Below are 57,671 nucleotides of genomic sequence, written 5' to 3'. Positions count from 1 at the left end.
AATTGCTGAAACTACGCCTCTTCCAAGGTTTCCATAGCCAACAATTCCTATTTTTATTTGTTTGTTCATCTTTTTCCCCCCGTATCTCGATTCATTCTAGGATACTAGTTTCCTATTTTTCTATGTTACCTTTTTTTAATACTTTACTCAACAAAAGAAATTCAAAATTCTCAGCATAATTTCACTTTATTACAATCATTTAATGACAAATAAAAACGCCTGCCTAGTGCCATACATTTGCGTACAGCAAAGACAGACATTTTCGTTTACAACAGCAAGTAAGCAATCGGTGTAACGATAATAAGTGTAAGTATGACACGCTGAACCCAAATGACAACAAGCTGTGGAATTGTAAGAGGTATCTCTGTTGATACGATACATGGGACAACGGCAGAGAAGAAAATAATACTTGAAACAGACACAACAGCGATGACAAACTTTACCACTAATACTGATTCCGTTACAAGCATTGCTGGCAAGAACATTTCTGCAATTCCAAGAGAGCTTGCCTTCGCTACAAGCATTGGATCTGGCAGCTGCAGTGCCCAAGTAAATGGATAGAAGATGTAACCCAGCCAATCAAAGATCGGGGTAAACTCTGCAAGCACCAGCCCTAATAGGCCAATCGATAGGATAGATGGAAGAATGGCCATAGCCATTAGAAGACCATCTTTAATATTAACCCAGATATTATCTATTAATCTTGGAGCATCAGCAACGGTTTCTTGCGCTTCTTTCCAGGCAGACGCCAATAAATTTCCTTTCACCTTTATTTCCGGCTGTGGGGTTGAGCCTACGTAGTATTCATCTTTTATTTTGGACAAAGGCCAGATTCTAACGGTTACAGCTGTTACAAGAAAAGTCACAATGAGTGTAATCCAAAAATAAGTATTCCAAATATCCATTAATCCCAGGGTTTTCGCTACGACAACCATAAAGGTAGCTGAAACGGTAGAAAAACCAGTGGCTATAATAGCCGCTTCTTTCGCTGTATACTTTCCTTCTTTGTAAATACGATTTGTAATAAGTAATCCCAAGGAATAACTGCCTACAAAAGAAGCAACTGCATCAATTGCTGAACGCCCTGGAGTTTTCCAAACAGGTCTCATAATCGGTTTCATTAATATACCAACATATTCGAGAAGTCCATATCCAACGAGTAAAGCAAGAAAAATAGCCCCAATTGGAACAAGTAATCCAACAGGAATAACAAGCTTATTAAATAAAAACGGCCCCATATCTGGGTCAAACAGCCAGGCTGGCCCAATATTAAACACCAGCATCAGCCCAACAATCAGCCCAATTGCTTTAAAGATAGAAAATACAACATCGACAGCTGACTTTTTCCACTTTCCTGATAAAAATGGGTAGACAGCTCCGGCTGCTATCACAACCAAGGCATAGTATGGCATAGCTGACGAAGCATTTGTCTGAATATAGGAGACGATATGATCTAGCAAAATAGAATTTTTCCCACTAATTGTAACAGGTACAAAAAACATAAATGCACCGATAAAACTGTAGACAAAAAATTTCCACATTCCCTTAGAATGCTGGGTACTAACCTTTGCTTCTGACTGAAACTCTTGCTTATTTGCCATTCCCATTTCCGTTTTCCTCCTCTTTTAATAATGAGTTTATTGTCACTATTTTCATTTTATATTAAAAATTCAGAATTTTTATTATGTAATATTGTTATTTTTATAATTATCAATCATTTAGATTCTTTCCTCATAAAAAATTATGAATGGTTTCAAAGTAAATACTTAAAAATATACCACCTTCCCCTAATTCTGACATAAACTCATGACTATCGCTTTATTTTAATCTTTTAAATCGAATTCCTGATCAAAACCATGTATAATAGGAAACTGCAAGATAATAGATTCAAGTAAGGAAGTGTCATAAACAGATGGGTTGGATGTTAGGTATTTTATTCATGGCAGCTATCGTTCTGCTTGTATTATCGTTTGTTCAGACAAAGCAATCCGCTGCAAAATTAGAGCAGCATATAGATCAGGTTTCTTTTTCAATAATGGACGAAGTAAACCAGCTGCAACAGCAAATTCGCAATGTTGAATTCGATACGGAAATTATCGTGCATGAAACAAAGATTTTCGCAGATTCTCCTGAGCTTCGGACTTTATTGAAAGAAATGCTTGATCTACATAAACGCGGATATTCATTTGAAAGCATTGCAACAGAGAAACAGCTAACGAAAGAAGAGGTAGAGAACTTCCTTTCTCCTTATATAAAAACAAAGGACGAAAGGAGCAATGATGGAAATGAAGGCTGAGAAAATGCGCAGCTTTGCAGCAGGTTTAATGATTGCAGCAGGTTTGTGTGGGGCTGTCTATTACCTAGGTTCAGATGAAACAACAACAGCAACAGAAAATAAGACAGTTACCTCAAAAATGTCAGAGGACGAAATGATAAGCTTATTAGCATCAAAAGGGTTTGTCGTTCACACTGAAGAAGAATGGAATAAGCAGCTTGCTGCCGAAAAAGAAGCCGAAAAGAAACCAAATGAAGAAAAGGTCGTTTACCGGACCGTGCTGACAGTGACTTTAGGGATGACAAGTATCGATGTTGGCAAGGCACTTGAAAAAGCTCATATCATTAAAAGCGCTAAGGAGTTTTTCAATGAAGTTGAGAAACGTGGTGTATCAACTAAGTTACGTCCTGGATCTTATGATTTAGAAAGTGGAATGACGGAAGATCAAATTATAAAAACGATATTCAAATAAAAATGCAGCTGACATTCAGCTGCATTTTTTTATGCTTCTACATGCTATTACTTGGCTAGAATTAATCGAATAGGAAAAATTAATATATATATTGTATTGCGAATGGAGGATTACTTAGTGGAATTATCATGGATGGCCTTTGTTATGATTGTCTTAGCCAGTTATCGATTAACACATTTAATTGTTTTTGATAAAATAGCTGAGCCTTTAAGAGATATGTTTTTAAAGAAAACAGAAACGGAAGCTCATGAGATTAAAAAGGTTCCTAAATCAATGATTGGCTATTTATTAACTTGCTACTGGTGTACAGGGGTATGGTCCGCCATTCTTCTCGGCTTGATATACATCTTGATTCCTTCCATTGCTAAATACTTAATTTTTATTCTTTCGATTGCGGGTGGTCAAGCAATATTAGAAACATTTGTTGGTGTGAATATAAAGAAAACAGAAATGTATAATGAAAAAATTAAACAAAGCAAGAAATAGTATTTGCATATATCGCCATTTTGACCTATACAAATAACAGAATATTCATTATAATTATTCAAATGCTAGAATTTGGAAAGCTACTTCATAAACGATGAATAAAGAAAGGCTGGTGCTGAAGGGAAAACATGTTGAATGGGAATATTCGTTCTACAAAAAATGGAAAGACACTGCTAATGGTAGGAATCATTTTCATCGCTTTCACCTTAAGACCCGCTATTACTGCCGTTGGTCCTTTAGTGGGCTCCATTCGTACTGACACTGGCATATCAAATGGGCTAGCTGGTTTGCTTACCACTCTCCCGCTGCTTGCTTTTGCAATCATGTCGCCTTTTACCCCTAAGTTTGCCGAGAAAATTGGCAACGAATGGTGTGTGCTTATTGGCTTACTGACTCTAGGGACTGGCATTATCACGCGCTCCATCGAAATGCTCGGTTTTTTATTTACTGGAACGATCTTAATCGGCTTAGGCATCGCTATATGCAATGTGCTTTTACCTGGAATTGTTAAACGAAGCTTCCCTCAAAAGGTGGGATTATTAACAGGAATCTATACTCTCTCCATGGGATTATGGGCAGGAGTAGCTCCTGGGCTTAGCACTCCGCTTGCTGAAGGAATGAATTTAGGCTGGCAAGTGTCTCTTGGAGTTTGGAGCGTTCTTGTGTTCATAGCGGTTATAATTTGGCTTCCACAATTAAAGAGCAAAAAGTTCTCAGTAACACTCCCCCCTTTAGAATCAACAAACTCATCTATTTGGCTCTCACCTATTGCCTGGCAGGTCACCTTTTTCATGGGTCTTCAATCCATGATTTATTTCAGCTTCACCGCCTGGCTGCCTGAAATCCTTCATAGTGAGGGCATGAGCATTTCTGCATCCGGCTGGATGGTCACACTTCTTCAATTCTCTGGTTTACCTGCTAACTTTATTATTCCTGTTCTTGCAGACCGACTTCCGAATCAAAAGGGCATTGCACTTGGAATTGGTGCCTTTAGTTTCATTGGCTTAGCTGGTCTTCTTTCGAGCGGAAATCCCATCATTTCTACCATTAGCATCATTTTCATTGGAGTTGCCCTTGGAGCCGCCATTAGCCATTCCTTAACCCTTATTGGGCTTCGCTCGGCAAATGCGAAACAAGCTGCTGACTTATCAGGCATGGCCCAAAGCGTTGGTTATTTGCTTGCTGCCCTTGGACCATTTCTCATCGGTTATTTATTTGATTTATTTCATTCATGGACAATTCCTTTAATCCTATTAGGAGCTGTGTCCTTATTAATGACTCTTGCCGGTTTTGGCGCCGGCCGTAATCAATACGTTCTTCAGCAAAAAAGAAAAGAAGCCTCGACAACGATTGCTTAGTCGAGGCTTCTATTTATAAAAATTTAATAATTCTTTTTGCCGTCTTTTCTCCATTTTCAATACAGTCAGGAATGCCAACACCATAGTACGAACAGCCTGCAAGGGTAACTCCAGGATAAGCAACTTCTAATTTTTTCTCTAGCGTTTCAACGCTTTGACGATGGGTAATTAAATAATTTGGCATTTGATCAGACCAATTTGTCACTAGACTAGAAACTGGCTCAGCATGAATTTTCAGGCTTTTCCTAATATCCTCTAGCGCCACTTGAAGCAATTCTTCTTCATTCAAATCCATTAATGAATCATAGGCAGAGTGAACACTTTTATAAAATAGTCTTACTAATAAATGGCCATTTTCCGAAGTATGCCCCCACTTCCTGCTGGTCCATGTACAAGCATTGCACTTTAGTTCATTATCGTTCGCTGCGATAAATCCCGTTCCATCCTCTGGAAGAACATGATCAGGTACATCAAAGCCAACGTATACACTAATGAGTGAGCTATTCTCTAAAGTGGCAAATTCACTTTTGATCGTCTGGTCATCAATCAAGTTTTCAGCAGCTGAATGCGGGATAGCCAGTACGATATGGTCCGCTTCAACAACTTCTTGATTATTAAAGGTTACTTGATAACGATTGTTGACCCTTTCAATCTTTCTTGCTTCCATATTTTTAATGATTTCTGCTAGTTCAAGCTTTTCTTCAAATGCATCTATGAGTGCGCCTAATCCATTTCTAAACGAAATAAACTTTTGTCCGCCGCCGCTTTGGAATTTCTTATTATTTGCTTCAAAGCCCTTGATAATGCTTCCGTATTCTTCCTTATAATCAAACACATACGGGAGAGTAGAAGCGATGGTTAAATCACTAAGCTTTCCGGAATACACGCCGGAAAGTACTGGTGCAATTTGTTTTTCAACTAATTCCTTTCCAAAGAAAAACTCAAGAAATTCGCCTATGGAATCATTCTTCGTAAATGTTTCATTTTTCGTATAAAAGTCCTTTAATGCCTCTATTTTTCCTTCTGCAGAAATAAGCGTGCTTTTTGCTAAAGATTCTACACTAGCAGGAATGCCAAAAACAGCATCTGCTGGAATAGGTTTTATTTCTCCATCTGTGTAAATGAACGATCGGCCAGAAGCATTATAGACAATTTCACTTTCTAAACCAAGTTCTTCGATAAATGACATCATATTTGCTTTTCGGGTAACGATAGAGTCTGCTCCCGCTTCCATAAGAAAGCCGTGTTCCTTAACCGTTCGTATTTTTCCTCCAAGGTCACTTGAGGCTTCTGTAAGAATCAGTCTCACATCTGATTGGTTTTCTTTCTTCCACTTATGTAACTCATATATCGCGGATAAACCAGTTACACCTCCGCCAATGACTAAGACTGTTTTCATATATGCACACCTCTATTTATATACTGAATTCAACCGCTTCATTATACCATAAGATGTTTGATACACTTCGTGGACATTTTTTGACGTTTTCCTTATGAGACCCACACGAAAACCTGTATTGTTTGTCCTGCTCCATGCATACAGTTGTTTAAAGGAGGGATGTACATGACTACCGAATTATCAACGATTCACTTGATTCGATACTCTGTTGCCTATGTTTTTATAACTTCTGGAGTAATGAAATTAGTAAGTGATGAGCTAGGCAGTTATTTTATCAGTTTAGGGCTGCCTTTTCCTCTCTATCTGATGTATGCCGTTTCATTAATAGAGATTTTCTGCGGCATTCTTATCTTGTCTAATAATCAGGTGAAAAATGCGACCATTCCTTTAATCACCATTATGATTGCAGCACTGCTGCTTACAAAGATTCCAATCCTTCATACCGGATTCATGCTATTTGCTTTTAATGCTAGGCTTGATATCATCATGATTGTCCTACTTTTCATTCTTTATAAACGTCCATAAATACAAAAAAGCTCAGTTCTAGTTAACTGAGCCTTTTTCAAAAATATTTTAATTAAATATAGGCAGCGTAACAATCACCATCATCACAAATAAGATCGTAATATAATTAACCGAGTACAGGAAATTTACCTGTGCCCACTTCATGTCATCTTTTGTGAAAAATCCGCTTATACTGACAGCAAGCCAACCGAGATTAATTAATGTGGCAATCACCATGAATACTGTTCCGAGAGAAGCTAGGAAAAATGGCAATGGAAGCAAGCAAGCGATGTAAATAACCATTTGCCGTTTTGTCATTTCAAATCCATATACAACTGGAAGCATTGCAACCTTTGCCGCCTCATATTCTTTATGCTTCTTCATGGCAATAGCAAACGTATGCGGCATTTGAAAAATAAAGAGGATTAGGAATAAGACGATTGGAACTAAATGAAAACCAGATTCGATGGCAGTCCATCCGATCAGGGGCGTAACTGCTCCCGAAACACTGCCGATGACCGTATTTAATGTGTATTTTCTTTTTGACCACATTGTATATAATACAACATAAACGAACCATCCAATAAAAGCATAGATGACCGCTTCAAAAGTTGTAAAAAGCAAAAAGATAAATCCGATGATGGAAAGGGAAATCCCCATTGCCAAAACTACTTTTAAAGAGATATTCCCCGTCACGGTTGGACGATGCTTTGTTCTGTCCATAATCGTATCAATATCCACATCATACCAATTATTTATAATGAGAGCACCAGCCATGACTAGTGTACTTCCGATCATTGTTAACAAAAATAATGGCCAATGTTCAATAAAAGAAGTACCAGTAAAATAAAGAGCGAGCCAAAATCCGCTAAAAACCGGCAGAACATTAGCAATTAAAACTGGTGCTTTAAAAAGTGCTCTAAGATCAGTAAGCAACGATGAAGTATTTTGATTATTTGATAGAGCAGCCTTCTGTGGAGATGGCGCTATTTCTTTATTCATCTATATCCTCCCCAAAGAACTTGTTTTAAAAATTCATATACAATGTTACTTCATTTTCTTTAAAAAGTCATTTTTATTCGACTAAAAAGATGTTATTTCTATATATTTTTTAATTCCAATTTTTAAGGTGAAGATACTAGTCTATAAACTATATTGATACATTACTAGTTTATGCCTGCAGATAGGTATTCTAAAAAGAACTCTTAACACATCAAAATTTTTGTAAATAAAAAAAGCGGGTGATATAGCCCACTTTTCCTCATTATTATAAGTTGTATGCCTCTTCCAGCGAACAAACAAATGTCCCTTGAAAGTTTACTTCTTTTACACAGTTTTCAACTTGTTTTTTTAAAATCTGTGAATTTGGATTCACAATAACTAGCTTTTTAAACTTTGCTCTTAAATAAATATTTAAGACAGCAATAATATCCCCTATCACATTCTTTTCAACGGGTTCTTGTTCACGAGCATCCACTATTAATTTATAGCACGAAGGATCAATCGTATTTACCATCGTTTGAAACTCACTCATATATACCTTGGCATCTTCTTCTTTAAAGTATCCACTCAATTTTACATATATTGTATCTTTCTCATTATCAAAAGTAAAATCATACAATTTACCCAAGTCTTTTCCTCCAAAGATTACGCCTAATTTGAAATATTTACTATTATTATACATAAAACTGCAAGTTTCGACAAATTCTCCTAAAAATCTTCATAATAAAGACCCGCCATACGTATGACGAGTCATTAGTAAATAGTTATTCAGTCCCGAGTGATACACCTAGTTTTTTAAGATACTGACGATAAGCAATACTCATTCGGTCACATTTTAAAGAAAGTTCTACCTGCAGATCAAGTGGTAAATCCTCTGGTTTCTGATTTTCGACGATTGGCTTATCCTGAGCAAAAATCATATCTTGAAAATCAATAATTTCTTGGTCAGTCGTACCCGTTTCATAGTTAAATGACATGATTCCATAGGCGATAGACTTTCCTTCTGCAACCGGAAGGATGGTAAGTAAAATCGTCATCCTATTGTCCGTATCTGGATCCCTTTTTGTGAAACGAACAGTTAAAGGACGGACAATTTCATAGGTGTAGTAAACATCTTTGGATTGTCCTGTACCATCTGGGTCAGGCTGGAATACAGCAATTTCATCGGAGAAAATCCGATCTTCCTCTGTGTTCACATTGTAATCTCCAATTACCGGGTGCTCCTGTACACCAAGAAATCCTTCATGTATAAATGATAGATGACCAACATCAAGAAAGTTTTCAACAATTCTTGGCGGATTGGCATGTACCTCTTGCGGGCCCCACAATACATTGCGGTAGCTATCATCCGCAAATTCAGGATATGAAATAAACTTCGGATTGTTGTTATTGAAATTAATCCAAACAAATCCATATGCCTCTTTGCATGCGTATTTAATCGCCTTCGCCTTTAATGGAATCGATCTTCCCTCTGGCAGCTGAGGAATTTTTGTGCATGTTCCTTCAGAATTATATTCCCATCCATGATAAGGACAGACCAGATTTCCATCTTTTACACAGCCAAGCGAGAGTGCAGCTCCTCTATGAATACATAGATCCTTAAAGATATGGATGCCCTCTTTATTTCGGAAGAGCACGATTCTCTCACCCATTACGATAACTTGCACGGGCTCTTCTTTTATATCAGCAGATTTACAAGCAACAATCCAATCACTGCGTAAAACATTATCTTCTAAAATCATTTTTACCTTCCCCTCCGTAGTTCATTTATCTCTATTGTATGGAGGACAACTTCTAAAGTCAACAAAAAACACGAACGTTGAAATATTTATTTTGATTAATGTACGTAATTTATATTTACATTTACAACATCCTTATTTATAATTCAATTATAGTTTTTAACACACAAACAGTGTTTACGTTCCGATAAACGAGGTAATCTACTGTTATTTCAAGACCTAACATAGCTTCACTATATTTTGTTATGCTTTATCCCTTTCATAAATTAACCAAAACGAGTAATGGAGGAGATTTATACAGTGGAACAAAACAAGCAAAACACGAACAATCTAATAGGAGTAGACGAAAAGATTAGTTGGGGAAAGGCTTTTTTACTTGGTATGCAGCATGTACTTGCAATGGATTTATATATTGCTCCTATTATCATAGCTGGTTTACTCGCATTAGATTCAATGAATACGACCTTTTTCATTCAAATGTGTTTTCTCGCAGCAGGTCTTGCAACACTCATCCAAACAATCGGTGGCCTTCGCTTGCCGGTAGTTCAGGGACCCTCATATGTCCCAATTGGAGCATTGGCTGCAATCGGTGGCAAGCTTGGATTGGGCGCCGTATTTGGAAGTCTTCTTCCGGGTGCATTAATTATTGCCATCCTTGGATACCCACTGAAATGGTTTGCAAAAGCTGTACAAAAGATTATCCCACCTCTAGTAGGTGGTACAGTTATAGTGATTGTCGGAATTTCATTAATGCCAAGTGCATTTAACAGTATATATAGCGCACCAGGAAATATTGGACACAACGTGTTAATCGCATTTGTTTCTGCAGCAGTTTTAATTACTTGTATTCTTCTTGGCCGTAAGAAAAAAGGATATGGTACATTCTTCCGCTTGGTTTCCGTTATCCTTGCCATTATCGCAGGAACAATTACTGCTTCCTTTTTTGGCTCAGTGGATTTCTCCTCAGTTAAAGAAGCAGCTTGGTTTTCACTTCCTAGCTTCTTCCCATTCGGAAAACCTGTTTTTGATTTACAGGCCATCCTTACAATGGTATTTATCTATTTAGTTATTTTAATTGAAACAACTGGCACATGGTTTGTTGTCTCAACTGTTACTGGAAGTGAATTAAATGAAAAAAGATTGAATCGTGCATCTGTCGGAGAAGGAATTGGCTGCTTCGTCGGGTCTCTTTTCGGCGGAACACCGATGACTGGTTATTCCTCCAATGCTGGAATTATCGCTATTACAGGAGTAGCGAGCAGAATGGCCATCATTAGTGCAGGGATTATCCTTGTGGCTTTAGGCTTAATTCCAAAATTATCTGCTGTCATTACATGTGTTCCGGAACCAGTCATCAACGGAATATTCGGTGTTGTTTGTGTGGCCATTGTCATGAATGGATTAAAGGTCATTCAAAATGTAGTGATCGACGACCGCAATATGATGGTAATTGGCGTGCCAATCCTATTGACAATCGGTACGATTGTTCTTCCTAAAGAGCTTTTAAATAGTGTACCTGACTTTGCAAATTATATTTTATCTTCAGGAACAGCTGTTGGTGCGATTGCTACGGTTATTCTTAATCTGATCATTCCAAAGGAACGCGAAAAAGCGGTTGCCGCAGGTGAAATTCATTAAAACAGAAGAAAAGCGCAAGTTCTTTGATCATCCGCACTAGCGCAGAAGGGCTCATCCTTTCAATAATGGAAACACGGTTTGCGATAGCGAACCGATGTTGACGCAATCGTTGCGGAGGAGACCTGATGTTTGATAGGCGATAGGACGCTTGCGCTAGACAATTCTCTAACTCCAAAGTAATACTTTCTTATTTTTCAAGAAAAGACAAGCTTCTAGGGGCTTGTCTTTTCCATTCATATATCATCCATATTCAAATCAGTTAACACGATTACATTCGGATGCTGCAAGAGACTTGTTACTGGTATATCCTCCGTAATTACCCCTTTTAATAATGCCTCCAATGCAAATCTTTTTTTCTCACCAATGGCTATTAGCAGAATACACTCAGCACGAAGGATGGTGGAGATTCCCATCGTAATAGCCATTTTTGGCACCTCTTCAATTGAATCAAAAAACCGTGCATTGGCTTCCCTTGTTGATGCAGCAAGTTCAACAACATGTGATTCACTATCAAACGATGTTCCCGGTTCGTTGAAACCGATATGGCCGTTCTCACCCACACCTACAATTTGCAGGTTAACCGTTAATGATTTTAATAATTCTTCATAATCATTCGCTTCTTTTCGAATATCTTGCGCTTCTCCATTAGGTATAAATGTTACTTTAAACGGCTTCGCATCAAAAAGCTGCCTTTTCATATAAGAATGATAGCTTTCTGGATGCCCTTTTGGAATACCTACATATTCGTCCAAATTGACACTTCGACAATGAGAAAAATCTAATTTGCTGTTTCTTAAACACTCATAAAGCGGAAGCATTGTCCCACCCGTTGCTAATCCGTAAGTTGTTGCACCATTCTTTAAAAAATTAAAAATGATGTCAACTGCCCGATTATACAATTCTTCTTGATTTTGAATGATTTCTAGTTTTATTGCCACTCTCTCCTTCCAATATCTTGAATTAATTCATAATAGTGCTACATATGTATTCCATAATACATTAAAAAGGATTGAGCAATCAAACATGTGCTCAATCCCCTATTAGCCTCTTAATCATCTATTTTTTCAAAACTGAATGATTCCCATGGCTCGATTTGATCGAGTAAATAGCGTTCCTCGGGAACTACTTTCGCTACAACATTTGTACAGCCTGCATTTGACATAGCTTTTAAAGCGATTTGCAGCTCCCCTTTATAGCGGATGTCTAAATCATTATCTATTGTGATATCCCCTCTCTCTATATTCCGAGTATCATGAGGCGGAAAGGAACCATTTTTATATTTTACTCGCGGCTGTGTACTTCGAATGACATATTCAGATACATCGCCTCGATTAAAATGTGGTTCATCGAATATCACTTTGTTTTCTAATGAACTTGTCAGAGGGAATGTTTCAACTCTTATCTCAAGCTTATTGCGATTCAAACGCCCCAACGCCTCGATTTCTTCCCTCGAAGCATACATATTTCCAATGATTAAATCATCGATCAAACCCGTGTGCCATAGATCCTTCGCTTGAACAACAATTGGCAGGTGACGATGTTCCTCTAATGTCGGCAAGCCATATGGCGTCTCTTCCCAAGGACCAAATTTCGCATCCTTTGAAGAAATCATCGCTGCTGTCCGAATATGATTCTTCTTAAAAAGCATAGAACTTTTGATAAAATGACTGCGTGAAAGCCCAGTATACTTCCTTGGATAAAAGTTATGACAGCCAACAATATTCTCTAGATTCGGCTTATAAGACAAGACATTTTCCACGTACTTCGTCCCATTGCTGCAATTTAGTTCTATTTTCATATTCGAAGCATCCAGAGACATGAGAGCTTCCTCCTGGCCTGAAAAACCCATATCTAATCGCAAGCCATCTAGATGATAGGATTCCTTCAGCTGCGAAATTTCCCGGAAGGTTAATCCAATTTCCTCCAAGACTGCCGGAGCAACATCTGCAAAAATTTCAAATCCAAGTGTATGCGCGAATTGATTAAGCTGCTGAAGCTTTTCTCTCTGTTCATCATTTTTTAAAGACATTAAGCAGGTAAATATTCGATCAAAACCGTTCGCATGTGCCAGCTCCATATATTCCTTTATGTCATTTAACGTACCATGCTGAGAATAAATAGAAATTCCTAATCTCTTCATCTTATGCCCTCAGGTTACTAGACGATTCGATATGATTGTCTTTTGATTTTCCTGTCTTCGCAGCTTTGTTTGCCATGGCAACAAACGGCAGATAAATGCAGACCGCAACTACAATTAGAACAACACTTAATACTGCTCCCTGCCAGGATTGGGTAACTAGGAAACCATTAATGACTGGCGGCGTTGTCCAAGGTGCAGCAATGGTTGCAGCTGGTACCAGCCCCACTTTTGTTGCAAAATAAGCAATAGAGACATTAACCATTGGCGTCAAAATAAACGGGATAAATAATACTGGATTCAATACGATTGGAAGCCCAAAAAGTAAAGGCTCATTAATATTAAAAAGACCTGGTCCAGCGGATAAATTTCCAACCGTGAGATAATGTTTATTTCTTCTTGCTATTATGAACATTGCGATAATTAATGAGATAGTTGTGCCTGATCCACCCATATTAACAAAGGCATCAAAAAATGGTTTATTAATAATATACGGAGCTACTTCTCCTGCAGAAAGTGCGGCAACGTTCGCATCAATTGCTGGAAGATTAATTGTTTGCATAAATGGATCGATGATGTTAGCCCCGTGAACACCAAAAGTCCAAAGGAATGCAGGGATGAATGCAAGAATCAATGCGGCAAGCCATGTATTCGTTAACCCCATAAATGGTTCTTGAACCGCTGTATAGAATGAACCTATAATATCTGGAATATTGAAGCCTGCTGAAATGATCGTACGAACTAATGCAAATGCAGCAATCGTGATCATTGCTGGCAGCAAAGCAGCGAATGACTTCGAAACAGCTGGAGGTACACTGTCAGGCATCTTAATCAATAAGCGGCGATTGCCTGATAATCGAGAAAATAGCTCTGAAGAAAGTAAAGCAATGATAATTGCAACAAATATACCACCGGTTCCTGTTGTCAGCCCTGATAGACCACCTTCTCCAAATGTTCCAAATGTCATATAACTTGCAAAACCAATTACACCTGCCGAAAGGCCGTCCTTGTCATAGCTTTTAGCTAAGTTATAAGCAATCGTGAAGGATAGCAAAAGGGAAATAATCCCGAATGTCGCTCCCCACATATTCCCTCCCCACTGTGTCCATGTTGCATGATCCCAAATGGAATCAAGGAGGTTCTGATACGCTTTAATGGGCAGGCTATTTATTAATACTGCAAAGGAACCAACAATTGTCAGTGGCATGATTGCAATAAAGCCATCACGAATAGCCACTAAATGACGCTGATTGCCTATTCGTGCTGCAACAGGTACAAACCTTCTTTCTAAAAAACCGAACATTCCCAACACTCCTTTTAAATTTTATATGGCTAACATCTAATTAGATGTTATTCCTTTTCCAATCTTTCATATAATTCAATTATTTCTTTTGCTAAATCACGAAAAGTAATTGAATTCATCAAATGATCCTGTGCATGAATTAACATCATCGACACTTCTACTTTTTCCCCTCGAGCTTCTTGTGTCAGCAATGCTGTTTGGGAATGATGTGCTTCTACAAGTGACTGATTAGCCAGCTCTATTTTTTCTTTAGCTGCGGCAATTTCTCCTTTTTTTGCAAGCTGTATGGCTTCCATACAATCGCTCTTTGTGTTTCCGCTATGCAGGATCAGTCCCATAATTGCTTGCATTAACTCTGACTCTTCCATCTTGTATCCACTCCTTATCCAATTAACCCGAGGGCATGCTTCAAGACATTAGCCCCATTCATCATTCCATAGTCTGCCATATTAATAACATCTATTGGAAAATGCTTATCTTTATATTTTGTTTCAAAAGAACTCTTTAAATAGCGTACTTGCGGCCCAAGTAAGAGCACATCTACATCTTTACTTCCTAGGTTTTTATCAACCTCACTTTCTGAGATCGCAAAAATATCAGCTTCTATATTTTGCTCCTCAGCTGCTTTTTGCATTTTTGTTACGAGTAAACTTGTGCTCATTCCTGCTGCGCAAACTAACATTATACGTTTCATGTTCAAACGCCCCCTTGATTGTTGTAATCGCTTTCTTAGATTGAGAATATCATCTATTGGTATATACCACAATCTATTTTTCAGTATATTCATTCTATTTTGTTCTATGAAAAAATTGGACTAGTTGGTAAATGACTGTAAATCCTGATCTTAATGTGAACTGGTATAGTCCACAAAAAAAGATAAATTTTTTTGTGGTTCTAAAAATATTCATAAAAGACAGGAGGGTTAGTTGGAAGTGCCGACTTCCAATTTTCCTCCTCTTCTTTTCTTACCGGATGATTCGCATATCGCAGTGCCTCACTTACCGATAAATATCCTGCCATCATTGCGGATAATATCGTAATTGGCAATGATAAAACATGCTGCTTTTCAATCAATCTATCTTTAACAATCTCTATCTCCCTATCTTTCGAGATGTGAAATAAACATTCATTCCAGGGGGCAAAAGGATCTTGAACCCTCAAATATAATGAATGCTCATAATGCTCCCATGCATACTTCTTAAGAAAAGCATATACATCAACAATCCTAATCATTACATCCTGCGTAATTTCTTTTTTAAATTGCGGCTGGACAAATTGAAAGCCAAAATGACTCGCAGCAGAAGTTGCCCCTTTAATGGCATGCACACTTGCCTGATGGGATGATATAAAATTCCAAAGGGACTGCTCAGCCTGAATTCCATCCGTAACAAAGTCCCTAATAAAAAATGTTAAATCCTTTATTTCATAGCGAATATAACCAGCTATAGAATCTCCTTTCGTGTAATAAGCAAAATGGCTATCTGGCTCTCTTCTAGCAAGTCTCTGCCACCATGCAGCATCTCTTTGCATTCCTCCATTCGTCTTCAAGGCATGTTCATTATGAAATTGCTGGATCTTACTATAGCCTTCTTCATCCATCCATTCGAAGCTAAACCGTTTCATCCTATTTGACTGAATAGGAAATTGCGGGAAGGATTCTTTTGGTATGGAATAATGCAGTTTATCAAAAAATAACTCCCAGCCAAAATGACGGTAAAATGAGACAGAAAAGGGGGCTAAGACAGATATAGCTTGATTATTTTTCCGCATCTCAGCTAACGATCTGACAATTAGCTTCTTCATTGTCCCTTCATTCCTATATTCTGGATATGTTGCTACGAATCCCATCCCGCCCATTTTATAATTGACTCCATGCACCGTTATATTTAATGGCAATATTAGGAGCTTTCCTACCAAATTCTCCTTATCATATGCGCCTATGGCCGTACTATGCCGAACCCAATATTGAAAATCATCACGACGTGCCCCCGTATATTTAGTAGGGAAGCAATAATCTCTTAATCGATGTGCCTGTTCTTCATCTTCTTGTGATAAAAGCTTAATTTCTATTTCACTATTCAACCCATTTGCCCCTTTCGAAGCTGGAAACTCTAGCATTCCTCTCCAATTCCTTCTGTGGTTATAACTTCTGTCACCCTGTTTATAGCTGCCCCCTCATCTTCTCCTTTAGCAGATATTGTGACAAGCGCTCCCGGAGAAATGCCTTGTGCCATCACACCCATGATTGATTTTAAGTTTACAGTTGTTTCATTATGAGTAAGCTGGACATCTGATGAAAAGGATGAGGCTGCCGTCACTAACAAGGTACAGGGTCTCGCATGAAGACCTTCCTGTGCCGTAATTTTAAATCTCTTTTCCATGAAAAAACCTCCTTCTTAATCATTAGTCAAAATCAATGCGGTCTTTGTACTGATTAATTAGTGCAAGATTAGCCGATTGATTAGCTGATACGTTTGCACTCTGAAATACTGGCAATCTATCCATATCAAGAGACTCTATAACTTGGCTAAATAATGCATGCAAGATAGCAGAACCGATTACAGTAGAGGCCGGCCCATACTGTACACCTTGAAGGCTTAGTATCCCATCGCCAACTGGTATATGTGAATTTAATACGAGGTCAACGACTTCTTCTAAACGGTGCCCGCTTTCATGTCGTGTAAGCTGCTCCATGTACTCTAATGATTGAAGGGATATAACTGTAATCCCAGCTTTTTTCCCTAATAGGGCAACATCGATTGGTACAGGATTACAGCCTGAGGTTGATATAACAATAAGGACATCCTTTTTCTTAAATTCAAAGTTCTCAAGATGATTTTTTATAAAAGCCGGGTCCTTTTCATTTTTTGAAGATGTTAACGCACCATAATGAAGCATTAATGGTTCAATGGTAATTGGACGTATAGGAACAAGCCCTCCTGCTCGATAATAAGTATCCTGAGCCAATAGATGGGAATGGCCGCATCCAAATATTTGGAGAATTCCCCCGTTTTGAAAACACTCTACAATTATTTTTGAAGCGCTTTCAATTTGTCTTTGTTCCTGCTCGCTTACTTTACTCAAGAGGCGCTGAATCTCTGCGAAATAAGACTTCATACCCTTCACCTCTTAATTTCACTAATAAATTTATATCGATCGGCACGATATGTACTGCGTACCAATTCGAATGGAACACCATCCGTTAAAAAACTAGTTCTTTTAATAATGAGCACGGCTTGCGAAGTACTAATTTGTAAATATTTGCTGTCTTCCTTTGAAACAATCGCTGCCTCCATTTGCTGAATTGCATTGCCAATTTTCTGGTGCGATCTTGCCTCAATTAACGCATAGAGAGATCCCATTATTTTCTTTTCATCCAGTTCTGGGAAGATTTTCACAGGAATGTACGTCCTTTCAATAGCCATCGGCTTTAGATCCGCATTGCGTATGCGAATGACATGAAAAACATACTCATCCTGTTCTAGCTGCAGCTCTCTAGCTATATCAACTGGTGGAATCATCTTCTCGAAATTGATTAATTTACTGCTTGGTTCCATTCCTCTTGCTCTCATATCCTCCGTAAAACTAGTTAACCCATTTAAAGGCTGCTCTAGCTTCGGATTGGCGACATATGTGCCTCTTCCTTTTTCCCTGTATAAAAGTCCATTGTTCACAAGATTTGTTATGGATTGTCTGACAGTCATGCGGCTCACATTTAACTGTTCAGATAACTCTCGCTCTGAAGGGATATTTTCACCAATTTTATATTCTTCTAGATAAATGCGCTGCTTTAGCAACTCCTCAATTTGGAGATAGATAGGCACTCGAGATTCTTTATCTATCAAGTCTTTCATTCCTTTCATTGCACTTACTATTTCATTTTCATAAAGTGAAACTCAATCAGTTGAGGTCTTACAGCCGGTTTATCTGTGATAAACAATGCTGCCCCGGCAGATTGTCTTTTGTACATGTAACGCTTGATCCAAGATAACGATATCTGCATCAAAACCTTCCGCAATATAGCCTTTATTTCGAAGCTGCAGCTGTTTAGCAGCGTTAGCAGATGTCATAGAGACGAGCTCCTGTAATGAACAATTTGTAGTCTTTTTGAAGTTGCGAACAGCTTGATCCAACGTTAGAACACTCCCGGCTAACGATCCATTGGAGAGATGTGCCCCATCTTCTGTGACAGACACCGTTTGTCCTCCCAAATCATAGTCGCCATATGGGAGTCCTTTTGCCCGCATAGCATCCGTGATCAGGATGATCCCTGAAGCTCCTTTCAGTCGAAAAGCAAGATTTAAGGCATCTGGGTGACTATGCAAAAAGTCAGCAATTAGCTCAGTTTTTATCCGCTCTTCAAGCAAAACCGCTCCGACAACGCCTGGTTCACGGTGATGAAAAGGGCGCATTCCATTAAATAAATGCGTAGCTTGCCGAGCTCCTAATGCTGCGGTCCTCTCCACTTCCTCTCCTGTTGCATCTGAATGTCCAATCGATACAAGAACCCCCATCTTCCTACACGCTTCTACAAATTCAAATCCATTCCTGGCCTCTGGCGCAATCGTTACTTGCTTGATTCGATCCCCGCTAAGCTCTTGCCATCTATTAAACTGTTCAATGGATGGCTCAATAATATGCTCCATGGGCTGGGCACCAGCCCATCTTCTTGATATAAAAGGACCTTCAACATGAATGCCTAACAGCTCTGCCTCATCCGTATTACTCTTATAATAACTGATATTTTCTAACGCATCCTCAATTGCTTGAATCGATTGAGTCATCGTTGTTGCTAAAAAGCCTGTCGTTCCTTCCTTAACTAATGAGCGAGCCATGCCACGAAGTGCCTCTTCTGTCGCGTCCATCGTGTCAAAGCCTTCTGATCCATGAATATGCATATCAATAAACCCTGGAAATACGACCCATTCTCCCGAAGTACCATCCAGATGTTCATTTGCATCCACTTGTAAATCCTTTCCTACCTTTTCGATTTTGCCATCCTTAAGAAAAATACTGCCTACAAATTCTGCTTGATCATAATTTACGATTGTGACATTGGAAATGAGTATCTTTCTTTCCATTTAAACAGCTCCTAAAAGGCTAAATTTGAAAAAGGAATCCTTTAGCCTTTGATGTCTTAACTCTCCTCTAATAGCATTAATTGGTATAGTTGTCTATACCAATTATAGGGTACATCCATTAAAAAGAAAAGTCTAAATTTTTAATCTTTTAAATTTTTTTTTAGAAAATGTATATTGGATAAAGCGGTTAATGGTTATAATGAGGTTGTACTATACTGATTATTTTAGAGGAGTGGTAAAGTTGGCTGTAGAAGTCTACCTAACTTTTAATGGAAATTGTCGTGAAGCTGTAGAATATTATGCTGAGGTTTTCGGAGCTGATAAACCTCAAATTATGGCCTTTGGTGATTCAAAGCCAAACCCAGAATATCCGCTTCCAGAGGAAGCCAAAAATTTAGTCATGCATGCACGCTTAACAATAAGCGGGAGCACTGTCATGTTCTCTGACACTTTTCCTGGATCGCCTTTCACCCAGGGAAATAACATCACCCTTGCCATTGTCAGCAAGGACATCGATGAAATTAAATCGGTATTTAATAAATTGAAAGAAGGCGGGACCGTCGGCATGGAGCTTCAAGAAACGTTCTGGAGCAAATGCTATGGTCAATTAACTGATAAATTTGGCATTGGGTGGCAATTAAGCCATGACAGTGGAGAAACAGGCATGTAATCTTAGAAAAGCGCAAGCGCCTTGACCATCGCCGTACAAACTGGAAGGACCGCGACTGAGATAAAGGAAACACGGTGAGCGATAGCGAACCGATGTTGACTTATCGTAGGGAGGGGGCCTGAAGTTTGATAGGCGATAGGCGCTGGAGCTAGACAACTCTCTAACTCCAAAGTTATACTTTCTTATCTTGTAAAAAAGGAAAAAGATCCTCTCATTGAGATTCTATTTCCTTTTTTCTTTTTTTATACATTTTTGTTCATACTGCTATTTACATTCTTCACCTGAAGCAATCCCTTTTTTCACTTACATTTACCTCAACTAAAATTTCCATTTTCAAATGTATTGTCACTATACAGGAAGAAAAAGGATAAAAGTGGGTTCTTCATGCTTTTAGTACTTTTTCCTTATACAGTTTCTACTTCACGCTTTGGCTCTTTCCCTTTATCAAGTTCTGGATACACCCTTTTTATAACTGCAGGTCTTGCGAGCAAAAGGACCACTCCGATAAGAAGGGCAGCTGAAAGGATTAGTATCCATTGGGCTGGTAACACATCGTATAAGAACCCATATAGAACCATTCCCAATGGCATGAGAGCCATTGCCATTGTTTCAAATAATGAAAAAACACGTCCTTTATAATCGTCATCTATTTGTTTTTGCATCATTACTTGCAATGGTGTGTTAACAATAATAATGATCGTACCGAAGCCGAACATGAGCACAACATAATAAGCAAATATAGAAAGATTAGATAGTGACATCATTAGTGGAATTGAAATTCCAACCAATATTGCTCCCATCCCTAAAATCCCTCTTTTTGAGACAAGGAGTGGAAATTTCACTTCTTTCCTTACTGAAAAATAAAGTGACATAACTAGCATTCCCACTGCAAACGCACCTTGTGTAAGCCCAAAATGCTGTGAATTCATTTTTAACTTTTCAATAAGAATATAGGAATAGCCAACCTCAAATGCGCCTAAAAGGAAATTAACAAGAAGTGCAATCCAGATGACGATGATTAGTAATGGCTGCAATTTCAAATAATTGAATCCAGCTTTCATGCTTTGCCACATCGATTCTTTTTTCTCCCCTTCAACTTTTCCTTTCCTTTTTGCGAACAGTTTGAAGTTCATTGTTGATTCAAGAACGATAGCTATACTAGAGGCAATCATATAGATAATGAGGAATACCGGCATTGAAACAGCACCGAATAAAAGTCCCCCTACTGCTGGGCTGCCTATCGAGGCAAAAGAAATAGACATCTGGTTTAATGACATGGCTTTCTGGATTCTTGCTTCATCTACAAGTCCTGTAATCGATGAGGAAAAAGTGACACCGGAAAAGGTCGACGTAATGGATAAAATACAGGTAGTTGTATAAATGGCAGCAAGGGAGAGACCCGAATGTAAGCTAACGATAAGGAGTCCTCCAATTGCCATTGTTGTTGCAATCTGTGAGCAAATGACAATTGCCTTACGGGAATAATTATCTGCCACATACCCAACAAATGGTGCGGCGATTGTTCGAGGCAACAAACTGCAAATAAGGTTTGCAGCAAAGTTTGTTGCAGATCCTGTCATTTGCAGAATATAAAAGCTAATCGCAAATGAATACACATTAGCACCGAACGTTGAAATCAGTTTACTAATCGTAAATGTCCATAAATGATAGGTCGCCTTTTTCAGCTTTAATGCATCTTCCACAATAACACACCTTCCAAAATGTTTAATTTAATTAAACAAATCATATCACCTCCCCTCTTTCTTTTCAAGAAAAAGTTTAATATAATTAAACTATATTTAAAAATCAGGAGTGTTTAAAAGCCATGTTAGGTGAACGCATACGTAAATTACGAAAACAAAAGAAAATGACACTAGAAACGTTAGCAGGTGATGCACTCACAAAAGGAATGCTAAGTCTCATTGAGAATAATAAGGCAAATCCATCTATGGAAAGCCTAGCCTATATCGCACAGCGATTAGGTGTAGATGTAACAGACTTATTAGAGGAAATCAGTTCACAGGAATTACGGGAAGTTCTTGAAAAGGCAGAAAAGTTGTTTAATCAAGATTTAGAAGAAGTGAATGATCAATATAAGCAGCTCATTGCCCTCATTGAACCCTATGCAAGCAGACTTGCCAATGGATACGAATCAGCACGCTTATTAGATATTTACAGCCGCTCACTTTACTATGAAAAAAAGGATGGTTGGAAAGGATTATTAGATAAAGCTGTACAAATCTATGATCAGATGAACCTCACTTCACGCAGGGCATCACTTGGTGTTTTTCGTTCGGCGGTAGAGTTTTTTGCCCATGACTATGCAGAGTCACTAAACATACATGTAAATGAACGCCGTAAAATTGAAACAACTCACGCTTACATCGATCCAATGACAAGGTTATCGTTGGATTATCATGAAGCAGCATTACACTTTGCTGTCGGTGATACAGAATCTGCTACACGCGTAATGAATGAGGCGATAAACTTTTCAAAAGAGAATCGAATATTTTACTTAATTGATGATTTATATCGGCTTGCTGCTGGATATGCGATGATGTCAAAGAATACTGAAAAAAAGGCGTATTACACACAGAAGCTGAAGCAATATGAGAAGTTTGCTGATGATATGAACTCAAAATGGTTTTGTGAGCTGATAAACATTGATTCACTCATTTCTGACGAACATGATTATGCTAAAGCAATTGAATGGATTGATGCGATACTTGAAAATAATCAGAAACCAGAAGGGTATCAACCGTATTTCTTCCTTGAAAAAGGACGAGCCTTATATGAACTTGGTCATTTTTCTGAAGCTCTTCAGTGCCTTGAAAAGATTAACATCCCTTCATATATTCATCATCCGTTCGATTTATCCATTTTTTATATTGCAGACTCCTATACGGCCCTTTGTCATCTGGAACAAAAAGATTTAAAAGCAGCTATTCATTTTTCAGAAGTTGCCGTGAAAAATTTTGAGCTGTTGCCAGATACATCGTATAAAGATTTCTGCTATGCCACCTATCAAAAAGTAAAAATGTTAAAACAAGCAGAAGAGTAATTTCTCTTCTGCTTGTCACATAGTTATTCCAACTGCTTGTTATCCTGAGGAAGCGGGATACAAACTGTAACCACGGTCCCTTTATTTATCTCCGAGTCTACAATAATGTCCCCCTTATGCAGCTCGGCAATTTGCATAGCGATACTCATCCCTAATCCAGAGCCCTCCACACGTTCATCTGTACTCGTTCCTCGATAGTAACGATTAAATAGATGTTTTCTTGTCTCTTCATCCATACCGATTCCATTATCTTTAATCATGATCTTAAGCTTCCCGCTCCCACTGTCTTCTTCTATTGCTATTCTGATAGCAGTTCCTGGCGGGTTATGAATAATCGCATTATATATTAAGTTATCCATCATTCTTTCAAACCAGCGTTTCGCAATTTGAAGGGATAGGTTATGATTTAATGGATCAAACGATAGGTGATAGTCTGATAATGTCATATCCTCATGGAACTTAATCACTATGCTTGTAAGGAGCTGATTCACTTCAATCGACTGAAAATCAACAAGTGCAGCCTCATTCTTTAATCTGAAGCTTAATGAGAAGTCTTCAATAAGACTTAGCATATAAGCACTTTTTTCGCCAATTGTTCTCCCTATATCCTCAAGCTCTTGTTTTGACCACTCATACTGTCCGCTTTCCAATAGCGTTCCATAGCCTTGCATCGTCGTTAAAGGGGTACGAAGGTCATGAGAAATGCCAGCCATCCATTCCTCCCTTGTTTTCTCAAGCTGCTCCCTCTCCTTCGTTGATGCGGCTAATTTTTCTGCCATCGCATAAAACGCTTGAAAAACTTCCGCATATAAACGGTATTTCAGGCGAACCTTCCCATTTTTCCGGAAAATAAGCTTCTTTTCCTTTTCGGTTAATACCTCATTGTACTTACCAGTCCCCATCCGGCTGAGCCAGCTAGTAAAAATAAAAAGCGGATTCCCATAACGGAAGCCATTCCAAAAGGAGATCACAATGGTTACGACAAGAACAATAACACCAGATACTGCAAATGCAATAATAATTTCTTTTAGTGAATCAAGCTTGATTTCTTCTTTATTTTTATTTGGGGTATAAAGCACCCATAAAGCCTGCGTTGCTGGATCCTTAATTATGGTAGTTTTCGTCGAATAAATATCAGGGGCCACTTTACGTACAAATACATCTAACGGGAGTTCTTCATCAAGACCTGATGGGCTGCCAACCTCTTGAATTAAATTTTCACTCACATCATAAACCTTAATAAACCCATCTATTGAAAGAAGCTGATCCTCAACCTGTTTCAATTGTTCTTGCGAAATCATGCCTTCTTTTCCATAGTCACCTATAATTTGCTGAAGTATTTTACGCCCTTTATCCTCGTGTCCTAACACGAATAAATACGGCTCCTCATATAACGTTTCTAAATAGAAATATAGGGAATAGCCTTGGAGCTCATTTGTTTCCTGCATTTTATGTAAATCATGCTGGCTATATTGTTTAGGTATCGAATCTGGAACATTGCCTGATTCAATGACTTCCCCTTTATGATTAATAAGTTGTACCCAGATCCCTTCCTCAGCCAAATCCTTATCCCAGCCATCAGGCATCGTAATTTCCTTCAATGAACTTCCTGTATCCATCGAAATGCTTTCAATTTTCGTCTGATAATAGTTATACTTTGATTCATCCTTCGTTATCCAAACAATTGTTATGAGTAAAATGAAAAAAAATAGTATGATAATTGCCACTGCCAATGAAATAAATTGAAAGGAGAAATGGAGGAATAGCCGCCTTCTTAATCGTTTCATATTTGTTTTCCTTTAATAAGCTTATAGCCAAGACCCCTGACAGTGAGCAGAAATTTAGGATTGCTTGGATCTTCTTCAATCCGCTCTCTAATTCTTCTAATATGAACGGAAACTGTGTTGTCATCAACAAAGTGTTCAAATCCCCAAACTGCTTCCAGAAGATTTGATTTAGAGAGCACGATATTCGGATGTTTACAAAAATAGAGCAGCAGTAAATATACTTGTGTAGGACATGGAACTGGCTCTCCATTAACGATTAGTTCTCCAGCACTCTCGTCCAGAATAAATCGTCCAAAATCATATAGTTTAGTAGCCTTAGATATTGGCTGTGCCTTGGCAGATGGAGCTGGCATTCTCCTAAGATACGCTTTTATTCTGGCAGCAATCTCTAGCGGATTAAATGGTTTCGTGACATAATCATCCCCGCCCGTTGCAAAACCCGTTAGCACATCAAGGTCAGAAACCTTGGCTGTTAAAAATATAATGTAAGCATTCGTTTTCTCACGGATTTTCGGACAAAGCTCGAATCCGCTGCAATCTGGCAGCATGACATCGAGAATAATAATATCGATGTTTATCTTTTCTACTATTTCAAGCGCCTCGCTGCCTGAATGGGCCGTATAAATATGCTGAAACCCTTCCTTTTTCAACATGAGCTCCAGCATTTTAACGATTGCTTTTTCATCATCTACAATTAAGATGTTGTTTGTTTCCATGTGTATCCACCTCTCCCATATCGTAGCATAGCAACTTTACGAACAGTTGAACGAAATGGAAAAAATTTATCCAATAGTAAAGTTTTGTTCATTGTCTTGAAAGCTGAACAAAGTAGAGTAGGGGTATGCAGATATGAATAAAGGAGAAGGTAAGATGAAACAAAGATTAGGAATAATTGATGGGATTAGAGGATTTAGTTTAATAGGCATTTTAATGGCGAATATGCTTATCTTTCAATACGGCATTTGGGGAATGAATGAACTTGAGCACTTTAAGTTATTTGTCGGTGATGAGGCTGCGAATATATGGGTAAAAGTATTTGTGGAAGGCAGCTTTATGCCAATCTTTATGTTTCTATTTGGGTATTCGATGATCAAAATGAAGGAAAAGCTTGAAGAAAATGGCGGGAAGGTGAAACGGCATTTTGCACGTCGTTTTTTCCTGTTAATCGTTCTTGGGCTGCTGCACTCCACCTTTGTGTGGGAGGGCGATATCCTATTTTCATATGGATGCTTAGGTTTGCTTATGATGATTTTCTTAAATCGCAAGAAAAAAACGATTTTCATTTGGGCGGTCACTTTGCTCATTTTAACTTCGTTCATTGGGTTTGGAAATATGATGGAAACTCCAGAAGAAGCAGAAAGTATAAACTCATACGTACAAAAGGCAAATCTTATTTATGCAGATGGCAGCTATTCAGAGATTAAAGATTTTCGCAATAGCGGGGAAGATCCGCTTGGCCTCCCTCCTGGTGCCTATTTCTTTATCATTCTATTAACTCCGTTTATGCTTTGCCCATTATTTTTACTTGGGATGTATGCTGCAAAAATGCGCTGGTTCACCCAGCCGAAGGAAGAACGAAAGCTGTATGTATGTTGGGCAAGTATACTCGTTCCTATTGGCTTACTACTAAAGAGCATTCCTTATTTACTGCCGAATACCGTTTGGGCAGGTGTTGCAGAAATCTTGGGTGCACCATTATTAGCGATTGGTTATATTTTCGCCTTTGCCCTACTTTATGCAAAGGGAGTAAATCCGGTTTTTCTAAAGCTTTTTGAAAATGTTGGACGTCTTTCCATGACTAACTATTTACTTCAAAGTATCATTTGTACAACCATCTTCTATGGTTATGGGTTTGGATTATTTGGGCAAATCGGCGTTATTAATGGCATATTATTAGCTATTGCCATTTATGGAATTCAAGTCATCACCAGCCACTTCTATTTGAAGGTTTGGAAAGTTGGACCTTTTGAAAAATTGATGAGAATTGGAACGTATTTAAAATGGAGCGGGAATACGAAGAAAAAGGCTAAGCCAGTACCTGATTATCCACAAGTTAAAGAACAAATATAAATATAAAATGATTGCATGAAAAAGTCAGTTCTACAATTAAATATAGAACTGACTTTTTTTAATCTATATTAATCATTCATTCCCTCGTGATTTCCCTAGATTTTGTTCATTTTTGTGAACCATCACTTGATGAGGATATGGAATTTCGATTCCGTTTTCATCAAATGCCGCCTTGATTGCCTTACGGATATCACGTTCTACTGCCCATTGTTCCCCATTCTCTGTTTTCGCTATTACACGCAGCACAACATCAGATGCACCTAAAGCTTGAACGCCGATGACATTTGGACCTTCTACAATGACAGGATTCTCTGCAGCCATTTGATCGCAAACTGCCTGAGTCACTTCAATCGCATGATCAATATCTTCATCATAAGCAATCCCAATATCAACAAGCGCACGCATACTTCCACGGGAATGATTTCTTACAGTCAGTATATCTCGGTTCGGAATAAAATTTAGTGTTCCATCAAAGCTCCGAAGCTGGGTAGTTCGTAAGCCTACTGCCTCTACAACCCCATCAATATTGCCAATTGTTACGTAATCATTTACATCCAATTGTTTCTCTAATAATAAGAAAAATCCTGTAACAACATCACTCACAAGTCCTTGCGCTCCAAAACCAATTGCTAGTCCGACCACTCCTGCACCTGCAATTAAGCTTGCAACTGGCAATCCAAATGCATTAAACAATGAAGCAGCAAGAATAAAGATTAAACTATACGATAAAATATTTTCGGCTAGCTTATGTAGTGTTAAAGCACGGCCTTCTGAAATGTTCTTCCTTTTGCTTATGTTAAGGAAAGTCCGATCTAAAACCTTACTGCCAATTTTCTTAACGATTACAAAAGCAATTAATATTCCAATAATCTCAAGAGCTTTCACTCCTGCATCTATAAGCAAACCTTCCCAATCAAAAGTCTTAAAATTTACCAAACCATTTCATCCTTCCTTTTAAAGCTTTTTCACATTGTTTATCTTAATGTGTTTCCCCTTTTCATTCAATCATTTTCTATTTAGATGGAACAATCTATTTTTTTGTTCTGTTCATCTAAAATGTTGTGTTACAATTTTTTATTAAAGTATTAAAAGAGAACTGCTTCTTTATAACCTCTTGAGCAAATCAAAAATATACATAAAGAACAGCAATACCAAGATTATTACTATGAGTATTTCAAATATACTATTATGTTATGTCCAACTATACATTCTCTCTACAAGCCTAAAAGGCTACTCCCTCTTTAATAACAGAAGATCCAACTCAAAATAAAAAAACTGAATCTATCTGATTCAGGTTAATGGAAATAGATCCAAGGTGCAGGTTCCTAGTCATAGAAAGAATTATTATGCACTAATCATCATTCCTCTATCGCATGGATTTCTGTTTATCCCGTATTTATTTCCCCCACATATTATGGGACAAGGTCATGTCCCTTGTCCTTTCTCTATTATTTCTTTTACAACGTCCATTATTGTAACGTTATCGAGTGCCTTCTCCATTGAGAGCTGGGCAGCAGAGAATATGGGGCTTATTGTTTCTTGAATATTTTTCCCAACTGGACATGATGGATTTGGATTTGCGTGAACACCAAATAGCTCTTTTTCCTGTACAACATTAACGGCCTTATAAACATCAAGCATTGTGATTTCTGAAATATCCTTCCCAAGTTCTGCACCTGCGACACCAGGACGGACTTTTACCAAACCGGCATTTTTAAGCATCCCCATGATTTTTCTTATAACAACAGGATTTGTATTGACACTGCCTGCAATAAATTCTGATGTATTCACTCCATCTTTATTAATTTCTAAAAGAGATAGTATATGAATTCCTACAGAGAATCGACTACTAATAGACATTTTATTCGCCTTCCTTCACCTTTTTCCCATAATCTATAAAGTATATACCATGTAAAATGTATAGTTACAAGTAATTGTATACATAATTAACAACCTTAATATATCCATTTTAACATTTATTGTTGACAAACGTATTAGTTGTAACTTATATTGTTACATGTAATCGTTATTATTACAACTTATACCTAAGGAGGATGAATAAAATGAAGATTGGAATTATTGGTGCAAGCGGGAAGGCTGGAAATCAAATTTTAAAGGAAGCTCTTGAACGTAATCATGAGGTCACAGCTATTGTAAGGAATGCTGGGAAACTTCAAAATCACGTTAACCTTGTATTGGAAAAAGATATTTTTGATATAACAACAGACGATTTAAAGGAATTTGACGTTGTTGTTAATGCATACGGTGCAGCCCCAGGCCAAGAACATCTGCATGTAGACGCTGGCAGAAAATTAATTGAATGCTTAAAAAATGCTCCACAAACAAGATTAATTGTCGTTGGCGGAGCAGGCAGTCTTTTTGTTGACGAAGCAAAAACGACTCGCGTAATGGATACACCTGATTTTCCAAAAGAATATTTTGCAACAGCATCGAATCAAGGAAAAAACTTAGAAGACCTGCAAAATGCAAGCGCCATTCAATGGACTTTCATTAGCCCAGCTGCGTTCTTTAACCCTGAAGGTAAAAGAACTGGGTCCTATCAAAAAGGGAAGGATCATTTAATTTTAAATCATGCAGGCCAAAGCTATGTAAGCTATGCTGATTACGCTATTGCTGTATTGGATGAAATTGAAAATCCTCAACATATGAATGAGCGGTTTACCCTTGTTTCTGAAGCTGAATAACTATTGGTTAACATCATTAGGCAGCTAAGCCTACCTCTTCTAAATTAGATGCTTGACCAAAAAACCCACTTGCCATAGGAAAGACCTGTAGCAAGTGGGCTATACTATTTTACTAATATGAAAGAGTATTCCTTTACACCTTCAATAGCATTTATCACATTTTCATATCCTAAACCTTCCAATTGCATTGCAACCTCTGAACTCTTTGTACCTGTATTGCAATATAAAGCAATTGTCTTCTCTTTTGGTAATTTATCAAGATTTTCCTTCACAGCATCGAATGGCACATTTATTGCCCCTTCAATCATACCCTCTTCTTTAACTTGCTTTTCTGGTCTAACGTCTACAAGAATAAGATCTTTATTTTCATCAATCATTTCTTGGAATGCTGCCCCTCTAACCTCCTTGTAATGCACTAAATCATACTCGTATTCTTTAACACCTTGCGCATTTGTTACATCCGTAAACCCGTTGTTTGCTAGTATTTCTGCTGCCTTTCCACTTCTATTTCCTGTGTTGCAATAGAGAATGATTGGTTTATCTTTATAGTCCTCTAGACCGCTTGAATTACGTAAATACGTATTATAAATTGAAGCAATATCATCTAATGGCCCTTCCACCCAATCATCCTTATTTGCCGATAAGGATTTAGGCGGCATATCAACAAGAATTAAGGATTTTACATATTCCAATCCACTTTTATTCAATTTCATAGAATACTCCTAAATATATAATGCTATAAACTATATGAAAACTATATCCCATTACCCTTCTGTTTTAAAAGTAAGAATAATTAGACAAAATGTTTTTTTTATAGTTAGATATAAATAATTTAACAAAAAGGGAGGCTATGGAAATGTATACAAATATTTTACGACACCCAGGACCTACACCAATACCTAAAAAAGTACAATTAGCAATGGCACAAGATATTTACAGCCACCGCAGTGGTGATTTCGTAGAACTATATCGTGAGATAAACAAACGAGTGAAGCCATTGTTTGGGACGAAGCAAGATATTTTACTTTTACCATCTGGTGGAACTGCAGCACTAGAGGCAGCAGCAGTCAATATTGTTTCACCAGGAGAAGATGTGGTCGTTATTACTATCGGGGCATTTGGTGACTATTTTGTAGGAATATGTGAAAAATATAATTTCAATGTACATAAGCTAGCGATTGAATGGGGAGAGGCTTGTACAGAAGAGATGCTTACAGAATTCCTCAAGCCTTTAAATAATATAAAGGCTGTCTTCGTTACATACAACGAAACATCTACTGGTGTTCTCAATCCGATAGACAAAATAGCAAAGGTTGTTCACGCGCATACTGATGCATTATTTATTGTAGACGGAGTCAGTTGTATCGGCGGTACACTAGCAGAAATGGATGAGTGGGGTATTGATATTTTAGTAACTGGCTCACAAAAAGCAATGATGCTCCCACCTGGTCTTTCCCTTGTTAGTGTCAGTGAAAAAGCATGGACAGCGATTGAGGAAAATAAGACTCCTTCATATTATCTAAACCTATTAAGCTACCGCAATTGGGCAGAGAAAGGAATGACACCTAATACACCAGCTATTACGCTAATATACGGACTAGCTGCTGTTTGTGACTTAATTGAGGAAGAGGGGTTTGACCAAACGGTTGCTCGGCATGCTCTAATGAGGGATATGGTCCGAGCAGCAATGAGATCTTTAAACTTAGGACTTCTTACTAGCGACGAATTCGCTTCACCAACCATTACAACAATTCTAACTCCAGAAGGATTGGATCTTAGTGATTTTCTAGGACACTTGAAAAAAGAATACCATCTAGATTTTGCTGGGGGACTAGGTCATTTACAGGAAAAAGTCTTTAGATTTGGCCATATGGGCTATTGCTTCCCGAGTAATGTTCTTGAAGCTATTTCTTTAATGGAGGCTGGATTGCAGGATTTTAACTATTCGTTTGAACCTGGCGCAGGCATTATGGCAGCCCAGAATGTATTTTTAAGTAAGAAAAATACATTGAAAACTAGATAAAGAAGTAGAACCATTAACACTATCTCTCCCACTGCCGTACGTCCGATTTCTTATACTCTTTTTAAAAAATAGTATATCTAGGCTTATAAATTTGGGATTAAACATCTTTAAAAGTAAAAAGCAGTGAATACCAAAATGCACTGCTTTTTGCTTTCGTCTTTTAATTTTAAAATGTTCTATTAAAATGGATTTGTTCCAATAAGTGTTGCAGCCTTCACATAAATTCGCGGATGTAATTTTAATTGTGACACAACAAATTCAGCTATGTCTTCAGGCTGCATATACTTCTCTTCGTTCCCATTGATTAAATTGCTTTGAACTGCAAGCTCTGTTGCTACCGTGCTTGGAGCCAATGCAGTTACACGGATGTTATTTCTGCGGACTTCTTGTGCCAACGATTCAGTTAAACCAATCAGCCCAAATTTTGATGCACTATATGCACTTGATGTAGCTGCCCCATTTAACCCATTAGTAGAAGAAATATTAATAATGTCCCCACCATTTTTTTCAATTAATTGAGGAAGAACCGCACGTGTTACATAATATGGACCCATTAAATTAACATCAATCGTTCTCTTCCATTCTTCTGGATCCATATCTAATAGAGACGCAAATTTCCCAGTTCCCGCATTATTTACGAGAATATCAGCTGTACCAAGCTCGCTTGTCAATTGTTTAACTGCTTCTTCAACCTGATCCATTGATGAAACATCGACAGCTGCGTATGCCGCATTAACACCTAATTCTTGAACTTCAGCTGCTGCCTCTTTCAAAGCATCTTCCGTTCTTGCAAGCAACCCAACATTAACTCCTTCTTTAGCTAACGCAGTCGCTATTGCTCGGCCGATCCCTCTGCCAGATCCTGTTACAATCGCTACTTTTCCTTTTAATGACTGTGACAATATAAACGTCCCCTTTCCATATATATCTTGCTCTTCTATTTCAACATTCATTATAGAAGAAGATTTATATATTTTATTCCTTCCTATTTATGTAATCAAGTAAGTTGCTTCTAGGATAAGGTTCCTGTATCCTTATCCCTCGACAAAAAGCCTATTCCCGCATGGAGAATAGGCCGCTATTTCATTCTTTTCCCGTCAAAATGTTATTGCACCGTATATCCACCGTCAACTAGTAAGCTAGCACCAGTTACGAATGAGGCATCATCACTAGCTAAGAACAATACGGCTTTGGCAATTTCTTCTGGTCTGCCTAGTCTGCCAATTGGATGCAGGGAAGCAAGATATTCTTTCACTTTAGGATCCACCTCGCTGATTAACGGTGTATCAATATAGCCTGGACAAACAGCATTCACTCGAATCCCATGCTTTGAATAAGCTGCACTCAAATTCTGCGTTAAAAGCTTTACCCCGCCCTTTGCAGCTGAATAGGCAGTTACATTTGGTAAGCTCACATGACTATGGATAGATCCAGCGTTAACAATCGCACCGCCTGTCCCTTGTTTAAGCATTTGTTCAATCGCGTATTTATCAGAAAGAAATACACCTGACAGATTAATGTCAATTGTTCTCTTCCACTGCTCATAAGATAGCTCATGAGCAATTGCATCATTGGCAATCCCTGCATTCGCATACATAATATCAAGCTTTCCGTATTTGTCTACAGCTGCAGAAATCATATGTTTTACTTCGTCTTCCTTAGTTACATCTGTTTTTACAAAAAATGTATCATACCCATTTGCATTTAGTTCTTCTGAAATCGCTTGTCCACGGTCAGAAAAATCGGCAATGACTACTTTTGCCCCTTCTTCAGCAAATAAACGAACCGTTGCCTCTCCGATTCCACTTGCTCCGCCTGTAATAATAGCTACCTTGTTATCCAATCTCATATTAATCACCTATTCCTTCATATCATATTTGTTCCATCCATGCTTGCTAAATACATATTTAGTTAAGCTTTTTTTGTTTACAACGTGCAAATACTGTTTATTGTTTTGAAAAGATTAACTATTTGTTATAATTCAATTTTACTACTCCTTGTATGAATTACTATCCTACATCATGCTGTATAATACGTAGAGGATGATCCTTCATTCATAGGGTTAAATTGTTTTAAGGAGAATGAATTCGTATGAAGCCTCAATCCAATGCATATGAAGAAATAGATTTTGAACAATTCATTATCTTTATTAAAAGTCATAGCAAGCAAATTAGAGAAAATATTACGATATATATAAATCTTGATCCTGCTATAACTGAAGAAGAGCGGATAAAAGTTGGTACACTATTAGACTCATTTATACATTTTTTGTCTCATCCAGATATTGAAGAGATCAGCAATCATTACAAGGAGCATTTAGATACTTGGCTGCAATCACAAATAACTATATTGGATACACGGATATTCCATTTTTTTCACTTATTTTTTGAAAAATCGATCCTTACATTAATGGCGAATTTAAAACAACATAGCCGCAACATTCCCATTTTATTGTTTTTATTATCCATTTTTTCTCACCTTCTCTATAGCTATAACAAATGGATGGATTCTGAAACAGAGAGTCCTGTTTCTAGAAATGCAGAGGAAAACGAGGAACTTAGAAGACTATATTTGCTAGATCAATTAAACCAGATCTTAATCAGTACTTCAGGTGTTAATAACCTTGCACATATTCTAAAAAAATGCGAGGATATCCTCCACTATAGAAGATGTGTATTTTACGCATATATTCCTTGGTCCAATCAGTTTTATGGGGTCATTGGATCTGAACTAACAAAGGTTCAGAGTATGAGAGGGCAGCTTAATAAACAGAATACCTTTTTTAATACTAGGGGACCTATATTTCTAAAAAATCCTCATAATTTTGTAAGTGAGGAACATATCAAACTGTTCAATCTCTCTTCCGTTATTTTTGTTCCCGTATTTAATCAGCAGCAATTATTAGGCTGGCTAACATTTGATCAGTTAGGGGAAGAATTTGATTGTTCGAAAGAAGAGTTAGTCTTACTCGAACAAGCCGGAAAACGGATTGGACTATACCTTGCAAGAAATAACGATGAGGTAAGCAGAGTAGCAGAGATTCGATTGACTGAACGAGAAACAATGATCCTAGACCTGCTTACCGAAGGATATGACAACAAAAAAATGGGAGAATTACTGCATTTGAGTGAACATACCGTCAGAGACTATATTAGCAGCCTTATGACAAAACTAAATGCCAAAAACCGCACTCAAGTCGTCGCCTCCGCATTCCGTCTCGGCCTGATCGAATAAATCATTCTGCACACTCCTCCTGAGGATGAAAAAGCAACAAAAAGAGCCAGACTCTGTTTAAGTCTGGCTCTTCCGTATGTTATCCTTTCAATTTGACATTCATATTAAACGTTCATAAAATCAGATTAACTAAAATAGCTATTTTAGCTAATTCGTGGAGGGTGTCGATATGATTATTAACTCAACAGAATACAAAATAATTTTGGTAAGTACTTAATGCATGCGGCACAAGAGGTTATTATTATTACACGAAACGGAACGGAACGGAAATCGCGAAGCTGACCTCAGTTAAAGATGCATCGGCAACGAATATTCCTACTATAAAAGAGCAAGTGCGTGAAAAAGCCACAGAATATAGCACTGATGGGAAAAAGGCAACTTTAGAGGAGTTTCTTCATCGTGCCTCTAATTGATTTTTCTCAATAGCAATCGTTTATAAAAGCTCATTAGATACACTCATATTTCCGATGATTCATTCTGTTCGTTTGCCTCACTAATTACCTTCTCTGCTATTGGAAGGATATAAGCTACATTGTTATCAGTAATCTTTACATTCACACTTGCTGCATTTGGTTCTACTACTATATCTGCTTCCGATACATTGTTGATTTCTATTTTCTCTTCCTTATAATTTATATCCAATTGCTCAAGAGTAGGGAGTTTTGTCATGTCTATTTCATTTGAAATCACTATAATTAATTCATCTGAATTAGAAATTTCCCCATCATTATTAACATCCTTGTATGTCATCCCAGTTGCCTGAAGTGTCATGGTTTTAGCTGCTCGTTCTGCTTCTGCACGCTCGGCTTTTACTCTTTCTTCTGCTGCTCTTTTCTTCTCTGCTTCTTCCTTTTTCTTTTGAATAGCAAGAGCCTCCGCTGCCTTTTCATCCATTATCTGCTTATAGACAAGTCCGCCTGTTCCTCCAAGAATGACCAAGCTGATCAAAATGATCAAACTGGATATCACCGTTTTTTTGTTTTTATAAATATATTTACCTAAAGCGCTAAGCTGCTGAAATTTAACCTCCTCCATTGCCTTTTTGATTATTGGATGAATAGCTTCCCATCTTTTTTCGACTCTTTTATCACCAAAAATCACCTTTGCATGCGTGTTCAAATAACGCTGGACAGAATTTTTGAAAGCAGGATCACTTACCTGGAAACCTCCCCACATTCTGATAAAACGCTGTAAAAAGACTCTCATTTCTTCCATGCCGCCATTTGAATCTACAAATGAAAACATTTCATCATAGTGATAGATAGTATCTTTTCTGTGGCCTTTGTTATAAAAACATAAAGCAATCCTTTCCGTTTGCTCTTCTAAATGGCTCGTTGGTATTAACTTTATAACGATTGCTTGAAGTTTGTCGAAATGGGAGTACTGAAAATAACGTTCTGGATTAGAGAGATACCTTTTCTCCATAATGTCATGAACTATATTAATAAGTTCGATCTTTTGCTTAATCTCAGCATTCATAAATTCCCTTGGGATATTATTGACTATGACAGCAGCTTGGTCAAATTCCTCTGGACTTAGTAATTCCATCTTTAAGCTGCCCATCACTTCTAAAGACAGATCAGTTATCATATTCTTTTTAAACCACTGAATTCTATCTGCTAGACTTCTGGTTCCACTTAAATGTTTCTGCACCTCTTGAAAGGCTCTTAATTGATTGCTTTCCTTTTGAAAAACTAAGACAAGCCTTTCTTTAGACAGACCATTAATTACTTGGTTATCAAATACCTCTGGATGCTGATCCAGCCAAAATTTAATTTCTCCTGTTACCTCTTTTAATGTTGCCATGCGATTCAATCGCATTTTCACATAAGCTTCTAGTATAACTGGCACTAATTTTTGGTTTTTCAAGATGGCAGCATTCACATTTTTAAATAGCAGAGGGTATCCCTTTATATGTTTATAAACTTGATTTAAATAATTTGAATCATTTGCTCCATAGTATAATGCCAAAATTAAATACTGATTGATTTTACCAAGATCTTTTTGAGCAAATAAGGAGGCTATCTGTAAAATCTCGACGATTGTTTCGTCTTCAGGCAATGCATTCCTAGAGATTTTTGCAGCATCATCATTTACTAGATTCACTAAAACATGATATAACTCTGTTTTTTGCGTGATATTATCACTCGTTAAAAATGAACGAAAACTTTTATATAGGGATGACTGCTTATTGTTTAAATGGTTATAGGTTCCTTCTTTAATAGAATAAAAGGCGACTAAATCATTATAAGACTGGAGTGAAGGGCTTTTATGATCACATAATGATGTTTTCGCAAACGTATAAAAATCTGCTAGCTTTGAAGGAGTTTGCTGTAAATTTCTATATACAAACTCAATGAAAGGATGATGATTTATATTTTCGTTCGCATTGATAAAATGATTAAAAGCAAAGTCAAAAACGTAGTCCTTGCTTATTAAACTGTCATTTGGACGAATGCTTCCCTTTTCAACAAACATGAGGTTAATATTCTTTTTACTTTGGGGTTCGGCAGCATAGGAAATAAACCCAAAATATTTCCTTAGTTCATGTGGAATACATTGGAATAAATAATAAGTTAAATCAAAAGCAGATTCAGTTGCCGAAATGATATCTCTAGGTAAGGACACATACACTTTTTTCTTCGTTGTTAATGAAGAAAGCAGCGCAAATACCAACTGCATAAATTGATCAGACGAAATATGACTATCGTTCAAAACAGCCTTCAACGGTTTGAAATCCCCATTTACAAAAGGCAAATGATCTAACTCTTCCAACTGGCTCCCGTTTGTAAGTTCATAGCCTGTACGGAAAGGAAGACTCCCAAAAACTGTATCGGCGGAATAAAGATACTCCTTTGCTCTTTCTTTAGGGACAATCATATTATGGGAAAAGAAGGTTTCCCTCTCTCCTGTATAGTCCGATTCTTTATATACACTTTGTCCAAAAATCAATTCCCCTGTTTCAGTAACCATAATAAGCTTTGATTTTGGATACTTTCCTTCATCTCTTTCCCCGCTATTTAAAAGTTCTTTAGGAGGATAATAAGAACTGAGAGGGTGAATCACCTTTTTAATAAAATTGTTTTCGAGCCCTTTCGATTTAGCAATCGTATCGTATCCAGGAGTGGTCGTAAAGATTCCTTCCCTCTCCCTTGTGTACATATGCTGCTGAATTTGTACCATCGCCTAGTATTCCTTTCCTTCAATATAGCCTAGCTGGTTCAATAGCCATATGACTGGTTCATCGACACGAATCGGATTTACTACTCCAGATATTTCCTTATTTACTGGATTCGTACCTAGTGCTGATACAGCAAAAAAGGCTGTGTTTGTGAAGTAAACATCTAAAGCATCTTTAAATGGGCGATCAATCTTCTCGATAAGCCTTCTAACTTCTCCATTAATATTCTCAAACTCTATTAAATTTAACGCGCCTGTATGTACATAGTTATTAAACAAATTACTGTTCGGCTGAATATAGGCACCATCTTCTTCAGCAAGTGTGGTTAATAAATCACTCTTTGTAATAATAACAGCTGTCGGAATAGCCGTTTTTCCTTTATCCTGATGACCAATAAAATTCTCAAACAAATTTAGAATCACATCTCGTGGCTCAGCATATCGCTCAGATAAATCTCCACGATTGTCTAAATGAATGAGCATTCGTTCCCGGATCGACTTAATCTGCAATGGATCAACAAGGAATAAAATCCCTGCTGAATTTTTAATGTGGGAGGCAAAGATAGATAGAAAATCCTGATCAACCATTCCTTCACCTGGAACATCAAAAAAGACTAAAGTGAGCGGTGCCTGCTTTTCATTTTTAAAGATTAATTGAAAAATATAGGGCTCCTGCAGCTCTAATCTCGTAGATTGCAGCATTCTGCCATTTTCAAAAATTGGATCTTCATATTTTTCTTTGAATTTACGGCTGACATCTGCATTTAATGGCATACAGGCTGCATTAAAATTATAAGCAGTCGTATTTTGAAGGGTATGAATTAAGGAAGTCATGTATACTGATTTACCTACCGAGGATGCTCCTACAATCGAAATAATATTGCTTGGCACCTTACCAGCATTAATAGGCAGTTCATTATGGCAGCTAGGGCAAAGGCGCTTTCTCGTAACTATCCCATGTGAATCTGTAATGGCAACGAGTACACCGTCGGCATACATTTTATCATCATCATGAATGTATTTTGGATGGAGCACCGCTTCCATCTCTGGTACAGAGTCCATCCCAAATTTTGCCCGATATTTATTCAGCTCTTCATCTTCCTGAAGTGCATAATTTTCATCATCTTCCAGATGATGCGCAGCCCGGAATACTACATCTTCTGGCTGATATTTTTCGAAGCAATAAGGACAGACGATATCATAAAATGGCGGCTTTACTTTGACTTCTTCTTTCTTAAACAAGTTCTTAAACATGCTGATCATCATACATCCTCCTATTCTGGAATGAGTTCATATAAATCACCATACTGTTTTCCATCAGTAAAAAAGAGACGAATATAGTCATCCTTATTTACTTGAATTTCCGGCAGAGAGGTTTGACCTGGCTGAAAGTCATTTACAAAATGATAAATGGACCCATCGATTGTACTTGTAGGATGACTATCCTTTTTTTTGACGTAGCATAAGGTTTCTTTTGGTATGAATATTTCAGATTTAATGGTGATTTTCACCGTCTTTTTGGGGCTGAACCATCCCTTTTTATACTTTATCGAATAATAAATCTTCGCTTTCTGTGCTTTAATGGTTATTTCATTGTGCTGATTATCCTGATTAAGAATAACTATATTCCCATCTTCATGAATGGCCGGGTAGATTTTATAAACAATTTTCCCTATAGAGTCAACAGTATCCTTGTAACCAGCATTTGATTTATATTCTTCTCTTGTATAGAGCTTCATAGGAATAGAGCTTTCCTCACCAAAGGAAAGCCCCTCCTCTTCTGCTGATTTACAAATATAAACAAATTCTATATTCTTTGGCCATTGCCAAGAAAGGATGACGGCATGATCTTGCATTCTTATCTTTGGATCTTTAATCCACTGATTGGACTCTGCATAACTCCAATTCATGTTTAAAACTCCTTAATAAAAAGTTTTGCTTGTATTTTTCTTATCAGATTCAGCAAATGTTTTTCGGTTATACAAACTAACATTCGTCCTGTTCGTTCCATTTTCAGCATTGTACATTCTATACGGGACGACAGCTGAGAACAAACTTACTATAACTGCAAGGATGATATCACTCCAAAGCCTAATATAAAATCCCTTTAAGAAAAGACTTCCGAATCCCCATTCTAAAATCAAACCCGCAATTATTCCTGCTGTTAAACCGCCAATAGCAAAGCTTTGTGCTAAGAAACGGTTATCAAACATCATCCCGAGCGCTAAACCTAATCCCCCTCCAATTAAAGAAATAAATAGGATTCTAAGGAATTTATATAGAAGCATGTATTGGGCAGAACCTTGACGTTCACCAATTAAGAGCCTATCTTGTGTATCCTTTTGGATATCCTGAAAAGCGCTGGAAAGCTTACTCGCATCATCGACGCTATAATAAGCCCCCCCTGTTCGTTCCGAAATATCACTTAATAGATCTGCACCTTCATTTTGTTTCTGGCTTAAGCCAACTGTGTTAATGACAATCTGTTTATCTTGGTATGGTTTTACAGAACGAGAGACATTCATTTCACTAAACCCATCTGATAAAAGAACAGCCATTGTCAGTCTGTCATCATTTACACGGTTAAGATATTCCATTGCATCAGAAAGAGCGAGTCCGATATCTGTTCCGCCTTGAAAACGGATTGAGCTTTCAAATTCATCTCCAGCCTGTTTTTTCTCATTATTATTTTTCAAAAAAGTAAATGATTGAAGCATCTTTGTTTGATCATTAAAGACTAAAAGTGCACTTCTCTGATTCCCATCTACTTTCATTAAAAACTCTTTAACAGCAGCAATTGTTTTATTTTCCGGATCCGTTTCTAGCATACTTTCAGAAATATCCACGATTAGAATAATATCTTCAGGGGACTTCGTATCCAATGCATCTAATTCATAGATAAATTGAAACAGGCAGCCTGCAATAAATGGGAGAATCACCATAACTGGGACAAGCAATTTCAATGAAAAAGACGCATAGGATGAAGCCCAGCGTAAACCATTTAATCTAGGATTCAATTTTTCTGCAATGAATGCCAGTAAGCCAATCCATAGTCCTAACTGACCGAAATATAGCCCTACTAAAATGCTATTAGGAAGCTCCCCTTTATATTCGGAAAGTAAAGCCTCTCCAGTAAATGCACCAATTACTCCTCCAATAGCCGTTAAAATAAAGAGAAGAAAATTAAAATTCCTTACCTTCATCAAGTGACCCCTTTCAATCAAGTTGATATGGAATTCGGTTCAGGGTGGAACTCATATCCACTTTCTTGATACTTTTCATAATATCGAATCGTGTTTTGATAAAATCTCAAGTCCTCGATAGCAAACCCACCCATTAAACTCAGCTTTTCAATCCCGCTTGCTCTATTCTCATGTATACAGCCGAGGCGGTAAGGGCGATTATCCTTGTCTATTCCTAAAACATATTGAATAAAGCTGCTCTGAAAATCACCAAGGTAATACTTCTCTTCATACTTATGTTTCTGTGTATACTCTAATAAATGAATATGGCATGCGGAATCCTTTTCTAGCAGCTGGTATAGTTCATTAAATAGCTCTTCCTTTGTCATAACCTGCGGATCACCATAATCAACCATTACATTTCCCCTTGCTAATATTTCCTGTTCGAACGTTTGATCTAGCTTTCCTGATTCGAATATGAGCCTTTGGCACATTTCTGTTACTCGATTCGCAAACTGCCCCTGGTTAAGAAGGAGGGAATAGTTTGCCAAATTCTTTTCTTCAAAGTAAAATTCTGTTGAGCGTCTTTCCTCTAAATCTTGAAGAATGGATTTAACCATCCTCTCATAATACTCAGGAATATTTTGGTTAATCTTATTTTGATAACCTGAAGTCACTTCAGCCTTCATGCGGTACAAATTTGTTTCCAAGCTATTTAGAACTTCAATTTGTCCTTTATACTCTTCATGACATTCTTCTAGAATCAAAATATAGTAATTGACCAGCTCAAGCTTTGCGTTTACTAGTACACTTTTACACTTAAGCTGGTAGATTCTATTAAGTAAATGAGAGATGAAATTCCTTGTTGTCCGCTTCTTGGAAAAAGGTGTTTTTCGGAAATTCTGCTGACCTCCGTATTCACTGTAAATAGCGTTTAACTCTTCTTCAAATAACTCAAATTGATGGGCATACTCAGAACGAAGCCGGAGCAGATATTGGACAAATGGTTCATCCGTCCATCGAAAAGCGCAATAAGCTCCATAAGTAGAGTTTTCTTCCACTCGCTTTTGAAGCAGCTTTTTTAGCGGTCGTTTTGAATAGTATCTCTTCATATTTTCAGAAAATGGGTTCAGCAGATTTTCTTGAAAAAACACTTTAGCTGAGTTCCCAAACAATAATTCTTCTGCTTCTCTTAAGGTTTGATTTTCCAACTGATGATACATATAATCAGAAGGCATTAAACCAAGCATCTCTTCTATTATTTCCATAGGAGGAAAAAAAGAAGAGACTCTATTATGAATAGAGGCGTTATCTAATTCAAGTAATTTAATTACTTTTTGATGCTCTATATTACTGGCACGATCACCGATAACAGCTTTTAAATATGTATAAAAATAATATAGGACATTAATAACAATCGCTTCATTTGGACGGCAGACTTTTGAAAATCCAGCAGTAACAAATGCAGGTATCCGTTCATCATTTTGAATATTTTTCGAGAAATGGACATTATTGTACATTTCATTTCCGGGAAAATGTTCATTTTCATTTACCTTTTTATTTTTAATTAGGTTAATCGCAGAAATAATTTCTGCAATCTTGCCTATGCTATTTTCTGTAAACATCCCACGTTCGTCTTTATCACTTAGCAGATACACAAGGTCAAATAGTGGTCCCTTTCTAGTAACAGGGATTCGAATCCTATCTTTAGTAACAAGAATCTCTTTTGAAAAGGAATATTGCTGTTCTTGCATATTCTTTAATTCCCGAAGAAAACTCAAGCCTAGCACCGAGGTGCCTTCGTCTGCTGTTCTTTCTTCCAGTAAACAGAAAGCATCTAGGTAGGTCATCGTGAATAAATCCCTTAAGGAGTGTTCAAGTAAAATAGTTAACTCAGATAAAATAACTGTAAGTGGATCATTTATCTCAGTAATAACAGAGATATTAATCTTTTGAAAGGAAGCAAATTTATTCCCTAGTTCTGCAAAACGGACATTTAATTGGCGCAAAAGCTGGTTATAATCAACCAGCTTTTGCTCATCTTGATAAAAGGCTTCATATAATGAAGGCCTACTTCTTTTTCCTGTTGCATCATTTTCAGAAGCTTTAAATGAAATAACATTTGCTTCTGTCCATGTTTCTTTCAAATAGACGTGAAAATACAAAATTCCGTCATGGTTAGCCCACTTTTTTTGATTTAGTTCATAGACAGCCTTTAGAGCAGGCAGAGACTGATCACCAATAAATAGGTAAATGATTGGATTACTGATCAGCCGTCTCCCCTCTTTACCAAGATGGCTGTTTTCAGCCTTTAGAATATAATCTTCGATGATTTTTTCTAATAACTTTTGCATTCCATTTTGGCCCCTTAAAGGTTTATCTAATCACCTTAATTAGACTATTTACCTTTTCAAGAATTTGTTTATAAAATGTATACAATTCTTCTCCGTTGACGAATTCTTTTCGATCATATTCTAATGTCGATTTAGCTTCCAAGGCTGCATCACTTAATGCTTCTAATCTACTTGTTAATACCCCGGTATCATCACTCATCGACAAATTCGTATTTCTTCGATCCGCTTTCTTATCAATAATCACTTTGCGCTTTTCATTTAGCGAACGGTAGACTTGGTAAAGCTCAAATTCAATAAACTTATTGACCTTCGTTAAGTTAAGGAAAGGCTCCCAGCTCTCTTCTTCTACATCGTGATCATAGACATAAACAGCACCTTTTTTCGTAATGGTGCCTGTATATAAAACTTCAATAAACTTCTCGATATTCACAGCTTCATCCTGAAACGATTTAAGTGAAGCTTCGAGTTCATACAATACTTCCTGAATCGATTCATATTTTAGAACTTCTTCTTTAACATAATGGATGAGGTTTGGTGTACGAATAAAATTTTCAATCGCCAAATTTTTATTACTGCTGCCAAAAATATCTCTCTTGGAAACAACAGGAAGCTGCTCTGTTAAAAGCCTGCGAAGTTCACCGATACACTTTTTCACTTCACCTAAATTAGGTTTATCTGAATGATGTTCCATTTGGTAACGGTTTAGAATTTCCGAAAGATTAAATTCTCCAGAAAGAATGACTTCAAATTTATTATTTGTATTGGCATACTCGCCCTTATCCTTGATTACACCGAATTCTATTGCTTTAGCAAATAATTCTCTTATACGGCGGTTGTAATCTTTAAGTCTAGCATTTTCATAAATGTCTCCCCATGACATTTCTGGAATAGGCGATGGAAGGTATGCCCAATTATCTTTTTCCGATTGAGAAAGGTGGCGGCCTACCCCTTCTTGTTCGAATATCGTGCGTTCATAGCTTTGTTCATAACTAGTAAGAGGTGTATAGACAAATAATGGTATACCATTTTTCGTGTTCAACCAGAAAATCCGGTTCTTTACCTCACTTTCCTTGACTGTGAAGCGAGCACCACTTACTGATGTTCTCTGGAAATCCTTTATTCCCTTTAAAATATTTGGTGCTTTATGAGGGACCGAGACAAACCCCCAAGAAGGAAACACAAGATTCCCTACACTGTTGTTTAAATGAAAAACAGGAACAGCTTCATCATTAAGCAATTTTGCAATTTTTCGTTCGATAATATGTTCAATCGATTCTTCTTCTCCGTATTTCATCACGAGAAAATCTTCCATCGATTTCGTAATTAAATCACCAAACTTTTCAGAGAGGAATTCAGAAATCGAACTGACAATATCTAAATCCTGTTCTTTTACCCAACGATTTGATTGATCTAGCAGATCTTTTGTAAAATCTGCAATCATATCATTTCCATCTTTTGTTTCCATAATTTCGGTTATTTTTTCAGCCATGTCAGGAATACTTACTACATTCCAATAATAGGTTTTGTTCCCAATCCCATCCTGAGTTTCTTCGCCACGAATTAAGATATCCCCATTTTTTTCAAAAATCGCATTTAATGTATTTAATATCTCCGTTACAACAGCGTACATTTTATTATTTTCTTCATTAATCATCGTGTGGACATCCTGATAAAAATCAATCATATGCTCCATGCACTCTTTATCTGCACGAAGGTGATATTCATCAATTTTAGTCGATATGTAGGCGTTTTTCTTTTTATCCTTTGAAAATAGCGCACTTTTTGCATCGGCAAGTCTTTCTGCTCCATGCTGGGCCATATCGTTTATTTCCATTGGTTTTCGATATACCTGTTCTTGCAAAAATTCAATATAGGACTTTATTAAATTTAATAAACTATTTCCTTTAGCTGTGAAAATTAAGCGGGAAACAAAAAATGGACCCTGCTCTGGATTTAAAAATAAACGTTTAATTTGTTCCTTAAAATTTTCAAGCAGCTCTGCAGGATATTGCTTTTTCAACTTAATATAGTTTTCCCTTGCCTTTGAAAGATACCCTTGATCAAGTTCTTGATCTAAACTGATTGTTTGCTGCTTAATTACATTGCTAAAGTTTAAGCGGTCGCTATTTTCATAGCCCGGAATCGGTTCAGGAACAAGTGAATTGAACTTTCTATGTACAGAATCAATATCAAGCCCCATCCTATTCGCAAACGTCTCAACTTCCTCTTGAGTAGGTGAAGCAGGAAACATTTTTTCCATCTTTTTAAATACTTTAAACGCTAAGTAGGTAGTCATTTCTTCAACAGGCAAAATCGCAGATGATGCCCCAAGAATGTTGTAGGAATAGTTTGCTGCATATGCTTTATGCATCTGCTTGATATTCGTGCCAATATTGCTGATATAATCGTGAATGGCAAATTCTTCTCCCGACTGCTTATCTTCATTTGCCATAAAGTTTGTAATATTTTCAGCTGTTACATTCATTGTGTAGTCATATGCATTTTCCAGCAGTTTTCCGTCGAGATTCGTCGCAGAAATGAGATGACACAGATTATATGGCGGCATTGGTGAATTAACAGTCAGGATATTTCCATACTGCTGTTTAAAACGCTCATTCCGCTCATCCACATTCATCCAATAATCAAGCTCTTTTAAAGCTGCAAACCCATTTTTCTTGATGTATTCACTTGTGTGCGTATTTAAGCTTTTATTAGATAAATTGACATCTGGTGTAAATAAGTACCCGAGAATACTCACTTTATCAACACCTGCTGAGCCGTGTTCCTTCTCCATAATGCCGCGAATAATATAGGAAATATCTAGGAAGCATCCAGAACCTGTACCCCCAGAGATACCCGTTAAGATGAACACGGACAACCGTTTATTTGTCCCTTCAGATAATACCTTTATTTTCTTTTCGATTGTTTGCACGACTTGATTAATTTTTGTGAATAATAATAATCGTCCCGCCTGTCTAACCCCTGATGCCCCACTAATTCCATCTGTAATCAAAAGCTCTGGTGAAAGCCAATCTGTAATATACGGAGGAAGTGTGCTCCGATTTTGCAATAGACTTCCAATTTCAGGATTAGAGAGAAGGACAAATTCGGTTACAGGGTCAAGTCCAATTCCTTTATATTTTTTAAACCGATCCTGTTCATTCGTTTCAAAAGCAAGGTACTCAATGTTATTTGGCTTCTCCTTTTTCTTTTTGGAGATTGGATCAGCCGGAAGCTTAAACCTTCTATTCACTTGGTATTTTAAACGGAGAAGAGCATCTATCCCCGTGCCGCCAAGGCCAATGACAAGCATTGGATTATCGATCGTATCCACACGGATTTTTTCACTTACGATTCCACCGCCCAAAGATACGTCTAACTGCTGGATATGCTCTCTAACTGTTGCTTTCATGCCGTATACCCCCTATATGAGATAATCAAGAGAAATCGATTTGTTCACTTTATTCAGTTTAGCTTTCAGCCTATCATTCTTCTTAATCGTTATTCCTTTTGATGCATCTACTGCCCGGCCAGCTTTTTCGATGATCACTTCCCCTTTATTAAATAGAGTGAGCGTGTCATTTTTGCCTGGCACAAGAATGACCGATTCAGTTTCTATCAATTCTGGTGCAAGCTGGAGAAGCTGGTGAAGTTTAATCTTCCCTTTAAATGTATTTAATTTACGATATTGTGGTGTTGTTTTCTCTCCTGTATCTTCATCTCGAATTTCAACAACAATCTGGTCGATAAACCCTTTATTTGCTTTTTTTATAAAAGAAAGAATATAGAATGCAAGCGCTGCTAAGAAGATTAAGCCTATTCCAATCATTACGTACAATAACCATGGGAAATCCTTTTTATTTTCCACTTTTTCAGGTGCAGCAGAAGCAGCAGCAGCCATTACACTGGCATCGATGATAATCGGATCTGTTTCACGGTAAAAACTATTATCTTCAGCTACAACTTTTAATTCATATTTTTTATCCTCTGGAATGGTAAATTCTCCATGAAAGCTTTTTCCATCATTAGTAAGAGAAAGCTCGCTTATCGTATTCGATGCTGTATCGCTAACAATCAGTTTTGCGTTCATCGATTGATACAATTCAGGACTATTCACCTTCTGTCCATTTGATTCAAGAAATGACAGAATTTCTATCATGTCACCCTTTTTATAGTTCGATGTCGCAGGCTCCTCTAGACGAAGCCCTAAATCATAATTAAAAACCATATTGATATCAATTTTATCTTTTTGTACGCCTTTAATTTGTACCTTCCAGTTCCCAGACTCTGGTTTAATTAATTTAATTAGTGAATAGGCTTTTGACTTTGAATAGTAAACATCAATTGATGGGATTTCTACTTCCTTTCCATCTGGTGAAAATAATTTTGCTTCAATCGGATTCCCAGATGTAATTGAAATGTTTGCTTCCATTACACTGTTGTTTGGAATCTCGATATTCACGTCTTGAAATTGGCCATTTCCTGTTAAATTTGTAATAGGTATTACTTTTAACTTGAGATGGTTTGCAAATATCTCACTCAATATTCTTGGAAGGTCATCTGCCGTTGTAGTAGTAAAAAATTTCCCGCCTGTTTCTCCAGACAGCTTTTCTAATATCATTTTATTTAAGGTTCCGTCTGCATTTAAACCAATTGTGTAGATAGGATATCCTTCTGACTTTGATTTCCTAATCGCTTCATCCAGTTCCTTGCCAGACAGCTCTTCTGTTCTATCCGAATTTGGATTTAAATAGTTATTGCCATCTGTTAATAAAATGATTAGAGGTGTATGGTCAGTTTCCTTGCCAGCATCAAGGATTTTAACCGCTTCACTGACACCAACGGCAATATCTGTATAAGCGCCAAGGGATAATGTATCTATGTATTTCTTAAAATCATTTTTATCAGCATCTGATCCAATCTTCATTAAGGCTTTTTCCCGAATAATTTGGTCTGTATAGGCGACCATTCCGACCTTATCCCCATTTTTTGAAAGCATGTCAATGAACATCTTCATTGCCTCATTACTGATTTTGTTTTTGTCACTGTCCTTCATAGAATTACTGACATCTACCACTAATACAGCATCCATCTTTTGAGCATCTGTGGATATATTCGCAGCAGCAGAATCAGTTAGAATAAGTGAATTTAATAATAATAGGCATAATAAGAAAAAAGCCGCATACTTATGCACCTTCACAGAAACATCCCCCTTAAAAAAATAAGCAATCCTCTCATATTCACCCGAAAAACAGCCATATATTGTAAACTAACCCTTTATTTATAGAAAAATCACCCTATTTTAAATATAATTAAATTATCGTATATTGTAAAGTTTTGAATATTTTTGTTAATATAGAAGGATTTTACATCCATTAAGGAGGAGGAGCTTTGATTCCATACTATTTGCCTTTACTTATCTTTATTTTTAGTTTTCTATGGAAATCGTTTCAGCTATACAAATACAAAACTACGATTATAAAACAGGAAAAGGTTGATGAGGTAATTTATGAATATATAAACAATAAGCAGGGAGGGAACTTATCACATGAGCAAAACTCCAGTCAAATTTAGCCATTTTACTCTTAATGAGAAATTGACAAACCAATTATATCTATGCAAAAGCTGCGGCGGATACACCCTGCTGCGTATGGAACATTGCAGTCACTGCTCACAAGCAAAGGGCTATCTTTCAATGGATCAATTTATCTCCAAAAAATACCGGCTTAAATTTCAGAGTGATGTTTTCCTATTATTGTTTCTCTTATTCATTGCTGCTCTCTTTACCTTTAATCCTATTTCAATAGCAATCATTGGGATAATTGGGGCTGCAGCGATTATCCTCTTCTGTATTTTTAAACTGCTCATCCGCAGCTCAGAAAAAAATTATCTCCTCATGAATCAAGCAACTGCTGATAGAGAAAAAATCAAGAGAGGGATTCATGTCAACAAAACATTTGCTGAGAAGAAAATACAAGATTACGCCTACCTTGAAGCCTATGAGATTTTAAGAATCATCGGTTTATTTTCGAATGATGACGACACTAAAAAACTAAAATTAACATGCTTAAATACATTTATTATTCGTAAAGATATGCAATTAGAAATGGATACAGTAGTTCCAACTATGTATAGTAAGGAATTTATTACGTACTTAGGTAATGCAGCAAAAGTCCAGCGGCATCTCGTCAATAAGAAGGTATTAGATTATGTCGTTACTTATGAAAATGAAATACAAGAACATTTTTCTAATGATATTTTTATCATCGTAGCGGGTGCAGCCTTAAGAATGAAACAATACTTTTTAATCTATGAAGAGTTTATTATGAAATATGCCGATGATTTGCCTAAAGAGCGAATCATTCGCTTATGCACGCTTCTGGATTCGATCAATTCTTATGAAATAGAAGAATCAAAAAAACGGGCACATCATTTATTGCACACAAAATTTAATCAGGAACCATTCGTAATGGCTCTTCATTAGGAAGGACTACGTAATGAAAAATACTGTAAGAATAAGAAACGGATTATTTCTTCTGTTTGTCATTTCGGCAGGACTTCTTGTATACAAAGCTTATCTTGGTTATGAAAAATTAACTGCAGCCAAAAAGGCAGAGCATTTTTATACGTCACAGCAATATGTAAAATCCGAAACCTTTTATAAAAATGCCATAAACAACCGTTCCATTCTATACAAAGAGAATGAAATCCAATCAACTTATACTATGCTTTCAAATAACAATAAAGAAGTTTCCGCTTTATTAGAAAAGGCAGATTCCTTATACAGGAATGAAAATTATTCTGGACTTATTAAAACTTATAAAAGCTATCTTGATCTACTAGAAAAGAAACAAAATGATCCTGTATTTTTGGATTACGACCAGCACTTTAATGTACAAAATGAATTTGATACCCTGCTTTCAAATACGAAAAAGAACTTATGTAAGCAAATGGATGCGAATGTAAATAATGAGATGTTTGAGAATGAATATTTCATTGCTATTTTAGGAGAATTGCCAAATGAGGTTTATGGGAGTGCAGATAAAAAAACAGAAGAACTAACGAGTCATTTTATTAATTATGATGAAAGGAAATATTCGTTATTAGAGAAATCACTCCGTTACAATCAGCTAAAAAAAACAATTAATCGCCAAATTTCTTCCTATCATAAAATTGGCTTAGAGGACTTTTGGCTTAAAGAAACGCTCAAGAAGATTGAAAAGGCTCATGAATTAAAAATGGCTGCTTTAGAGGAAGAACGCAAAAGGAAAGAGGAAGAATTAAAGAAAGCAATGGAAGCGGAAAAAGCAAAAGACCCTGCCTTTCAAGAAGAAATAATGACCGTAGTCAATGAGTACGCGATCGGATGGATGTCTGCCTATAATCAATTGGATACTTCCTATTTTGTTCATATTACACCCGAACTATTGAATTTCTTTCATGATCGATTTGAGGAGATCAGGCTTAATCAGACAATTTTCACGGGAGAACTTTTATACACTGAATTCGACTTAGATAGTTTTAAATATAGGATGGATGATGAAGAAGAAAGTGTTGAGCTACATGTTGTTTTAACAATGAATTCGGCTTCCTATGCTGAAGGTGAAAATTACGAAATGAAAGAAACCGCCAATCCATGGTATTACAAGCTAATCCATACGAATGATGGCTGGAAGCTAAGCGAACGCAAGGAACTTGTCCATTTCAATTACTCAAATACCAGAATTTATGAATTTGCATATTAGGGACAGGGGGACAGGTTCCTTGTCCCAAAAGTCATCGTATAAAAAAGGCAGAATTTTCAAAAGGACAAAAACGAATATCTATACGGTTCATATGATACAACAGGTTCGAAGAATATTTGAGGAAGGATGAGGCTTGACATATGTATTATATTCCATCACCTTATTACCCTGTTTATATGCCCTATAGGGATTTAAAGAGCGAAACATTAAATGTCGTTACACCATTTGTTGAGTATGGTTTAAAAGAAGCAGCATTTACATCATATTCTCATGCAATGACTGAAGTAGCAGCCATCGCCTATTTGATTGGAAAAGGATATAATCCGCAAACAGCTTATCAAATGGTTGAATCATGGGAGGTGAATGAAAAGTTTTAATTGGTGCACTTTTCATTCATAAAAATCAGATCGTCTAAACTTTGATTACTCTTCCAATGCCACAAGATATAACACTGATAAGGAGTACGAGGGGTTTCTCCTTCGTACTCCAACAAACATATGGAACCGTGTCGGCGGTTCCATATGTTCATTTGTTTTTCTTTTACCACTGAGCAGTAGGACAAACTAACTAAACAATGAAAAGGATCACGGAAACTCTTTGAGAAGTACTTCTTAGTTTATTTCACCCGAAGTCTTTGCCCAACATAAATGGTATAGTTAGCATCAAGTCCATTCCAATCTTTAATCTGTTGAATCGTGCTGCCATATTTTTGAGCTAAAGAATATACCGTATCGCCTTGTACAACAATATGGTAAACAGCTGTTGCTTTCTTAGGAAGATTAAAGCTTTTCGCAATCCCATTTACATGACCACGCGCAATGCTTTCGATAAAAGAGCTTGTCTTTAATTTAGCTGCATCATTGGCGTTATCGATAAATCCATTTTCCGTTAAAATTGCTGGCATATTAGATTCACGGAGCATATGGAAATTCGCAGTCTTTTTGCCGCGGTCAGAAAAATTAACAAGCTTCATGACTTCTGAATGAATATTGTTCTGATAGGTAGTAGTTGGTGTTCCTACACCCGGATAAACATAGTCTTCATAACCTGTTCCCCCGCCAGCATTAATATGCACAGACAATAAAAAATCTGCTCCCCAAGCATTTGCTGCATTCGTTCGTTCCGATAAAGAAACGGTTTGATCACCTGTACGGCTCATTCTAATGGATACGTTGTCATATTCATTTAAAAGAATATCTCTAATTCTTGTAGAAATCTGCAGTGTAATGTTCTTTTCCTGAAGACCATTTCCAACTGCACCTGAATCTGTTCCCCCATGACCTGGATCGATAAATATTTTTGCCATTATTAATCACCTCATATTTTTATTTAAAAATCATAAAGCTTGTACAAAATAAACCACTTACAGACATTGTTTTTAATAAAGCTGTTTATTTAAGATTGTGCCGCTCAAGAATTTCTTTCTGAAGCTTTGCTTTCTTTGTTAAGGCATACGTATTTTTATAAACAGCATATAAATTGATCCCAAAAGCAATAGCTGCAGAAATCAAAACAACAAAAGCATTAATACTGTCCTGCGTAAACCATTCAAACGAAATCCCAATCGTTCCAAAGAAGAAAAAAAGGGCTGTCAAAAAGCCCCCGATCAATGTAGCAATATCTTTTTTCATTATCTAATCGCCTCTTACAGTTTAAAATTTATGGCTGCATAAAAAATAGCCACTGCTCCTCCAATCAAGCCAACAATAAATGCGTTGGTGATCGCGCGCCGTAGCCATTTTGTATCCTCTTTTATATCCTTTAAATCCATCTGGATCTCACGAATATCCCGATCATGAATTAGTGTTTTATCCTGAAGCTGGCGAATATCCTGTTTCATGTCTTCGACGGAGGTTTTGAGTGTCACGATGTCTTTTTGGACAAGGTTTAGTTCGTTCATTTGGTGCCTCCTTTCGATAAAAAAAAGAGCTAGATTGTAGTATAAACTTTATACTGCGTTCCTATCTGATATTTAACAATACAGTAAAGCCTTTTGCTATAGATAGAATAAAATTACCGAGAAGAGTAAACTTGCACTAGTATTAGGCAAGTATGTTTATTTTTATTTCTCCTGAAAATTACATAAGGGCTTCTTAACAAGAATTTATACTATCCTAAGTGATCTGTTTTAAAAAAGCTATTCTGCTACATATACACCAGAAAAATAGAAGAAAAATAAAAGTTTATAGCTCTTTATTAGTTTTATCGGATTTGTTATTGCGCATAATCATCTAAGAATGAAATTAGACTGCGTAATATTCTTTAGTAATCTCATAATATTCATTGTCGGTTATATAACCTTTAATAATAGCGTTTTTTAAAGTTTCCTTTGTCGTTATTGTACTCTTTCCGTTATCATAAGACGTTTTAAAGTAAAAGAATAATGAACTCTTCATTTATTACACCCCTAATAAATAATTAATTACAGATTGCTGAGCATCCACTTTTTCTTTTAGTTGTGCAATTTCTTTTTCAGGAGTCATGATATTCTCAGCTTCCTGCTTAATCTGGTCTAATGCAATTTGGTAATCCTCTTGAGTGATAACAGATATATCAGTATGCGTAGGGATGTCTCCCTCATAACCAAAATAAGCAACACTTTCATTTAGTGGATACAATTGTGTACCTGTTTTAATTAAGGATATATCTAAGCCCTTATAGTCGCAACTACCATCTTGCTGAACAAGATTTTTTATCTTAACTAAAATCATCTTTATCTACCTCCTACGCATTTGAAAAGTCAAGTGTAAAAATATGAAATGCATCACCAAAGTTATAAGACTTTACCTCCAGTAGTTCATCCATAACCATTACTGTGCCACTAGCCGTACCGGTGCCACCAGCCCTAATAAGATACTTATTATTCTTATTAAGTACTGAAACTGAAAGCATATTATATGATTTAAGCATCACACCATTTAAATTATATACCCAAGTCATCTGCTGGTTATTGTACTGGAAAATGAGGTGACCATTATCTCCTACCTTGCGGTATCTCATCTCTCTATCCATATACTCACCAAGCCGTACTAGTTTTATTAGGTTTCCATTAATATCTTTTAATCTATAATGAGCACTATTATTAGGGTACTCCCAACCGTCTGTATACCCATACTGAGATGGTGCGCCATGATATGGATCTTGAAATGCTATTTGCCTAATTTTATTACCATATTTATCATAAATAGCTCCGCTGTATGAATATCGGTTATCATCTTCATCAATTGCACTGATATATAATGAACCCATATCACCAGGAGGATATAGTAATCTGTTAGAAATAGAGTCTATACCCTTAGCTAACTCAGCAAAACTATTAGGGTGCGAACCTAATATGCTACCTCCTTTGTCGATAATAGTGGTTCGCAATAACTGTTTCCCATTATCGACAGACGTAAAAGCCTCATTAGCCTTATCCATCGCCGCTTTTACTGCTTTAGGAGTAGCAGCTGTTGTTTCATCCGTACTATTTGTCGCACTGTTTAACTGAATATGTCCAGCTTTTTCTAACGACGACCTTTCCGCCAAATGCGCTACAATGTCATTTTTTAAAGTATTTACATCCTCTCCAGTCATTTGAATATATTCCCAACTACCATCTGCTCTTTGTCTCTTAATTGTAGCCATAAGCCTTTGCTCCTTTCAAAAAATGCACATTATCATCCAAATACGCTATTAAGCACTCATTGCTGCACGATCATCTAATTCCTTTTTAACAGCTGCCTTTAAAAATGTTGGAACAGCAATTTCACCAGGTTGTGGATTCTCCAAAACCCTTAATCCTAATTGTACTAAGTCAGCATATAAAGTTACCATTTTATAAAACTCCTTTCATTGTTAAGGTTTCTACTAATTCAGCTAATGCTAGTTGATTATTCACTTTATCAATTTCTTGTTTTTCTATACTTTCAGCTAAGGCTAACTGTAAAATAAGCTTTTCTTGTTCTAAGGCTTCAATCTTTTCCTCTAGAGTAGGAGGTTTAGGTTCTGTTTCCAACTGAGGTCTTTCATTCAAAAATTCCAATCCAATTGGCTCGCCTGTATCGTCTATTATTACTTTACTTTCAAACTTCCGATACTGTTCAATCTTATCAAGATCAGTCTCATCATGTATTCGATATACTCCTAATTCATTTTCAGGTTTCTCTGTCAATGAAATTACCTCGTTAATTAACCACGATACATCCTCAACACCTAAAGGGAAAAGTGAATTTGTTCCCCCATCCATCAGTACGTTTCGAGTGTTCTTATCATATATCAGTATCATAAAATCCCCCCTATCAAATAAATGCAGTATATTGATAGATCCACCCAGTATTATCATAAGGAGCTAAAAAGCCATTTCCAACAATCTTATATTGCGTAAAATAACCACTATTTAATGCCACTGTTAAATTAGGTGATATTAAAAATGCTCCATAAGTAAATTCATGGAGATACTCCATATAGACTAATTTCGGAGTTACTCCAATATTTATAGTTCTACCTGGACTCCCCGCCCCTGTGTAGCTTCCAGTAATAATTTTTCCAACACCTAAACTTGCAAGGTTACCTGCGTGGAGAATGGTTTGTCCATAAGATGATAAAACGCCACCCTTTATTACTAAAGGATGTGAAGTTTCAGTAAGAGAATTTTCCCTAATATTAAAACCATTGCCATCAACGACTAAAAAGAATTTTTTTCCGGTATCTGTTTCACTAAACTCTAAAATAGGTGCGGTATTTTCTATTGAAAGTGTACCTGTCATCTTTCCACCAGAACGCTGCAAAGCCCCTGTTATCTTATCCTTTTCTGCTTGAGTAGTATGCTTTACTTCATCCCCCAAATGCGCACCAATCTCCCCTTTCAAACTCTCAAACACCGTCCCCTGATACGTATCATCACTAGTATCAAGCCACAGTCTTCCTTCCTTCACACCATCGGGAGGAGTCTCTTGTTGAATGATCGGATCGTTTCCTTCAAGAGCATCGGCAATCCCCTGCTCAATGCGATTGAAGTCTGCCTCCGTGGGTGTATCATCATATTTCCAGTCTGTTTTCGGCTGAAATTTCATCTATTATGCCTCCTTTACAAATATAGTCTGTGAAAGAATCGTATCTGATGAGATTGGAACGTATACTTGGTTAGAAGTAATGACATTATCCAATTCATCTTTTAGTTCAATTTGTTGAATAGTTTCGACAGAGCCAAACGGGACCGTGTATCTCATCGAAAGCTCATTTGCTGCTACTTTTTTTAGATCAAAATTAGGAATTTGATAGGTTCCATTTAATACGACCTTATTAATCTTCTTATCTGTAAAGATCGCCACTTCGCTTAAAAATTCCTCGGAAATCACTTAATGATCACCTCCTTTCCGCCTGCAGCAAATGGTGTGCTGCCGAGCTTCCATGTAGTTGAGAGCCTTGTCATTCTCGTTACTTGCCTCATGGAGATATGCTCTTTAAACAAAATCGTATTGCTTAATGCAGTTTGCTGTTGATAGACCATGCTTGCGGGCTTTACTGTCTTAATCGTGTGCTCAACCTCTTTAAAAACCTTCGCATCACCGATATCAGCTGCTATTGATAAAATGCTGGATAGCCAGTCGGCAGAGACTGCTGCTCTCCCTTCCCCTACTAAAAAGTTGAGTCTATCTTGAAGGAATCGTAAGGTAAACGGTACTTTCGTTGATTGACGGTTAATTATTCTTCGTTTTCGAAAGTCTAAACTTTCCGTTTCTGGATCCGCTTGAATTTTAAGTATCTTTTCGCGACGTTTAATGGCGTATTCGTTCGCAGTCTGCACAAAACGATTACGAAAGATTTGTTCTATTTCCGCTTCAAGCAATTGAACCTCTTTTTCAACAGTTTTAGCAATCTCCAAAAACTCAGGGATATCATGAAAAATTGGCGGCAAATGAGTAATATATGCTTCAGCCATTTAAAATCACCTGGTCTAAGAAAGGAATCTTTTCGGCATCTAGTTCGACATTTACTGAAGAACCATTAATAGTCGTATTAGTTACATCCACAATATTAGGAATCGTTAAAATCCGCGCCTCCATTTGAGATAAACGAATAATCGTTTTAGCTTCATTCTTCCAATTTTTTCGCAGAGATAGAAAATAATCCTTCAAAATCGCTTCAATATCACCCACTACTTGACCAATTGTCACACCATCCGCTAAGGTAATCGTTGACTCAATAGTTAAAAGAACTTTAGCTGCACCAGTAATCGTTACAAAATGGTTCATTGGCGCAAGTCCAAGCCCTTGTCCCTGGAC

At 37.1% G+C, this 57,671-nt stretch carries 57 protein-coding genes (2 of these 57 cut by a window edge); 15 read left to right on the top strand and 42 right to left on the bottom strand.

The window, feature by feature from the left end; all coding sequences use genetic code 11:
* Both AN957_RS05495 and AN957_RS05490 read right to left on the bottom strand, forming a co-directional pair.
* A protein-coding gene (locus AN957_RS05495; protein WP_056682768.1) for a diaminopimelate dehydrogenase crosses the window boundary here: on the bottom strand, nucleotides 1-69 show its 5' portion. 918 nt of this gene lie to the left of the window's left edge; the window shows 69 of its 987 coding nt (coding positions 1-69); the start codon lies at nucleotides 67-69; the stop codon falls past the left edge of the window.
* 197 nt (nucleotides 70-266) lie between these two features.
* Complete coding sequence (locus tag AN957_RS05490) at nucleotides 267-1,601, bottom strand: YjiH family protein (RefSeq protein WP_056687059.1); 1,335 nt, start codon at nucleotides 1,599-1,601, stop codon at nucleotides 267-269.
* Nucleotides 1,602-1,912: 311 nt separating this feature from the next.
* On the opposite strand from AN957_RS05490, the gene AN957_RS05485 reads away from it, so the two are divergent.
* From AN957_RS05485 to AN957_RS05470, 4 genes are all read left to right on the top strand, one after another.
* Nucleotides 1,913-2,296, top strand: a complete 384-nt coding sequence (locus AN957_RS05485; protein WP_053478907.1) for a hypothetical protein — start codon at nucleotides 1,913-1,915, stop codon at nucleotides 2,294-2,296.
* The gene (locus tag AN957_RS05480; protein ID WP_245637763.1) at nucleotides 2,277-2,747 is read left to right on the top strand and encodes an endolytic transglycosylase MltG; all 471 of its coding nucleotides are present in this window, start codon (nucleotides 2,277-2,279) and stop codon (nucleotides 2,745-2,747) included. Before AN957_RS05485 ends, AN957_RS05480 begins: the two co-directional genes overlap by 20 nt.
* A 102-nt stretch (nucleotides 2,748-2,849) precedes the next feature.
* Nucleotides 2,850-3,233: a DUF1360 domain-containing protein gene (locus tag AN957_RS05475; protein WP_053478908.1), complete on the top strand. Its 384-nt coding sequence runs from the start codon at nucleotides 2,850-2,852 to the stop codon at nucleotides 3,231-3,233.
* 128 nt (nucleotides 3,234-3,361) lie between these two features.
* Nucleotides 3,362-4,591 (top strand): CynX/NimT family MFS transporter, encoded by a 1,230-nt coding sequence (locus tag AN957_RS05470; RefSeq protein WP_056682765.1) that lies wholly within the window; start codon nucleotides 3,362-3,364, stop codon nucleotides 4,589-4,591.
* A 13-nt stretch (nucleotides 4,592-4,604) separates the two neighbouring features.
* Here the strand turns inward: AN957_RS05470 and hemG are convergent, their stop codons facing one another.
* Complete coding sequence (hemG, locus tag AN957_RS05465) at nucleotides 4,605-5,990, bottom strand: protoporphyrinogen oxidase (protein WP_053478910.1); 1,386 nt, start codon at nucleotides 5,988-5,990, stop codon at nucleotides 4,605-4,607.
* Between the two features lie 165 nt (nucleotides 5,991-6,155).
* Between hemG and AN957_RS05460 the strand changes: the two genes are divergently transcribed.
* A complete protein-coding gene (locus AN957_RS05460) occupies nucleotides 6,156-6,515 on the top strand; it encodes a DoxX family protein (RefSeq protein ID WP_056682762.1) in 360 nt (119 codons plus the stop codon).
* A gap of 48 nt (nucleotides 6,516-6,563) precedes the next feature.
* On the opposite strand, the gene cyoE is transcribed toward AN957_RS05460, so the two are convergent.
* From cyoE to AN957_RS05445, 3 genes are all read right to left on the bottom strand, one after another.
* A complete protein-coding gene (gene cyoE, locus AN957_RS05455) occupies nucleotides 6,564-7,496 on the bottom strand; it encodes a heme o synthase (RefSeq protein ID WP_056682759.1) in 933 nt (310 codons plus the stop codon).
* Nucleotides 7,497-7,761: 265 nt separating this feature from the next.
* Complete coding sequence (locus tag AN957_RS05450; RefSeq protein ID WP_053478913.1) at nucleotides 7,762-8,124, bottom strand: hypothetical protein; 363 nt, start codon at nucleotides 8,122-8,124, stop codon at nucleotides 7,762-7,764.
* Nucleotides 8,125-8,260: 136 nt separating this feature from the next.
* The gene (locus AN957_RS05445; protein WP_053478914.1) at nucleotides 8,261-9,238 is read right to left on the bottom strand and encodes an aromatic ring-hydroxylating dioxygenase subunit alpha; all 978 of its coding nucleotides are present in this window, start codon (nucleotides 9,236-9,238) and stop codon (nucleotides 8,261-8,263) included.
* 297 nt (nucleotides 9,239-9,535) lie between these two features.
* Here AN957_RS05445 and AN957_RS05440 point away from each other — a divergent pair, with 297 nt between their 5' ends.
* Nucleotides 9,536-10,873, top strand: a complete 1,338-nt coding sequence (locus tag AN957_RS05440; protein WP_053478915.1) for a uracil-xanthine permease family protein — start codon at nucleotides 9,536-9,538, stop codon at nucleotides 10,871-10,873.
* A 233-nt stretch (nucleotides 10,874-11,106) separates the two neighbouring features.
* Here the strand turns inward: AN957_RS05440 and AN957_RS05435 are convergent, their stop codons facing one another.
* From AN957_RS05435 to nagA, 10 genes are all read right to left on the bottom strand, one after another.
* Nucleotides 11,107-11,811, bottom strand: coding sequence for a glucosamine-6-phosphate deaminase (locus AN957_RS05435; protein ID WP_142108084.1), 705 nt, complete (start codon nucleotides 11,809-11,811; stop codon nucleotides 11,107-11,109).
* 110 nt (nucleotides 11,812-11,921) lie between these two features.
* Complete coding sequence (locus tag AN957_RS05430) at nucleotides 11,922-13,013, bottom strand: DUF871 domain-containing protein (protein ID WP_056682758.1); 1,092 nt, start codon at nucleotides 13,011-13,013, stop codon at nucleotides 11,922-11,924.
* 1 nt (nucleotide 13,014) lies between these two features.
* Nucleotides 13,015-14,322 (bottom strand): PTS sugar transporter subunit IIC, encoded by a 1,308-nt coding sequence (locus AN957_RS05425; RefSeq protein ID WP_379998298.1) that lies wholly within the window; start codon nucleotides 14,320-14,322, stop codon nucleotides 13,015-13,017.
* A 38-nt stretch (nucleotides 14,323-14,360) separates the two neighbouring features.
* Entirely contained in the window at nucleotides 14,361-14,681 is a 321-nt protein-coding gene (locus AN957_RS05420) for a PTS lactose/cellobiose transporter subunit IIA (protein WP_053478918.1), read from the bottom strand.
* 14 nt (nucleotides 14,682-14,695) lie between these two features.
* The gene (locus AN957_RS05415; protein ID WP_053478919.1) at nucleotides 14,696-15,007 is read right to left on the bottom strand and encodes a PTS sugar transporter subunit IIB; all 312 of its coding nucleotides are present in this window, start codon (nucleotides 15,005-15,007) and stop codon (nucleotides 14,696-14,698) included.
* A gap of 200 nt (nucleotides 15,008-15,207) precedes the next feature.
* Nucleotides 15,208-16,431: a GNAT family N-acetyltransferase gene (locus tag AN957_RS05410; RefSeq protein WP_231690189.1), complete on the bottom strand. Its 1,224-nt coding sequence runs from the start codon at nucleotides 16,429-16,431 to the stop codon at nucleotides 15,208-15,210.
* The gene (locus AN957_RS05405) at nucleotides 16,425-16,694 is read right to left on the bottom strand and encodes a phosphocarrier protein HPr (RefSeq protein ID WP_053478920.1); all 270 of its coding nucleotides are present in this window, start codon (nucleotides 16,692-16,694) and stop codon (nucleotides 16,425-16,427) included. Before AN957_RS05405 ends, AN957_RS05410 begins: the two co-directional genes overlap by 7 nt.
* A 22-nt stretch (nucleotides 16,695-16,716) precedes the next feature.
* On the bottom strand, nucleotides 16,717-17,430 hold the full coding sequence (locus tag AN957_RS05400; RefSeq protein ID WP_053478921.1) for a sugar isomerase domain-containing protein: 714 nt from the start codon (nucleotides 17,428-17,430) through the stop codon (nucleotides 16,717-16,719).
* 5 nt (nucleotides 17,431-17,435) lie between these two features.
* Nucleotides 17,436-18,167 (bottom strand): GntR family transcriptional regulator, encoded by a 732-nt coding sequence (locus AN957_RS05395; RefSeq protein WP_379998305.1) that lies wholly within the window; start codon nucleotides 18,165-18,167, stop codon nucleotides 17,436-17,438.
* Nucleotides 18,168-18,236: 69 nt separating this feature from the next.
* On the bottom strand, nucleotides 18,237-19,394 hold the full coding sequence (gene nagA / locus AN957_RS05390) for an N-acetylglucosamine-6-phosphate deacetylase (protein WP_056682755.1): 1,158 nt from the start codon (nucleotides 19,392-19,394) through the stop codon (nucleotides 18,237-18,239).
* 241 nt (nucleotides 19,395-19,635) lie between these two features.
* On the opposite strand from nagA, the gene AN957_RS05385 reads away from it, so the two are divergent.
* Nucleotides 19,636-20,064 (top strand): VOC family protein, encoded by a 429-nt coding sequence (locus AN957_RS05385; protein WP_053478924.1) that lies wholly within the window; start codon nucleotides 19,636-19,638, stop codon nucleotides 20,062-20,064.
* A 404-nt stretch (nucleotides 20,065-20,468) separates the two neighbouring features.
* On the opposite strand, the gene AN957_RS05380 is transcribed toward AN957_RS05385, so the two are convergent.
* Nucleotides 20,469-21,767: an MFS transporter gene (locus AN957_RS05380; protein WP_053478925.1), complete on the bottom strand. Its 1,299-nt coding sequence runs from the start codon at nucleotides 21,765-21,767 to the stop codon at nucleotides 20,469-20,471.
* A 122-nt stretch (nucleotides 21,768-21,889) separates the two neighbouring features.
* Here AN957_RS05380 and AN957_RS05375 point away from each other — a divergent pair, with 122 nt between their 5' ends.
* Nucleotides 21,890-23,125, top strand: a complete 1,236-nt coding sequence (locus AN957_RS05375) for a helix-turn-helix domain-containing protein (protein ID WP_053478926.1) — start codon at nucleotides 21,890-21,892, stop codon at nucleotides 23,123-23,125.
* A 23-nt stretch (nucleotides 23,126-23,148) separates the two neighbouring features.
* On the opposite strand, the gene AN957_RS05370 is transcribed toward AN957_RS05375, so the two are convergent.
* Together AN957_RS05370 and AN957_RS05365 are read right to left on the bottom strand one after the other, a co-directional pair.
* On the bottom strand, nucleotides 23,149-24,912 hold the full coding sequence (locus AN957_RS05370) for a sensor histidine kinase (protein ID WP_056682752.1): 1,764 nt from the start codon (nucleotides 24,910-24,912) through the stop codon (nucleotides 23,149-23,151).
* Nucleotides 24,909-25,628: a response regulator transcription factor gene (locus AN957_RS05365; RefSeq protein WP_053478928.1), complete on the bottom strand. Its 720-nt coding sequence runs from the start codon at nucleotides 25,626-25,628 to the stop codon at nucleotides 24,909-24,911. The genes AN957_RS05370 and AN957_RS05365 overlap by 4 nt, the downstream gene beginning before the upstream one ends.
* A gap of 154 nt (nucleotides 25,629-25,782) precedes the next feature.
* Between AN957_RS05365 and AN957_RS05360 the strand changes: the two genes are divergently transcribed.
* Nucleotides 25,783-26,982, top strand: coding sequence for a DUF418 domain-containing protein (locus AN957_RS05360; RefSeq protein ID WP_231690190.1), 1,200 nt, complete (start codon nucleotides 25,783-25,785; stop codon nucleotides 26,980-26,982).
* A 72-nt stretch (nucleotides 26,983-27,054) separates the two neighbouring features.
* Here AN957_RS05360 and AN957_RS05355 read toward each other — a convergent pair whose 3' ends face one another.
* Complete coding sequence (locus AN957_RS05355; RefSeq protein ID WP_053478930.1) at nucleotides 27,055-27,918, bottom strand: mechanosensitive ion channel family protein; 864 nt, start codon at nucleotides 27,916-27,918, stop codon at nucleotides 27,055-27,057.
* A gap of 489 nt (nucleotides 27,919-28,407) precedes the next feature.
* Nucleotides 28,408-28,842: an Rrf2 family transcriptional regulator gene (locus AN957_RS05350; protein ID WP_053478931.1), complete on the bottom strand. Its 435-nt coding sequence runs from the start codon at nucleotides 28,840-28,842 to the stop codon at nucleotides 28,408-28,410.
* 203 nt (nucleotides 28,843-29,045) lie between these two features.
* Between AN957_RS05350 and AN957_RS05345 the strand changes: the two genes are divergently transcribed.
* Complete coding sequence (locus AN957_RS05345) at nucleotides 29,046-29,687, top strand: NAD(P)-dependent oxidoreductase (RefSeq protein WP_053478932.1); 642 nt, start codon at nucleotides 29,046-29,048, stop codon at nucleotides 29,685-29,687.
* 104 nt (nucleotides 29,688-29,791) lie between these two features.
* Here the strand turns inward: AN957_RS05345 and AN957_RS28000 are convergent, their stop codons facing one another.
* Nucleotides 29,792-30,400, bottom strand: a complete 609-nt coding sequence (locus AN957_RS28000) for a rhodanese-like domain-containing protein (RefSeq protein ID WP_056682749.1) — start codon at nucleotides 30,398-30,400, stop codon at nucleotides 29,792-29,794.
* Nucleotides 30,401-30,543: 143 nt separating this feature from the next.
* Here AN957_RS28000 and AN957_RS05335 point away from each other — a divergent pair, with 143 nt between their 5' ends.
* Nucleotides 30,544-31,710, top strand: coding sequence for a pyridoxal-phosphate-dependent aminotransferase family protein (locus AN957_RS05335; RefSeq protein WP_053478934.1), 1,167 nt, complete (start codon nucleotides 30,544-30,546; stop codon nucleotides 31,708-31,710).
* Nucleotides 31,711-31,889: 179 nt separating this feature from the next.
* Here AN957_RS05335 and AN957_RS05330 read toward each other — a convergent pair whose 3' ends face one another.
* On the bottom strand, nucleotides 31,890-32,612 hold the full coding sequence (locus AN957_RS05330) for a 3-ketoacyl-ACP reductase (protein WP_053479307.1): 723 nt from the start codon (nucleotides 32,610-32,612) through the stop codon (nucleotides 31,890-31,892).
* A gap of 203 nt (nucleotides 32,613-32,815) precedes the next feature.
* The gene (locus AN957_RS05325) at nucleotides 32,816-33,559 is read right to left on the bottom strand and encodes an SDR family NAD(P)-dependent oxidoreductase (protein WP_053478935.1); all 744 of its coding nucleotides are present in this window, start codon (nucleotides 33,557-33,559) and stop codon (nucleotides 32,816-32,818) included.
* A gap of 242 nt (nucleotides 33,560-33,801) precedes the next feature.
* Here AN957_RS05325 and AN957_RS05320 point away from each other — a divergent pair, with 242 nt between their 5' ends.
* On the top strand, nucleotides 33,802-34,944 hold the full coding sequence (locus AN957_RS05320) for a LuxR C-terminal-related transcriptional regulator (RefSeq protein WP_056682746.1): 1,143 nt from the start codon (nucleotides 33,802-33,804) through the stop codon (nucleotides 34,942-34,944).
* A 456-nt stretch (nucleotides 34,945-35,400) separates the two neighbouring features.
* Here AN957_RS05320 and AN957_RS05315 read toward each other — a convergent pair whose 3' ends face one another.
* Genes AN957_RS05315 through AN957_RS05285 form a run of 7 tightly spaced genes read right to left on the bottom strand, consistent with a single transcriptional unit; the run spans nucleotide 35,401 to nucleotide 48,860 of the window.
* Nucleotides 35,401-38,127, bottom strand: coding sequence for a GAP1-N2 domain-containing protein (locus AN957_RS05315; protein ID WP_056682743.1), 2,727 nt, complete (start codon nucleotides 38,125-38,127; stop codon nucleotides 35,401-35,403).
* 3 nt (nucleotides 38,128-38,130) lie between these two features.
* On the bottom strand, nucleotides 38,131-39,387 hold the full coding sequence (locus tag AN957_RS05310) for a TRAFAC clade GTPase domain-containing protein (RefSeq protein WP_053478938.1): 1,257 nt from the start codon (nucleotides 39,385-39,387) through the stop codon (nucleotides 38,131-38,133).
* An 11-nt stretch (nucleotides 39,388-39,398) separates the two neighbouring features.
* Complete coding sequence (locus AN957_RS05305) at nucleotides 39,399-40,034, bottom strand: hypothetical protein (protein WP_053478939.1); 636 nt, start codon at nucleotides 40,032-40,034, stop codon at nucleotides 39,399-39,401.
* Between the two features lie 12 nt (nucleotides 40,035-40,046).
* On the bottom strand, nucleotides 40,047-41,327 hold the full coding sequence (locus AN957_RS05300; RefSeq protein ID WP_053478940.1) for a vWA domain-containing protein: 1,281 nt from the start codon (nucleotides 41,325-41,327) through the stop codon (nucleotides 40,047-40,049).
* Between the two features lie 17 nt (nucleotides 41,328-41,344).
* The gene (locus tag AN957_RS05295) at nucleotides 41,345-43,660 is read right to left on the bottom strand and encodes a hypothetical protein (RefSeq protein ID WP_053478941.1); all 2,316 of its coding nucleotides are present in this window, start codon (nucleotides 43,658-43,660) and stop codon (nucleotides 41,345-41,347) included.
* A gap of 22 nt (nucleotides 43,661-43,682) precedes the next feature.
* Complete coding sequence (locus AN957_RS05290) at nucleotides 43,683-47,072, bottom strand: tubulin-like doman-containing protein (RefSeq protein ID WP_053478942.1); 3,390 nt, start codon at nucleotides 47,070-47,072, stop codon at nucleotides 43,683-43,685.
* Between the two features lie 12 nt (nucleotides 47,073-47,084).
* On the bottom strand, nucleotides 47,085-48,860 hold the full coding sequence (locus AN957_RS05285) for a vWA domain-containing protein (RefSeq protein ID WP_056682740.1): 1,776 nt from the start codon (nucleotides 48,858-48,860) through the stop codon (nucleotides 47,085-47,087).
* Nucleotides 48,861-49,208: 348 nt separating this feature from the next.
* Here AN957_RS05285 and AN957_RS05275 point away from each other — a divergent pair, with 348 nt between their 5' ends.
* The 3 genes from AN957_RS05275 (at nucleotide 49,209) to AN957_RS05265 (ending at nucleotide 51,782) form a co-directional block, all read left to right on the top strand.
* Nucleotides 49,209-50,144, top strand: a complete 936-nt coding sequence (locus AN957_RS05275) for a hypothetical protein (protein ID WP_053478945.1) — start codon at nucleotides 49,209-49,211, stop codon at nucleotides 50,142-50,144.
* 13 nt (nucleotides 50,145-50,157) lie between these two features.
* Nucleotides 50,158-51,405, top strand: coding sequence for a hypothetical protein (locus AN957_RS05270; protein WP_056682738.1), 1,248 nt, complete (start codon nucleotides 50,158-50,160; stop codon nucleotides 51,403-51,405).
* Nucleotides 51,406-51,545: 140 nt separating this feature from the next.
* Nucleotides 51,546-51,782, top strand: coding sequence for a hypothetical protein (locus tag AN957_RS05265; protein ID WP_056682736.1), 237 nt, complete (start codon nucleotides 51,546-51,548; stop codon nucleotides 51,780-51,782).
* Nucleotides 51,783-52,021: 239 nt separating this feature from the next.
* Here AN957_RS05265 and AN957_RS05260 read toward each other — a convergent pair whose 3' ends face one another.
* From AN957_RS05260 to AN957_RS05215, 11 genes are all read right to left on the bottom strand, one after another.
* On the bottom strand, nucleotides 52,022-52,711 hold the full coding sequence (locus AN957_RS05260; protein ID WP_056682733.1) for an N-acetylmuramoyl-L-alanine amidase family protein: 690 nt from the start codon (nucleotides 52,709-52,711) through the stop codon (nucleotides 52,022-52,024).
* Between the two features lie 85 nt (nucleotides 52,712-52,796).
* Nucleotides 52,797-53,036 carry a phage holin gene (locus AN957_RS05255; RefSeq protein WP_056682730.1) on the bottom strand — a complete coding sequence of 80 codons (240 nt, stop codon included), beginning with the start codon at nucleotides 53,034-53,036 and terminating at the stop codon, nucleotides 52,797-52,799.
* Between the two features lie 14 nt (nucleotides 53,037-53,050).
* Complete coding sequence (locus AN957_RS05250; protein WP_056682727.1) at nucleotides 53,051-53,305, bottom strand: hemolysin XhlA family protein; 255 nt, start codon at nucleotides 53,303-53,305, stop codon at nucleotides 53,051-53,053.
* 499 nt (nucleotides 53,306-53,804) lie between these two features.
* Nucleotides 53,805-54,116, bottom strand: a complete 312-nt coding sequence (locus AN957_RS05245) for a hypothetical protein (protein WP_056682725.1) — start codon at nucleotides 54,114-54,116, stop codon at nucleotides 53,805-53,807.
* A gap of 13 nt (nucleotides 54,117-54,129) precedes the next feature.
* A complete protein-coding gene (locus tag AN957_RS28230; protein ID WP_075209087.1) occupies nucleotides 54,130-55,032 on the bottom strand; it encodes a tail fiber protein in 903 nt (300 codons plus the stop codon).
* 48 nt (nucleotides 55,033-55,080) lie between these two features.
* The gene (locus AN957_RS27990) at nucleotides 55,081-55,221 is read right to left on the bottom strand and encodes a CD1375 family protein (RefSeq protein ID WP_172797608.1); all 141 of its coding nucleotides are present in this window, start codon (nucleotides 55,219-55,221) and stop codon (nucleotides 55,081-55,083) included.
* Between the two features lies 1 nt (nucleotide 55,222).
* The gene (locus AN957_RS05235) at nucleotides 55,223-55,672 is read right to left on the bottom strand and encodes a hypothetical protein (RefSeq protein WP_056682723.1); all 450 of its coding nucleotides are present in this window, start codon (nucleotides 55,670-55,672) and stop codon (nucleotides 55,223-55,225) included.
* 13 nt (nucleotides 55,673-55,685) lie between these two features.
* Complete coding sequence (locus AN957_RS05230) at nucleotides 55,686-56,459, bottom strand: hypothetical protein (RefSeq protein WP_056682720.1); 774 nt, start codon at nucleotides 56,457-56,459, stop codon at nucleotides 55,686-55,688.
* A gap of 3 nt (nucleotides 56,460-56,462) precedes the next feature.
* The gene (locus AN957_RS05225) at nucleotides 56,463-56,744 is read right to left on the bottom strand and encodes a hypothetical protein (protein WP_056682716.1); all 282 of its coding nucleotides are present in this window, start codon (nucleotides 56,742-56,744) and stop codon (nucleotides 56,463-56,465) included.
* Nucleotides 56,741-57,328 carry a putative phage tail protein gene (locus AN957_RS05220; protein WP_056682713.1) on the bottom strand — a complete coding sequence of 196 codons (588 nt, stop codon included), beginning with the start codon at nucleotides 57,326-57,328 and terminating at the stop codon, nucleotides 56,741-56,743. The genes AN957_RS05225 and AN957_RS05220 overlap by 4 nt, the downstream gene beginning before the upstream one ends.
* Nucleotides 57,321-57,671, bottom strand: partial view of a baseplate J/gp47 family protein gene (locus AN957_RS05215; protein ID WP_056682712.1) — the 3' end only. 729 nt of this gene lie beyond the right edge of the window; only the last 351 of its 1,080 coding nucleotides appear in the window; its start codon lies beyond the right edge, outside the window — the gene reads right to left on this strand; its stop codon occupies nucleotides 57,321-57,323. Before AN957_RS05215 ends, AN957_RS05220 begins: the two co-directional genes overlap by 8 nt.

Source organism: Cytobacillus solani (assembly GCF_001420595.1).
GTDB lineage: Bacteria > Bacillota > Bacilli > Bacillales > Cytobacillaceae > Cytobacillus > Cytobacillus solani.
The sequence above is the reverse complement of the archived record's forward strand: the minus strand, read 5'-3'. Positions and strand labels throughout refer to the sequence as shown.

Excerpts from the sequence above, each read along its gene's own strand:
- AN957_RS05445 (WP_053478914.1), bottom strand. The coding sequence starts at position 9,238 with ATGATTTTAGAAGATAATGTTTTACGCAGTGATTGGATTGTTGCTTGT.
- hemG (WP_053478910.1), bottom strand. The coding sequence starts at position 5,990 with ATGAAAACAGTCTTAGTCATTGGCGGAGGTGTAACTGGTTTATCCGCG.
- cyoE (WP_056682759.1), bottom strand. The coding sequence starts at position 7,496 with ATGAATAAAGAAATAGCGCCATCTCCACAGAAGGCTGCTCTATCAAAT.
- AN957_RS05490 (WP_056687059.1), bottom strand. The coding sequence starts at position 1,601 with ATGGCAAATAAGCAAGAGTTTCAGTCAGAAGCAAAGGTTAGTACCCAG.
- AN957_RS05325 (WP_053478935.1), bottom strand. The coding sequence starts at position 33,559 with ATGAGATTGGATAACAAGGTAGCTATTATTACAGGCGGAGCAAGTGGA.
- AN957_RS05220 (WP_056682713.1), bottom strand. The coding sequence starts at position 57,328 with ATGGCTGAAGCATATATTACTCATTTGCCGCCAATTTTTCATGATATC.
- AN957_RS05300 (WP_053478940.1), bottom strand. The coding sequence starts at position 41,327 with ATGAAGGTAAGGAATTTTAATTTTCTTCTCTTTATTTTAACGGCTATT.
- AN957_RS05345 (WP_053478932.1), top strand. The coding sequence starts at position 29,046 with ATGAAGATTGGAATTATTGGTGCAAGCGGGAAGGCTGGAAATCAAATT.
- AN957_RS05270 (WP_056682738.1), top strand. The coding sequence starts at position 50,158 with ATGAAAAATACTGTAAGAATAAGAAACGGATTATTTCTTCTGTTTGTC.
- AN957_RS28230 (WP_075209087.1), bottom strand. The coding sequence starts at position 55,032 with ATGGCTACAATTAAGAGACAAAGAGCAGATGGTAGTTGGGAATATATT.
- AN957_RS05315 (WP_056682743.1), bottom strand. The coding sequence starts at position 38,127 with ATGGTACAAATTCAGCAGCATATGTACACAAGGGAGAGGGAAGGAATC.
- AN957_RS05370 (WP_056682752.1), bottom strand. The coding sequence starts at position 24,912 with ATGAAACGATTAAGAAGGCGGCTATTCCTCCATTTCTCCTTTCAATTT.
- AN957_RS05485 (WP_053478907.1), top strand. The coding sequence starts at position 1,913 with ATGGGTTGGATGTTAGGTATTTTATTCATGGCAGCTATCGTTCTGCTT.
- AN957_RS05305 (WP_053478939.1), bottom strand. The coding sequence starts at position 40,034 with ATGAATTGGAGTTATGCAGAGTCCAATCAGTGGATTAAAGATCCAAAG.
- AN957_RS27990 (WP_172797608.1), bottom strand. The coding sequence starts at position 55,221 with ATGGTAACTTTATATGCTGACTTAGTACAATTAGGATTAAGGGTTTTG.
- AN957_RS05400 (WP_053478921.1), bottom strand. The coding sequence starts at position 17,430 with ATGAAGTCTTATTTCGCAGAGATTCAGCGCCTCTTGAGTAAAGTAAGC.
- AN957_RS05265 (WP_056682736.1), top strand. The coding sequence starts at position 51,546 with ATGTATTATATTCCATCACCTTATTACCCTGTTTATATGCCCTATAGG.
- AN957_RS05320 (WP_056682746.1), top strand. The coding sequence starts at position 33,802 with ATGAAGCCTCAATCCAATGCATATGAAGAAATAGATTTTGAACAATTC.
- AN957_RS05245 (WP_056682725.1), bottom strand. The coding sequence starts at position 54,116 with ATGATTTTAGTTAAGATAAAAAATCTTGTTCAGCAAGATGGTAGTTGC.
- AN957_RS05230 (WP_056682720.1), bottom strand. The coding sequence starts at position 56,459 with ATGAAATTTCAGCCGAAAACAGACTGGAAATATGATGATACACCCACG.
- AN957_RS05430 (WP_056682758.1), bottom strand. The coding sequence starts at position 13,013 with ATGAAGAGATTAGGAATTTCTATTTATTCTCAGCATGGTACGTTAAAT.
- AN957_RS05475 (WP_053478908.1), top strand. The coding sequence starts at position 2,850 with ATGGAGGATTACTTAGTGGAATTATCATGGATGGCCTTTGTTATGATT.
- AN957_RS05255 (WP_056682730.1), bottom strand. The coding sequence starts at position 53,036 with ATGAAAAAAGATATTGCTACATTGATCGGGGGCTTTTTGACAGCCCTT.
- AN957_RS05290 (WP_053478942.1), bottom strand. The coding sequence starts at position 47,072 with ATGAAAGCAACAGTTAGAGAGCATATCCAGCAGTTAGACGTATCTTTG.
- AN957_RS05365 (WP_053478928.1), bottom strand. The coding sequence starts at position 25,628 with ATGGAAACAAACAACATCTTAATTGTAGATGATGAAAAAGCAATCGTT.
- AN957_RS05405 (WP_053478920.1), bottom strand. The coding sequence starts at position 16,694 with ATGGAAAAGAGATTTAAAATTACGGCACAGGAAGGTCTTCATGCGAGA.
- AN957_RS05310 (WP_053478938.1), bottom strand. The coding sequence starts at position 39,387 with ATGATCAGCATGTTTAAGAACTTGTTTAAGAAAGAAGAAGTCAAAGTA.
- AN957_RS05410 (WP_231690189.1), bottom strand. The coding sequence starts at position 16,431 with ATGCTAGAGTTTCCAGCTTCGAAAGGGGCAAATGGGTTGAATAGTGAA.
- AN957_RS05335 (WP_053478934.1), top strand. The coding sequence starts at position 30,544 with ATGTATACAAATATTTTACGACACCCAGGACCTACACCAATACCTAAA.
- AN957_RS05350 (WP_053478931.1), bottom strand. The coding sequence starts at position 28,842 with ATGTCTATTAGTAGTCGATTCTCTGTAGGAATTCATATACTATCTCTT.
- AN957_RS28000 (WP_056682749.1), bottom strand. The coding sequence starts at position 30,400 with ATGAAATTGAATAAAAGTGGATTGGAATATGTAAAATCCTTAATTCTT.
- AN957_RS05480 (WP_245637763.1), top strand. The coding sequence starts at position 2,277 with ATGATGGAAATGAAGGCTGAGAAAATGCGCAGCTTTGCAGCAGGTTTA.
- AN957_RS05260 (WP_056682733.1), bottom strand. The coding sequence starts at position 52,711 with ATGGCAAAAATATTTATCGATCCAGGTCATGGGGGAACAGATTCAGGT.
- AN957_RS05395 (WP_379998305.1), bottom strand. The coding sequence starts at position 18,167 with ATGAAAGACTTGATAGATAAAGAATCTCGAGTGCCTATCTATCTCCAA.
- AN957_RS05275 (WP_053478945.1), top strand. The coding sequence starts at position 49,209 with ATGAGCAAAACTCCAGTCAAATTTAGCCATTTTACTCTTAATGAGAAA.
- nagA (WP_056682755.1), bottom strand. The coding sequence starts at position 19,394 with ATGGAAAGAAAGATACTCATTTCCAATGTCACAATCGTAAATTATGAT.
- AN957_RS05360 (WP_231690190.1), top strand. The coding sequence starts at position 25,783 with ATGAAACAAAGATTAGGAATAATTGATGGGATTAGAGGATTTAGTTTA.
- AN957_RS05295 (WP_053478941.1), bottom strand. The coding sequence starts at position 43,660 with ATGCAAAAGTTATTAGAAAAAATCATCGAAGATTATATTCTAAAGGCT.
- AN957_RS05460 (WP_056682762.1), top strand. The coding sequence starts at position 6,156 with ATGACTACCGAATTATCAACGATTCACTTGATTCGATACTCTGTTGCC.
- AN957_RS05375 (WP_053478926.1), top strand. The coding sequence starts at position 21,890 with ATGTTAGGTGAACGCATACGTAAATTACGAAAACAAAAGAAAATGACA.
- AN957_RS05470 (WP_056682765.1), top strand. The coding sequence starts at position 3,362 with ATGTTGAATGGGAATATTCGTTCTACAAAAAATGGAAAGACACTGCTA.
- AN957_RS05415 (WP_053478919.1), bottom strand. The coding sequence starts at position 15,007 with ATGAAACGTATAATGTTAGTTTGCGCAGCAGGAATGAGCACAAGTTTA.
- AN957_RS05235 (WP_056682723.1), bottom strand. The coding sequence starts at position 55,672 with ATGATACTGATATATGATAAGAACACTCGAAACGTACTGATGGATGGG.
- AN957_RS05250 (WP_056682727.1), bottom strand. The coding sequence starts at position 53,305 with ATGAACGAACTAAACCTTGTCCAAAAAGACATCGTGACACTCAAAACC.
- AN957_RS05420 (WP_053478918.1), bottom strand. The coding sequence starts at position 14,681 with ATGGAAGAGTCAGAGTTAATGCAAGCAATTATGGGACTGATCCTGCAT.